Genomic DNA, 55,938 nt, shown 5'->3' with positions numbered 1-55,938 from the left:
GGATCGCATCGGCGGCTTGGTCGCTGATGCCGTGGGCCACTGACAGGGTCAGTTCCCCCGGCAACTCCAGGTGCAGTTGCACGAACCAGTGGTTGCCGGAGACCCGCGTACGCAGGTCATGGGCGCCGAGCACACCGGGCACCGCGCAGGCCAGTTCCAGCATGCGCTGGCTGACGTCGGGCGGCAGTTCTTCGTCCATCAGCACGGCGAAGCTTTCCCGGGCGATCTGGATGGCGCTCCACAGGATGTACGCGGCGATCCCCAGGCCGAACCAGGCGTCGAGTTGATACCAGCCAAACCCCGCCAGTACCAGCGCCACCAGGATGCTGCCGTTGAGCAACAGGTCCGAGCGATAGTGCAGCGAATCGGCGCGCACGGCATTGGAGCCGGTGGCGCGGATGACCCGATGCTGCAACGCCAGCAGCGCCAGGGTCAGCCCCAGGGAAAACACGATCACGCCGACACTGAGCCAGGGCGCCTCTACCGGCACCGGCTCTTTCAGGCGTTCGAAGGCCTGCAAGGCAATCAGTACCGCACTGCCGCCGATAAACAACGCCTGGGCCATGCCGGCCAAGGATTCGGCTTTGCCATGGCCGTAGCGATGGTCATCGTCGGCGGGACGCAGGGCGTAATGCACCGCCAGCAGATTGAGCAGCGAGGTGACGCCGTCCAGCGCCGAGTCGGTCAGGCCGGCGAGCATGCTCACCGAACCGCTGAGCCACCAGGCCAGTGCCTTGGCGACGATCAGGACAAGTGCCACGGCCACCGACGCCCGGGTGGCCAGGCGCAGCAAGCGAGCGTGTTCGGTGCTGGTGGTCATGGCGCGGTCGTTCCTTCAGTCGCGTCGGTCATGCGGCCGGTTTGAGACCGAGGGCTGCCAGTTGTTGTGCACTGCCCTTGTGCTGGATCAGGCGCGGATCGTCCAGCGGGAAGCTGCGGCCCAGTTCGCGCTCCAGGATCGCCTGCAATTTTTGATTATTGACGGTGCCATCGGGGTTGATGGCCGGCTTGAGTTTCTCGGGCTCGATCTGGACGCTGCGGCCCGGTTCGAAATAGATGGCGCCGGTGGCAAAGTCCACGGCGAACGCGATCAGGCCGGGGATGATGTAGAACAGCAGGCCGACGGCATCGAGCGCGGCAATCGCCGGGTCGATCTTGCCGTCGATCTGGCCGCGACGGTCCGGGTAGAAGATCGAGCCGCAGGCGCTGATCTGGGTCAGCAGGGTGGCGACCAGGACGCCACCGATCACGCGAAAGGGAATACGCATAGCAATCTCCTGAACAGGTAGAGGCGTTGCTGGTTGGAGTCCAGACCACGCTAAACAGTTCGCCGTTATACTCGGCCCTCTGTTTTGGAGCCAGCATGATTTCTTTGCCGATTGATGAAGTTTTACCCGCCCTGCGCCAAGCCTTGGCATCGCGCCACGAAGCGGTGCTCGAAGCGCCGCCCGGTGCCGGTAAAACCACCCGGGTTCCCTTGGCCTTGCTGAACGAGCCGTGGCTGGCCGGGCAGACCATCCTGATGCTCGAACCCCGGCGTCTGGCGGCACGGGCGGCGGCCGAGCGACTGGCCAGCGAACTGGGGGAAAAGGTCGGTGAAACCGTCGGCTACCGGATTCGCCTCGACAGCAAGGTCGGGCCCAAGACCCGCATTGAAGTGGTCACCGAAGGCATCCTAACCCGCCGCTTGCAGGACGATCCGGCGCTGGAAGGCGTGGGGCTGCTGATTTTCGATGAATTCCACGAACGCAGTCTCGACGCCGACCTGGCCCTGGCCTTGAGCCTCAACGGTCGAGAATTGTTTCGCGAAGACCAGCCGCTGAGGATCCTGCTGATGTCCGCCACCCTGGAAGGTGAACGCCTGTCCGGGTTGTTGGACGACGCGCCGATCCTGCGCAGCGAAGGCCGCATGTTCCCAGTGATGGTGCGCTGGGGCCGGCCGTTCCAGCCGGGCGAGTTCATCGAGCCACGGCTGGTGCAGATCGTGCTCGAAGCCTTGCACGATGAAACCGGCAGCGTCCTGGTGTTTTTGCCTGGGCAGGCGGAGATTCGCCGGGTCCACCAGCAACTGGCCGAGGCCTTGGGCGAGGGCAGTAATGTGTTGCTCTGTCCGTTGCACGGCGAACTGGACCTCGCCGCCCAGCGCGCCGCCATCGACCCGGCGCCGCCCGGCCAGCGCAAGGTGGTATTGGCCACCAATATCGCCGAGACCAGCCTGACCATCAACGGCGTGCGGGTGGTGGTCGACGCCGGACTGGCCCGGGTACCGCGTTTCGATCCGGGCAGCGGCATGACCCGTCTCGACACCCAGCGCATCTCCCGCGCCAGCGCCACCCAGCGGGCCGGTCGTGCTGGGCGCCTGGAGCCGGGGGTGTGTTACCGGTTGTGGTCCGAAGACCAGCATGAACAATTGGCCGCTTACGGCAGCGCGGAGATTCTGTCGGCGGACCTGGCCGGGTTGGCCCTGCAACTGGGGCGCTGGGGCGTTACGCCGCAGCAACTGGTCTGGCTCGATATCCCGCCCGCCGCTGCATATGCCCAGGCCCAGGACCTGCTGCAACGCCTGGGCGCGCTGGAGGGTGAGCAACTGACCCGTCACGGCCAGGCCATGGCTGAACTGCCGGCCCACCCGCGTATCGCACATCTGCTGTTGCGCGGCCAGGCGCTGGGGCTGGCGGACATGGCCTGCAACGTCGCTGCGCTGCTGGGCGAACGTGACATTCTCCGTGGCGCCGGCGCGGATCTGCACAGTCGCCTGGCCTTGCTGTCCGGCGAAGAGCGGGCCGCGCGCGGCGCTCAGGGTGGGGTGCAGCGAGCGCGACAACTGGCCCGGCAATATCGCGGCTACCTGCGGGGCAAGGCCGAAGAAGCCGTGGCCGATCCCGACCATCCGCGCTGGCTCGGCGCCTTGCTGGCGCTGGCCTACCCGGACCGCGTCGCCCAACAGCGCCGGCCCGGCGGCGCGGAATATCGCCTGGCCAACGGCCGTGCGGCGCTGTTCGCCGAGGCGGACAGCCTGATGAAACAAGCGTGGCTGGTGATCGCCGATTTGGGCAGTCGCCAGGGCCAGCGCGAAGAACGGATCTACCTGGCGACGGATTTCGACCCGACGCTGTTCGATTCGGTGCTGGCCGAGCAAGTGCGCATCGTGGATCAACTCGATTGGGACGAGCGCGAAGGCGTGCTGCGCGCCGAGCGCCAGCGCAAGGTCGGCGAACTGGTGCTCAGCCGCGAACCGCTGACCGGCCTGGATGAGTCAGCCCGTAGCCAGGCCCTGGTGAACCTGGTGCGGCGCAAGGGCCTGGAGTTGTTGCCCTGGACCCCGGAACTGCGGCAATGGCAGGCGCGGGTGGCGCTGCTGCGTCGCCTGGACCTGGACGCCAAGGGTGAAAGCGAATGGCCGGACGTCAGCGACGGCGCCTTGCTGGACAGCCTCGAGCAGTGGTTGATGCCATATCTGGGCCGCGTCTCGCGCCTCAGCCATTTCGCCAACCTGGACCTGTCGAGCTTCGTTCACAACCTGTTGCCCTGGCCGTTGCCGCAACGTTTGGATGAACTGGCGCCGCACCATTTGAGCGTGCCCTCGGGGTCGTCGATCCGCCTGGACTACAGCGAGCATCCACCAATCCTGGCGGTGCGCCTGCAGGAGCTCTTCGGCCTGGCCGACACCCCGCGCATTGCCGGCGGCCGCCAGGTCGTCAAGCTGCACCTGCTGTCCCCGGCGCGCCGCCCGGTGCAGGTCACCCAGGACCTGGCGAACTTCTGGCGCAGCACCTACGCCGAGGTGAAGAAGGACCTCAAGGGTCGTTATCCCAAGCATTATTGGCCGGATGATCCGCTGGTGGCGGAGGCGACGGCGCGGGTCAAGCCGCGTAAGTGAGCTGAGGCAGTTCAGGAAATGAAACACAAACCCTGTGGGAGCCGAGCTTGCTCGCGATAGCGGTGTGTCAGCCAAAAACATGCTGCTGAACCACCGCTATCGCGAGCAAGCTCGGCTCCCACAAAAGGCTAAGGCGCTGCCGGCAACAAAAACCGCGCAATCACCGGCAAATGATCAGAGATGCGCAAGGTATCGTCCTGCCTGACCTGGGCCTGGACCCGTTTGATGCGTGGGCTGTAGAACAGGTAGTCGACGGTACGGTCGGGGCCGTTGAGGCCGGGGTCGTTCGGGTAGTGGGTCAGCCAGTGTTCGCGGTCTATGCCGCTGGCCTCGTTGTTGGTGGGGATCATCGGGTATTTGTCCCACAGCAGGTGCAGCGGGCTGTCGGCGGCGTAGGGCGTGCGTTGCTCGGACGGCAGGCGACGGTACTGGCCCAGGGGCAGCAGGTTGAAGTCGCCGCCGATCAGCCAGGGCGTGCCGGCGGATTCGAACTTATCCAGTGCCTGGGTCACGGCGGTGATTTGCTTGGGCAGGGTGTCGTCCGGCTCGCTGGCCCGTTCCAGATGGGTGTTGAGCACCGCCAGTTGGCCGCCGTCATTCAGCGCTAGATAACTCACCAACAGGGCATTTTTCGGCTGGAACTGACGGCTGATGAAGTTGGTGTCGGCCACCGGCAGCTGCACCCGTTCGGCATGGTCGATGCGGTAGCGACTCAGGGTCGCCAGTTGCCGGCCGACGCTGCCGAAGATGTGCGGGTCGGGAATGAAGTCGGCCTTCCAGTCGAAGGCACTGGTGCCGCATGGATAGAGGTCGGCCAAGCGTTCCTGCAACAGCTTGAACTGGTCCTGGTAGTCGCTGGCCTTGGCGTCCTTGTCGAGTTCCTGGAGCAGCACGATGTCCGGCTGCTCGTCACGGATGACCCGGGCCACTTCATCGAGGCTGAAGGCCATGTCTTCCAGGGTCGGGCTTTCATCGTCGCCCTGGGCCAGGTCGTGCCAGAACACGTAGCGCTTGCCGGCGAGGAACTGGACGTTCCAGGTCATCACCTTCAAGGCCTGGCCGGGTACCAGCGCTGCTGCGTTGGCGGTGCAACTGACGGGCAGTGCTTCCCGGGCCTGGGGGCGCCAGGTCAGGCCATAGGTTGCAAAGGCGCCGATGCCGACAATCAACAGCAGGCCTAGCAAGGCGTGACGTAGTAGATGGGTCATGGCTCGGGTTTTTCAGCAATCAGCATGAACATTCGGAACAACACCACAGTGGTGAACAATTGCAGGAAACTGTGGATGCTGTCGATCAACAAGCTGATCAACGGATTCTGCGGCGGCGGATACACCGAGACGCTGGCGCCCTTGAGCAGCCACAGCGGGACCATGACGGCCAGGATGCAAAGCAGGATTCGCCAGAAATGGCCTCGACTCAGGCGCGCGCTTTCCTTCATGGCGGCCAGTGGCGCCATGCCCTTCAACACCAACAGGTATTCACCGAAGGCCAGGACGACCATCAGCCACAGCCCTGGCAGGAAGTACAAGGAAATGCCGATCAGGATCAACAACGTGTTGAGGGCGGTCAGCAAGGCAAAGCGTGGCCACTGGAGCAGGGCGGCCGCAATCAGGTCACGCGTGCGTGGCGCTTCACCACGACTGCGGGCATCGAGAAACAGAATCAGCGCCGCGGTGTACAGCGGATATACCAATAACCCAACGATCACGCTGTAGCCGGAAAAACCATCGGCCCCGAGGGCGCTGTCCACCCCTTGTTGCAGCACGGCTTCAAGTATCACCAGCGGCAGGCACAACTGGGCGATCCGGCCCAGATGGCGCTTGAAAAAATACAAGGAGTCTCGCAGTACTTCTAACGGATTCATGGGTCGGTATCGCAGTTCAAAAAAAGCGGTCCGACACTTTACCCATCAGGTGACCGCATAAACAAACGTAAACATCAGGTAAAGACCATTGAAAGCTTCCTGGCGGTCCCCATTACTGACGGGCGCCGGTATTTTGCGGACCGGCTTGGTTTTTTATCCGGCAATCTGATGAGGTCGCCATGAACAGCGAAGAACAAACCCTGATCGATGGACTGTTTTCACGGCTGCAACAGGCCGAAAAGGATTCAGCCCCGCGCGATGTCCAGGCCGAGGCGCGGATCAAGGAGCACCTGGCGAGCCAGCCTGCTGCGGGCTATTTCATGGCCCAGGCGATCCTGGTGCAGGAGGCCGCGATCAAGCGCCTCGATGAGCAGAACAAGCAGCTTACCCAGCAGGTCGAGCAATTGCAGGCCGAGCTGCAACAGACTCGCAAGCAAGCGCCGGCCTCCAGCGGTGGCGGTGGTTTCCTCTCAAGCATTTTCGGCGGCAGCCCGCGGGATTCGCGCCCGGCAAGCGCGCCGCCCACCAGTGGTGGTGGTTGGCGCGAACCTGCGCCGTCGTCCTTCAATGCCCCGGCGCAACAAGGTTTCGGCGCTCCGCCCGCTAACTATGGCGCACCGCAGCAGCAGGCCCCGGCAGCGGGCAGCTTCCTCGGCGGCGCCCTGAAAACTGCGGCGGGCGTGGCCGGTGGCGTGATGCTGGCCCAGGGCATCAGCAGCCTGTTCCACAGCAATCAGCAACCGCAGGAAATCGTCGAGATACTCAAGGAAGAACCGGCGCAACCGGTCAACGACACCGCCGACAGCGGCTGGGGCGATGACCAACGCGTGGCCGATAACGATGCCTACGGCAGCGACCCGGGCGGCTTCAGCGACGCGGACTACAGCGACGATTCCTCTGCCTTTGGTGACGACGACTCCTTCGTCTGACCTGCCATTCGTCCGGGGCGCCCTGGCGCCTCGGGCCGATTATTCGCGGAACAATCCCTCTGGCTGGCATACTGGGCGACTTTTCGGCCCAGGTGGTCTGCGTGCGTGTGCATCCAAGAGGAAACGCGGTGAAAAAAATTGCAGTGTTCGCCGATGTCCAGAACCTCTACTACACCGTGCGCCAGGCTTATGGTTGCCATTTCAACTACGCCGCGCTGTGGGCTGATGTCAGCAAACAAGGGCAGATCGTCGAGGCCTATGCCTACGCGATCGATCGCGGTGACAGCAAGCAGCAGCAATTCCAGCAGATCCTGCGCAACCTGGGCTTTATCGTGAAGCTCAAGCCTTACATCCAGCGCAGCGACGGTTCGGCCAAGGGCGATTGGGATGTGGGCATCACGCTGGACATCATGGACGCCGCCGACCACGTCGATGAAGTGGTGCTGGCCTCTGGCGATGGCGATTTCGACATGTTGCTTGAACGCATCATCAACAAGCACGGCATCCAGGCCGTGGCCTATGGCGTGCCGGGGTTGACCGCCAACTCGCTGATCCGTGCCGCCAGTCGATACGTGCCCATCGAAGGCGCGTTGTTGCTCAAGAATTGATTTTTACGGAGTTCAAACGGTTTGGAACGCATCGCAGTCATCGACTTTGAAACCACCGGGATCACCCCGAGCAGCAGTTGCCGGGCCACTGAGATTGCGGTGGTGATGCTCGAACAAGGCCGGATCGTCGACCGCTACCAGAGCCTGATGAATGCCGGTGTGCGCGTCCCTGCGTTTATCGAGCAACTGACCGGCATCAGCAACGCCATGCTGCGCAGCGCCCCGTCGGCGGAAAAGGTCATGAACGAGGTCAACGAGTTTGTCGGCACCACGCCGCTGCTGGCCCACAACGCTGCGTTCGACCAGAAGTTCTGGGATTTCGAACTGGGACGCATCAAGCGCACCCGCTTGCAGAATTTTGCCTGCTCACTGTTGCTGGCCAGGCGCCTGATGCCGGCAGCACCGAACCACAAGCTCGGCACGCTCAACGTGTTCGCCGGCTTGCCCCACACCGGCCAGGCTCACCGGGCCATGGCCGACGCCGAAATGGCCGCCAACCTCACCGCGCACCTGGCTGCGCAACTGCGGCAAAAACATGGGCTGCGGGAGTTGTCCCATGATTTGCTGTGCAGTTTGCAGAAAGTGCCAGCGGCGAAGATCAATGAGCACCTCAAGCGGCATCGCGGGTTCTGAACACACCACAGTTTTGATTTGTGTTGGGTCGACTATTTGCCGTTGCCTTCCAACTGCCCCAACGGCACGCGCTTTTCGATGGCGCTGGACAGCACGATCGAGGTCTTGCTGAAACCGAACTTGGCGATGCGGTTGATCAGCTCTTCCAGTTCGGGCATCGAACCGACCGCCGCTTGCATGATCACGCACGGATCCCCGGTGACCCGATGGCATTCGGTCAGTTGTGGGATCTTGCACAGTTCGTCGTAGGTCTTCTGGTTGCCGTGCTGGTTCATGCGCAGTTCGATGACGCACTGCACCGGCAGGCCGATCTTGGCCATGTCGACTTTGGCTTGATAACCGGTGATGACGCCGCTGGTTTCCAGTTTGCTGACCCGCTCGGCCACGGCGGGGGCTGACAGGTTCACTTTGCGGGCCAATTCGGCGTAGGACGCACGACCGTTTTCCAACAAAGCGCTGAGCAGCATGCGGTCGTATTTATCCACAGGTAGGCTTCCAAATGACGTGGCTTTCGAAAGCGCGATTTATAGCGCCGAACGCCGTGTTTTGAAAAGTGTATGGCTTGGATAAACAGGTTTTGTAACTTAAATTCCGTCTGCCGCCTTTCTAGAATAACGCCTCTCATTGTCCTGACTTCGAGCTGAACATGCCTGGCCCACGCCGTTTTCCCCTGCCATTGATCGCTGCCTTCTTTGCCTTGTACGTCATCTGGGGTTCGACCTACCTGGTGATTCGCATCGGCGTGGAGCATTGGCCACCACTGTTGCTGGCCGGGATTCGTTTTGTGCTGGCCGGTTCGCTGATGTACGGCTTCCTGCGCTGGCGCGGGGCGCCGGCACCGACGTGGGCACAGTGGAAGGCCGGGGCGATCATTGGCGTGCTGCTGCTCAGTTTTGGCAACGGCGCCGTCAGTGTGGCCGAGCACACGGGCGTGGCGTCCGGGGTCGCGGCGTTGGCGGTGGCGACGGTGCCTTTGTTTACCCTGTTGTGCGGCTACTTCTGGGGCGCGCGTAATACCCGTCTGGAATGGGCGGGGATTGTGCTGGGGTTGATCGGTATCGCCATGCTCAACCTCGGTTCCAACCTGCAGTCCAGCCCATTGGGGGCAACCTTGCTGGTGTTCGCGGCGGCGTCCTGGGCCTTCGGTTCGGTGCTGAGTAAACACCTGCCATTGCCCGCCGGGGCGATGGCCAGTGCCGTGGAGATGCTGGTGGGCGGCGTGGTGCTGTTGATCGGCAGCTTCGCCAGCGGCGAACACCTGGAGAGCATGCCGCCGCTGGAAGGCTGGTTTGCCTTGTTCTATCTGATCGGCTTCGGTTCGATCATCGCCTTCAACGCCTACATGTACCTGCTCAAGCATGTGCGCCCGGCGGCGGCCACCAGTTATGCCTACGTCAATCCGGCCGTGGCGGTGTTGTTGGGCATTGTGTTTGCCGGTGAAACCATCGGCATCGAGGAAGCCATGGCGATGTTGGTGATCATCAGTGCCGTGGTGTTGATCGGCTTGCCGCAGTGGCGCAAACCCAAGCCTGCGCCGGCCGCCACCTGATTTAGGGTAAACTGCCGCGCATTGCACACCTTGCGCTGATTTTTCCTACGGTACTTCCATGACTTTCGCCACCCTTGGCCTGATCGAACCCTTGTTGCGCGCCCTCGAGACGCTCGGCTACCAGACCCCGACGCCGGTTCAGGCCCAAGCCATGCCGGCCGTGCTCGCCGGTCGCGACCTGATGGCCGCGGCCCAGACCGGCACCGGCAAGACCGCCGGTTTTGCGGTGCCGCTGTTGCAGTTGCTGACCACCGAAGGGCCGAAGGTCGCGGCCAACTCGGTGCGGGCGCTGATCCTGGTGCCGACCCGCGAGCTGGCTGAGCAAGTTCATGAAAGCGTGCGCCAGTACGCGCAGAACCTGCCGCTGAGCACCTATGCAGTGTACGGCGGCGTCAGCATCAACCCGCAGATGATGAAGCTGCGCAAAGGCGTCGACCTGCTGGTCGCCACGCCGGGTCGCTTGCTCGATCTGTTCCGCCAGAACGCGCTGAAGTTCAACCAACTGCAGACCCTGGTGCTGGACGAAGCCGACCGCATGCTCGACCTGGGCTTCTCCGAGGAACTGGCGAATATCTACAAGGCCTTGCCGAAGAAACGCCAGACCCTGCTGTTCTCGGCGACCTTCTCCGATGCGATCCGTTTGCTGGCCGGGCAGATGCTCAACGACCCGCTGAGCATTGAAGTGAGCCCGCGCAATGTCGCCGCCAACACCGTCAAGCAATGGGTGGTGACGGTGGACAAGAAGCGCAAGCCGGAACTGTTCGTGCATCTGATGCGCAAGAACAAATGGAAGCAGGTGCTGGTCTTTGCCAAGACCCGCAACGGCGTCGATGCGCTGGTGGAAAAACTCCAGGGCCTGGGCGTCAACGCCGACGGCATCCACGGTGACAAACCCCAGGCCACCCGCCAACGTGCGCTGGATCGCTTCAAGGCCAGCGAAGTGCAGATCCTGGTTGCCACCGACGTCGCCGCCCGTGGCCTGGATATCGAGGATTTGCCGTTGGTGGTGAACTTCGACCTGCCGATCGTCGCCGAGGATTACATCCACCGCATTGGCCGTACCGGTCGGGCGGGCGCCACCGGGCAGGCGATTTCCCTGGTCTGCGCCGACGAAGTGAATCTGCTGTCGGCCATCGAGATGCTGACGCGCCAGACGCTGGCTCGCCAGATGGAACAGGACTTCGAGCCTGAGCATCGAGTGCCGGACACCGATGCCAGTGGTCAGGTGATCAAGAAGCCGAAAAAGCCGAAGAAACCGAAAACCTCCGGTGGCGGCGGCAAGCGCAACCTGGGCAAGTGGGTGGACAGTGGCGACGCTGCGCCTGTGGAACCTTCGGTCAAGCCTGTGCGCAAAGTGCCGGTGTTCAACACTGGGCCGCGTAAGCGTAAGCCTTGATATCAAAGGCCACATGGGGACTGTAGGAGCTGTCGAGCGAAGCGAGGCTGCGATCTTTTGATCTTTTGATCTTTCGCTTGAGATTCAATTGTCTGGGGAAAGATCGCAGCCTCGTTTCACTCGTCAGCTCCTACGGGTTCAAACCGTTCAAGAATTCCAGGATTCCTAAGCCCGCCGCCCGGCCGCTGGCAAAGCACGCCGTGAGCAGGTAGCCGCCGGTCGGCGCTTCCCAGTCGAGCATTTCTCCGGCGCAGAACACGCCGGGCAGGTGCTTGAGCATCAGGCGTTCATCCAAGGCCTCGAAGGTCACGCCACCGGCGCTGCTGATGGCTTCGTCCAGGGGACGTGGCTTCACCAGGGTGACCGGCAGGGCCTTGATCGCCTGGGCCAGCCGCGCCGGGTCAGTGAAACATTCGGCCGGCGTGAGCTCGCGCAACAGCGCCGCCTTGACGCCGTCGATCCCCAGCTGGCTGTGCAAGTGCTTGGCCATCGAGCGAGAGCCGCGTGACTTGCTCAGGGCTTGCTGGATCTTATCCACAGGCCGTCCCGGCAGCAGGTCCAGAAGGATCGTCGCACTGCCGTGTTGGTTGATGGCTTCGCGAACCGGCGCCGACCGGGCGTAGACCAGGCTGCCTTCGAGGCCAGTGGCGGTGATCACGCATTCGCCGAGGCGCGGTACATCGTCGTTCAAGCCAATGGCGATATTTTTCAGCGGGGCGCCAGCGAATTTGCTGATCATCAGGTCGCTCCAGGCCTCTACCTCGAACCCGCAGTTGCTCGGTTGCAATGGCGCCAGGGTCACGCCGCGTTGTTCCAGCGCCAGCATCCAGGCGCCGTCCGAGCCCAGGCGCGACCAACTGCCGCCGCCCAGCGCCAGCAGGGTCGCGTCGGGGCGTAGCGTTTTCTCACCTTCCGGGCTCGCTATGCGCAAGCTGCCATCAGGGTTCCAGCCGAGCCAGCGGTGGCGCGTGTGGATCGCCACGCCGGCATCGCGCAGGCGCTTGAGCCAGGCGCGCAGCAGCGGGGCGGCTTTCATGTCGGTGGGAAATACCCGTCCGGAACTGCCGACAAAGGTGTCGATACCCAGGCCATGAATCCATTCGCACAGTTCGTTTGCGCCAAATGCCCGCAGCAGCGGGGCGATATTCGCCGCGCGTTCGCCGTAGCGGGACAGGAAGGCCGGGAAGGCTTCGGAGTGGGTGATGTTCATACCGCCCACGCCGGCCAGCAGGAATTTGCGGCCCACCGAGGGCATGCCGTCGTACAGGTCGACCTGAAGGCCCGCCTGGCTCAACACCTCGGCCGCCATCAGGCCGGCGGGGCCGCCGCCGATGATGGCGACGTTTGGAGTGGAAGGCTTGGAAGCTTGAGTCATGGCGAGCGATGTCTGGCGGATCAGGGCGGGCATTCTATCAGCTCGGTCCACTGGCCGAGGGGCATGGCGTGTGTGTCTACAACTTGAAAGTGTCGACCACACTCCTGAGGCGTCCGACTTCAAAATCCAGTTCCCCACACGCCTTGAGGGTCGAGCACAAATTGTCGGTGGCATGGCGATTCAACTGACTGATCTCATGAACATCCCGAGTAAGCTGGTCAACAGCACTGGTTTGCTCCTCGGTTGCAGCGGCGACCGTCAGGCACATCTCATCGATCTCGATGATGCGTGACACCACGGTCAGCAGGCTGTCCCCGGCCTCGGTCGCCACCCGTACACTTTGGCTGCCGATTTCATGGCTGCGCAGCATGGTCTTGGCAGCCTGGGTAGCCCCCTCCTGCAGTGCCTCGATCACCGTCCTGATTTCTTCAGTCGCTGTCTGGGTGTGGTGGGCAAGGCTTCTGACTTCGTCCGCCACCACGGCAAACCCGCGCCCGGCCGCTCCGGCCCGGGCTGCCTCGATGGCCGCGTTCAAGGCCAGCAGGTTGGTTTTTCCGGAGATCGTTGAGATGACCTCCAGCACCTTGCCGATATTGGCGCTTTTGGCGTTGAGTTCTTCGATCTGTGCGCGGGTTTCTTCGATGTTTTCTTGCAGGCAACTCATGGCTTTGACCGTGTTCTCGACGAGCATGCAGCTCGAATCGATCTGCGCCCTGGCGCTCGAGGCGCCTCTGGACGCCGCCGAGGCACTCGAGGCGATTTCTTGCGCCGACGCCCCAAGCTCCTCAATGGCCGCCGCCACGTTGCTGGTAAAGCCGGATTGGTGTTCCGACTTCCCAACCGAAGAGTTGGAGGCCGTCAGGACCTTGCTGGTGGCCTCTTTCAGGGAGTTCGTCGTCGATGAGACTTCGGTGATGGAGGCATGGATCCGGTCGCCGAAGCGATTGAAACTCACGGCCAATTGGCCGAATTCATCATTGGACAGGATCGACAAGCGTCGGGTCAGGTCACCGTCGCCCTGGGCGATATCTTCCATCGCGTGACTGATAAGGCGCAGGGGTTTCATCAACACGCGAATAAGCAGCCCGAGCAGCAGCAGGGTGGCCATGCCGGCAACGATTGTCGTGATGATCGCCGAACTGCGGAACGCAGCAAGACTGGCCATGGCTGCCTGTTTGTCCAGGACGATGCCGATGTACCAGTCTTTCATCGGCAGGCCCTTGATCGCAGAGAACAGTGTGAATTTCACGCCATCGACCGTAGTGGCTTCCACCAATCGATCATTGAGCGTCGGGGTATTGCCCGGAAACAGATCGGACAGTGTCTTGCCGATGAGCGCCTTGTCGGGGTGAACCAGTATTTTACCTTCCTTGCTCACCAGAAAGGCGTATCCATTGCCCTCGAAGACTTGCGCGTTGAGCGTCTGGGAAATCGTCTCGATGTTCAGACTGGCGCCCAGGACGCCGAGCGTCTGCTGCCCTGTGTGGATGGCGACCGCCTGGGTGATAATCGGGTAGTCGATCCCGGCCCCTACGTAGGGTTCGGTCATCGCCACGCCATGGTCTGCGGCGTCTATGTACCATTGCCGCTGCCTGCTGTCGTAATCGGCTGGCATCTGCCGCGGGGGATGGATCTGGAACCCACCGTCACCGGTACCCGCATAGCCTGCGATAAATTGGCTCATGAGCACTTGGCTCTGCAATTTGTCGAGTATGTTTTGCGGCGAGGGATCGTCGCCGATGAGTTCGGCAAATCCCCTCAGCAGAATCATTCGTCCGTCCAGCCAGCTCTGGATATCGTGTGCCATCGCTGCCGAGAGGGCGCGGGTGTGTTCCTCGATTTTTCTAACGTTGTCGTCACGCAACCGAACATCATTCAATACGGTGAATGTGCAAAACACCGTCATGATAAGCAACGAAGCAATCAGTAGTATCTTCTGGTTAAACCTGAGACTTTTCATTGCACTTTCTCTGAATAAGGATCGGTTGCGCAGGGACAAAGGTCGCCGTCAGCGGATTACCAAAGTGCCAATGTGTAACTTACGATTAGACGGGTTTCGTCCAGGTCATTGCCGAAGTTCGAACGAACCGTAGCGTTTCTGAGTTTGACCCCGAGGTTTTTTAGCGAACCGCTTTGGATCACGTAACCGATATCCGTATCGCGCTCCCACTCTTTGCCCGTGTTACTGCCCCCGACCAACGCGTTGTCACCCTGGACATAACGACTCATGAACGTCAGCCCGGGAATGCCCAGTGCCGCGAAGTTGTAGTCATAACGCAGCTGCCAGGAGCGCTCCTGGGTGTTGGCAAAGTCATTGATCTGGACGAAGTTGACCAGGTACGGGTCGCTATTGGCAATGTATGGGAAGGGATCGTCACCGCTCATGTGTTGATAGGCGGCCGTGAACACGTTGGCGCCCAAGGTGTAGGAGACCAGTCCGTTCGCTGCCCGGTTATCGAGCGGGCGGAAGTTACCGTCATCGGTACTTTTCGAATAACGTAGATCGAACTTCAGCGACTGTTGCGCGGCAAGGGGAATTTCATAGACAACGCCGCCAAAGAACTGCCGGTAGACATTTTCCAGATTGCCGTAGAACAGGCTGGTGCTAAGGGCTTTGTTGAAACTGTAGGTGCCGCCGGCAAAGTGAAAATCATCACTGACACCGCCGATGCGGTTACCCGTGAAGTCCTGATAGTCCGAGGAACTGTTGAACTTGATTTGCTCCAGCTTGCCACCTTGCAGGACCAACTGATCAATGTCTTTGGAAGACAGTAACGCGCCTTCGAAAGTGGAGGGCAGCAGGCGTGTGTCATTGCTCGATACCACGGGCGTACGGAAGGCCAGTGAGCCAACCTTTAGAACCGTTTCCGACACTTTCGCCTTCGCCGTCAGCTCAAGTTTGGAATATTCGTCCTGTGAGCCGCGGCCGTTTTTCGAACTAAGGTCAGCCGGCAACAGACCCGTGCCACCGGAACCATCACCGCCGTCAAGCTTGAGACCAAGCATGCCAACGGCGTCGATGCCCAGGCCCACGGTGCCGGCGGTATAACCTGACTCGAACCGCAACATGGCTCCCTGGGCCCATTCTTGTGCCGCGTCTCGCTGGGCCGTGGGAGGGCCGTTGCGAAAGTCACGACTGAAGTAGAAATTACGCAGTTCAATACTTGCCTTACTGTCGGCAATAAAATCTGCAGATGCTGTGAATGGGAAAATCAACGCGCAAGTACCCGCAATAGCGAAAGTCTTATTGATCGACATGCTCTTTATGCTCCAGATAACGGCAGATTTATTTGTTGGGTTTTATCGTTATTTTGATTGCAAAGTTATATCTACAGTTTTCTGCGGGCAGCACGCGGCAACCGGGTTATTACCCCGTTGCGCGTACTGACTGCGAAAAGAAAAGTTTTAAATCAGTTAGCTGTTTTGATGCGGCCAATGACGGAGCCGGCTTCAAAGTAGTCGCCTGCCTGTTTGACGATCTGCACCTGGCCTTCACACGGTGCGAGGACCGAGGTTTCCATTTTCATGGCTTCTACCACCGCGATCACTTGACCAGCGCTCACCGACTCGCCGTCTTTGACGACCCAGGTATGCAGATTGCCCGCCACGGGCGTCAGTACCGCCTGCGGATCAGTGGCCTCGGATGGGGCCGTGCTTTCGCTGGCGCTACCCGCTGCGTTCAAGCTGACGCCTCGCAGCAGCGCAGCCGGAAGACCCAGTTCATGGCGCTTGCCGTCGATCTCGACAAACGTGCGCAGGATGCCAGGGTCGGCGGATACGGTGGTACGTGGGGCGAGCGTGATCTGTTCGGCGAAATCGGTCTCGATCCAGCGCGTGTGCACGGCGAATTTATCGGCACCGGTGAAGTCGTCATGGTCCATCACGGCCCGGTGGAACGGCAGCACCGAGGCAATGCCTTCAATGTTGAATTCAGCCAAGGCGCGCCGGGCGCGGACGATGGCCTGTTCGCGGGTGGCACCGGTGACGATCAGTTTGGCCATCATCGAGTCGAAGGTGCTGGGCACTCGCGAGCCGCTTATCACGCCGCTGTCCAGGCGAACGCCCGGGCCAGATGGCGGCAGGAAATCGGTGATCTGACCGGGGGTGGGCAGGAAGCCCTTGCCTGGGTCTTCCGCGTTGATGCGAAATTCGAAGCTGTGGCCACGCGGGGGCGGCGTCTCACTGAAGGACAACGGGAAACCGTCGGCGATCCGCAGTTGTTCGATCACCAGATCCACCCCAGTGGTCTCTTCGGTCACCGGGTGCTCGACCTGCAAGCGGGTATTGACCTCGAGGAACGACAGGGTGCCATCCTGGCTGAGCAGGAACTCCACCGTGCCGGCACCGACGTAGCCGGCTTTGGCGCAGATATCCTGAGCGGATTGATGAATACGCTGGCGCTGTTCGTCGCTGATGAAGGGCGCTGGCGCTTCCTCCACCAGCTTCTGATTGCGCCGCTGCAAGGAGCAGTCACGCGTGCCGACGACGACGACCTTGCCGTGTTTGTCGGCGAGGATCTGCGCTTCGATGTGCCGAGGACGGTCGAGGAACTGTTCGACGTAGCATTCGCCACGACCAAAGGCCGCTTGCGCTTCGCGCACGGCGGAGGCGAACAATTCAGCCACTTCATCCATGCGCCAGGCGACTTTCATGCCGCGTCCACCGCCGCCAAAGGCAGCCTTGATGGCAATCGGCAGTCCGTGCTGTTCGGCAAAGGCCAATACTTCGGCGGCGCTTTCGACCGGACCAGGCGTACCGGCTACCAGAGGCGCCCCGACCAGTTGGGCAATTTTTCGCGCCTCGACTTTGTCGCCGAGCACGTCGATGGTCTGCGGGTTGGGACCGATCCAGATTAGCCCTGCGTCGATCACCGCCCGGGCGAAGTCGGCCCGTTCAGACAGAAAACCATAGCCGGGGTGCACGGCATCGGCGCCGCTGCGTTTGGCGACGGCGAGCAGTTTGCCGATATCCAGGTAGGTCTCGGCCGGGCGCTGGCCATTGAGTGAGTAGGCTTCGTCGGCCTGGCGCACGTGCAGGGCGTCGATGTCCGCGTCGGCATAGACCGCGACAGACTGCACGCCGTAGTCGCGGCAGGCGCGGGCGATGCGGACGGCAATTTCACCACGGTTGGCAATCAGTAATTTTTTCATGGAAGTTTTTTCACATCGGCAGTTGAAGAAGCTTGCGTAACGGGTTGAATCTCTTTGAAGCCGTCCACAGGGTTGAAGCGAATCTGCGCATTGATAGGGATCTGGCCAGCCAGGTCGAGATGGTAGTGGGCAACTGCGCCGATCACCGGATAGCCACCGGTCAACGGGTGATCGGCGAGAAACAGAACCGGTTGGCCACTGGCCGGAACCTGAATGGCGCCGACGCAGGTGCCTTCGCTGGGCAACTCATGGTGGTTGCTGCGCGCAAGCGGCATTTCACCGGCCAGACGAATACCGACGCGGTTGGACTGTGGGGTGACGCGCCAGAGCTGGCTGCTCAGACGCTGGATAGCGTCTTCGGTAAACCAGTCGGTACGCGGCCCCATGACCACGTCAAGGGTGATGACGTTGGCAGTAGTAGGCAATTCAAAGGCCGGGGCTTCGTTCAGCGATACGCTGGTCCCCGTTGTCAGTGTTGTAAAACCCAATAGGTCGCCGACGGCGAGCGCCGGGGGGCCGACCTGGGCCAGGGTGTCTGTGGACAGGCTGCCTAATACCGGAGCGATATCAAAGCCGCCGCGAATCGCCAGGTAGCTGCGCAGCCCCGCGAGGGGGGAACCCAGGCTGACGCGGTCACCCGCGTCCAGCTCGATGGGCTGGTAGTGACTTGCCTGCCATTGCAGGCCACTGGCGTTGGTGATTGTGACTGGGGTTTTCGCACCAGTGACAGCGATCACGGCACGGCCATGGCAAACGAAGCTCAGGCCGCCGAGTACCGATTCCACACAGGCCATGTCCGAGCGGTTGCCGACCGCGCGGTTGGCTGCCCGCAGCGCGCCCTGGTCCAGCGCGCCGGAACAGGATACGCCTTGGCCGGTCTGGCCGGGACGGCCCATATCCTGCAGTACGCTGTGCAAACCGGGGGTGATGATTTCCAGATAGGCGCCGCTGGGCGCGGCGGCGCTTGCCGGTACCGTGGGGGCGGGCAGGCCTCCCGCCGGGAGCGGGCCTGCATCGGTGAACCGCACTTTATAGCCTGGACGCAGCAAGGCCGATTCAGCGCGGTTCAGGTCCCACATCTGCAAAGGCGTGACGCCGATGATCTGCCACCCACCGGGGCTGGCTTGTGGATAAACACCGCTGAATTCCCCCGCCAGGGCAACCGCACCTGCGGGTATGCGGGTGCGTGGAGTTTGTCGGCGAGGCACCTGGAAACCGGCACCGCCAGTGAGGTAGGCGAAGCCCGGCGCAAATCCGCAGAAGGCCACGCTGTAGTCATGGGCAGTGTGGCGTTGGACCACTTCGGCGCGGCTGATCCCCAGCAGTGTGGCGACCTCGTCAAGGTCTTCACCATTGTAATGGACGGGAATTTCCACCCGGCGATGCTCGATCTCGCGGCGCTGGCTCAGGTCCTGGCCAGCGATACGATTGACGAGCGCCTGCTGGGCAATGGCGCTGGGGCGAAATTGGATCAGCAGCGTTCGTGCGGCAGGAATGATCTCCTCCACGCCAGCAATAGGTTCGGCCATCAGGGCGTCGAACAACGCCAGGGTCTCGTCCAGATCTTTCAATTCGACGAGCAGGGCGTCCAGGTTGACGGGTAGAAAACGCACAGGAAACTCCTAGACGTGATAGGTGCTGTCAGGCACATCGGTGATGAACATATGGCCGGGCGCATGGGTAATGGCGAAGGGCACGCCCGAGGCCACGACCGCCGCCTGGGGCGTTACACCGCAGGCCCAGAACACCGGGATCTCACCGGGTTCGATGCGTACGGCGTCGCCGAAGTCGGGTCGACTCAGGTCCTGGATCCCGAGCAGCGCCGGTTCGCCGATGTGCACCGGAGCGCCATGGACTGAGGGATAGCGCCCGGAGATACCGCTCGCCTCGGCCACGCGATCGGCTGGAATCGGTCGCATCGATACCACCATTTCACCCTGCAGACGTCCCGCCGGACGGCAGGCACGGTTGGTCCGGTACATCGGTACGTTGCAACCATCAGTGATATGCCGCACTTCGATGCCGGCCTCTTGCAGGGCCGTTTCAAAGGTAAAGCTGCAGCCGATCAAGAAGGCCACCATGTCGTCGTGTTCGGCCCAGGCCTGAGTGGCGTCGCTGACTTCCTCCACCAGCTTCCCATCACGCCAGATGCGGTACAGGGGGATATCGGTGCGCAGGTCGGCCCCTTCAGCCAGCAGCGTACCTGGGCTGCCGGCGTCGCTGACGTCAAGGATCGGGCAGGCTTTTGGATTGCGCTGGGCATACAGTAGAAAATCGTATGCCCAGGCGCGCGGCAAGGCGATCAGGTTGGCCTGGGTCATGCCCGGCGCGATACCTGCCGTGGGGGTGACCAGGCCGCCACGGTAGGCGGTGCGCGCTTGGCGGGCAGCGGCGATGGCCGCCTGGCGGGCGAGATCAAGAGCGTTCATGGGCGTCCTCCGGCAAAGGGCAGCAAGGACATGTTGGCCTGTTCCAGTACGCGGCGCAGCTCGCGGGCCATTTCCACCGCTGCCGGGCTGTCGCCATGGACACAGATCGAGTCGGCCTGGATTCTGGTCAGGCTGCCATCGATCGCTTCGATGGTGCCGTCTTCAACGAGGCGAAGCATACGTTGGGCGACGAGCTTGGGATCGTGCAGCACGGCGCCTGGTTCGCGGCGAGAGACGAGGGTGCCCTGTGGCGTATAGGCACGGTCAGCGAACGCTTCGGCGATACACTGCAACCCCTCGTTACGGGCCAGTTCAATCAGGCTTGAACCTGCCAGGGCAACCAATATGAGGTTGGAGTCGATCGTGCGGATGGCTTCGATCACGGCCAGCGCCTGGCGGCGATCGTGAGCAATGGTGTTGTACAAGGCGCCATGGGGCTTCACATAGCGCACGCAGGTGCCAGCGGCCTTGGCCAGGCCTTGCAGCGCGCCGATCTGGTAGATCACATCGGCAGTCAGTTCATCGCTGGCCACGTCCATGTTTCGTCGGCCAAAGCCCACTTTGTCCGGGTAAGCGACATGGGCACCAATGGTGACATTTTTTGCCGCCGCCGCTTTCAGTGTCCGCAGGATGCCGGCAGGGTCTCCGGCGTGAAAACCGCAGGCGACATTGGCGCTGGTCACGACATCGAGCATCGCGGCATCGTCGCCCATGTGCCAAGCGCCAAAGCTTTCACCCAGGTCGCTGTTGATATCTATGGTTGGCATTGACGTGACTCCTTGTTCGTTGTCGGGCTCAGGCGACGTTGAGGAAGGCGAAGATCGGCCCGACGGATTTGATTGCCATGTACCAGGTCAGCAGGCAGGTCAGGGCGCCCAGTACCAGCAGCCAGCGTGGGTAATGGTAACCGCCCATGAGGTCGGACCGGCGCCAGCCGACGTAGATAAAGATGCTCAGGCCGATTGGCAGTATCAGGCCGTTGAAACCGCCCGCGAAGAGCAGCAGTGCGGCAGGAGCAGTCCCCATCAGGACAAAGATCAGCAGCGACAGGGTGATGAATACGGTGGTGGCGCGGTTGCGAGCCTGCTCAGTGATGTCCGGCTTGAACACGGTGATAAAAGAAATGGAGGTGTAAGCGGCGCCGATCACGCTGGTGATACTGGCGGCCCAGAGGATGAGACCGAAGACGCGCAGGCCGAACTGCCCGGCTGCCGCCTGGAAGGCTTGTGCGGCCGGATTGGCGCCCTGGCCCGAGGTGTCGATGACTACGCCGCTGGCAACAACGCCGAGGATGGCGAGAAACAGGATGTAGCGCATGAGGCCGGTGACCAGGATGCCGCCCAGGGCTGCCTTGGTCACTGCCTGGAGATTTTCTACCCCGGTAGTCCCGCGATCCAGCAGTTTGTGAGCCCCCGCATAGGTGATGTAACCGCCGACCGTGCCGCCGACAATGGTCGTAATGGTGGCGAAATTGGTCTGGTCCGGAAGTACGGTCTGGTAGAGGGCTTCACCCAGTGGCGGGTTAGAGGCAAAGGCCACGAACAGCGTCAGGGCAATCATCACCAGGCCCAGCACGACGATCAGCCGGTCGACGGCCAATCCGGCGCGGTGGGAGAGGAAGATGCCGATGGCCAGCAGGGCGCTGAGACCGCCGCCCCATTTTGCGTCAAGCCCCATCAGCGCGTTCAGGCCCAGCCCGGCACCGGCGATGTTGCCGACGTTGAACACCAGCCCGCCGAAGATCACCAGAACCGCCAGCAGATAGCCACTGCCTGGAATTGCTTTGTTGGCCACGTCTGCGGCACGCATTCGGGTCAGGGTGACGATACGCCAGACGTTAAGTTGAACCACGAAGTCGATCAGAATCGAGGCCAGGATACCGAACGCAAATGCCGCACCCATCTTGGCCGTGAACGTGGCGGTCTGGGTGATGAAGCCAGGGCCGATGGCGGACGTCGCCATCATGAAAATTGCGGCGATCAGGGAAGCGCGTCGCGTCTTTGTAAAATCTTGAGCGGTCTGTGTCACGGCTGTCTGTGTCACGGCATCAATTCCTACGGTGGGAGATGTTTTTTTATTGAGCAACGAGCGTGCCAGGATTCAAACATCCGTCTAGAAGTGTTGATCTATAGCGTCTTGATTGTTCAACAATACATTTGATGTGAGGCTACAATTTGCACCAAATTGTAACCTTGTCACTCGTGGGTGTTACTTAATGATGCAGGCAACACCCTTGCTCCTTGCCATGGGCTGGGCTCTCATGGAACATCGAAGTGACTTCCTCATTTTCTGGATTGCACATGAACGACGTTTCACCTTCCCTTCCTCGCTCGCTGGGAGAATCCATTACCCAGGAGATCCGCAGAATGCTGGTCGAAGGTGAGTTGGTGCCGGGCCAGCGGCTGTCCGAAGCGGCCCTGGCCGACAACCTGCAGATTTCACGCAACACCTTGAGGGAAGCGTTCAGGGTCCTGACTCGGGAGGGGTTGCTCAAGCATGAACCCAATCGAGGGGTGACCGTGGCGGAGCCGGATATGGCCTCGATCATTGACATCTATCGCGTGCGCCGTTTTATCGAATGCAAGGCCATCGCGCAGGGTTATCCGCTGCACCCGGGAACACTGCATATGCGCGAAGCCGTGGAAGCGGGCATGCGAGCGCGTGAGGCCAAGGATTGGATCGCAGTCGGCACCGCGAACATGATGTTCCACAAGGCGATCGTCGAACTCGCCGACAGCCCGCGCCTGGTGGTGTTCTACGGGCAGATATCGGCCGAGCTGCGGTTGGCCTTCGGCCTGCTCAATGATCCCGAGTTCCTGCATATGCCCTATGTCGACATGAACGTTTCAATCCTGCGCTGTATCGAAGAAAGGCGACCCGAGGACGCCACCCAGATGCTCGAAGCCTATCTGGTGCAATCGGAGCGCACTGTTCTGGCAGCCTACGAACGCTGCATGAACCGATAGCGCCAGGCGAGCGCTTCGCAAGCAAAGCCACACCTATCGTTTTTTCCGCTCAGGCCCTCACACCCACCTTAGAGTTCCGGGTATCGATGGGTGATTTCCCGGGGCGGCCGCGTGGCACTGGGCAGGCCAAGTCGCCGTTGGTCTTCGCGAGCCAACTCAGCACCCATGCAACGTTCGATATGCGCGCGGTCGTGGGCCAGGTTTTCAGCGCTGATTGAGTGACGGATCTTGCCTGCGATGTAGACTCAGGGGGCATGGAGGAGAGTGAAGATGGAGCCGATACTGGAACTGGAAAGCGCGCGGCTGCTGTTGCGGCAGTGGCGCGATGATGACTTGCCGGAATTTGCCGCCATGTGCGCCGACCCGCAGGTGATGCGTTATTTCCCGGCGCGCCTGAGCCGCCTGGAAAGCGCTGCCCTGATCGGTCGCGTGCGGGGACATTTCGCCGAGCATGGTTTTGGTTTGTGGGCCCTGGAACGCAAGGACACCGGCGCCTTCATTGGCTTCACCGGGCTGGGTGTGGTCGGGTTCGATGCGCCTTTCACACCGGCCATCGAGATCGGCTGGCGCCTGGCCCGGGAGCACTGGGGCCTGGGGTATGCCAGCGAAGCGGCGTGGACCGCCCTGCGTTGTGCCTTCGACCAGCTGACGCTGGACGAAGTGGTGGCGTTCGCCGCCGTCGACAACCTGCCATCGCAAAAGGTCATGCAGGCCATTGGCATGCAGCACGACCCGGCCGACGACTTCGAACACCCGACACTCGCCGTCGGTCATCCATTGCGTCACCATGTGCTCTATCGCATCAATCGTGAGCAGTGGTTGCAGACCCTGCACGGTTAGCCGACACGGACGTTTACAATGCCCGCCAAAATGGCCCGGGCCACTATCGATCCACCGCCGCAGCGTAGACTGCGCGGTTTTTGCGCTGAGTGAGGAAAGTCTGAATGAGCCACGTGTTGGAAGATCTGGTCGACCTGCTGACCCTGGAACCGATCGAAGAAAACCTGTTTCGCGGTCGCAGCCAGGACCTGGGGTTTCGCCAGTTGTTCGGCGGCCAGGTATTGGGCCAGTCGTTGTCGGCGGCCAGCCAGACCGTGGAAGAGGCGCGTCATGTGCATTCGATGCACGGTTATTTCCTGCGTCCGGGCGACGCCGCGTTGCCGGTGGTCTACCAGGTAGACCGGGTGCGTGACGGTGGCAGCTTCAGCACCCGCCGGGTGACGGCGATTCAGAAGGGCAACCCGATCTTTACCTGCAGTGCGTCGTTCCAGTACGACGAGCAAGGCTTTGAGCACCAGAGCAGCATGCCGCAAGTCGTCGGCCCGGAGAACCTGCCGTCTGAACTGGAGCTGACCCAGCAACGCGCGCACCTGCTGCCCGAGCACATGCGCGAAAAACTGCTGTGCCCCAAACCGATCGAGGTGCGCCCGGTCACCGAAAAAGACCCTTACAACCCGCAACCGGCCGATCCGGTGAAATACGTGTGGTTCCGCGCCGATGGCGCCCTGGCGGATTCGCCGGCCTTGCACAAATACCTGCTGGCCTACGCGTCGGACTTCGGCCTGCTGACCACCTCGATGTTGCCCCACGGCAAATCGGTCTGGCAGAAGGACATGCAGGTGGCCAGCCTTGACCACGCCTTGTGGTTCCATGCCGACTTGCGCGCCGATGATTGGTTGCTCTACGCCATGGACAGCCCGTGGGCCGGCAACTCCCGTGGGTTTTCGCGGGGCAGCGTGTTCAACCGCGCCGGGCAACTGGTGGCCTCGGTGACCCAGGAAGGCCTGATTCGCCACCGCAAGGACTGGGCATGAGCCTGGCCGAGGTTCGTCACTGGGTGTTCGACATGGATGGCACGCTGACCATCGCCGTGCATGATTTTGCCGCGATCCGTGTGGCCCTGGCGATTCCGGCCGAAGATGACATCCTCACTCATCTGGCAGGGTTGCCCGCTGAGGAAGCGGCGACCAAGCATGCCTGGTTGCTGGAACACGAGCGGGACCTGGCGCTGGGTTCCAAGCCCGCGCCGGGCGCGGTCGAGCTGGTGCGAGAGCTGGCCGGGCGCGGCTATCGCCTGGGCATCCTGACCCGCAACGCCCGCGAACTGGCCCACGTGACGCTGGAGGCCATTGGCCTGGCGGACTGTTTCGCCGTGGAAGATGTGCTGGGCCGCGACGAGGCACCGCCCAAGCCACATCCCGGCGGCCTGTTGAAACTGGCCGAGGCCTGGAGCGTGGCGCCCGACACGATGGTGATGGTGGGCGACTATCGTTTCGACCTGGACTGCGGTCGTGCGGCAGGGGCGCGAACGGTGCTGGTGAACTTGCCGGACAATCCATGGCCGGAACTGACGGATTGGCATGCGCGGGATTGCTTTGAGTTGCGGAGGATGTTGTCGGCTTGAGGTTGGTGGACTGATCGATCGCTTTCGCGAGCAGGCTCGCTCCCACAAGGGGATTTCTGTTGGTCGCGAAATTGGTGTCCACACCCGATCTACTGTGGGAGCGAGCCTGCTCGCGAAGAGGCCCTATAAGCCACCACAAGGCTTACTGCCCAAACAACACCTTCAGCCCCTCCGGCGAATTGAACATCCCATCCCCATCATGCCCGACCCCAGGCACTTCGATCAGCTGCTGGTTCAGCCCCTCGGGATGGCGCCGGGTCAGGTAGTCGAAAAAGAAATGCCCGCGCAGTAACCGATACGCGCCTTGGGTTTGCGCTTCACAGCCCTTGTCCAACGCCGGATGCTCCGGGTCGATGTCCTGCTGCCCGAGCAGGTACACGATGTCGCGCTTGACGTAGTTTTCCTCCAACCGAGCAGGTGTTTGTCCGCCGGCATAGGCGGGCAGGTCCTGCAGGCCGTATTTCCAGCGATTGAAGCCAGGGCAACTGGCGGCGTCGAACGCCATGGGCCGTTGTGCATCGAAGTAGGCATAGGACGACGGGTTGGCGATGACGAAACGCGGCTCGATTCGGTATTGGCCTCGGGCGAGCAGGGCATAGCGCTGCACGACCTGGGCCCCGCCGGAATGGCCGGCGATGACGATCTCCTTCACTTCGGGAAACTGCTGCCGGTCACTGACCCGCGCGACGATGTCGTCGAGGACCTGGAAGGAACTGACCGGGTTGGGCCCCGTGGACAGGCCACCGGCCATCCAGTCGTTACCCCGCCAGCGCAGCAGTTCATTGGGCAATGTGTGGCGAGTCACGTCCTGCTCGTTGAGGAACTGCGGGGCGATGATCAGCGTGGTGCCCTGTTGCCCGGCCTGTCCGGCAGCCTTTTCGGCGCTGTGCAGGTAGGTGTCGGCATTGCGCAGCCGACCATGGAGGATGATCAGCACGCGCTGGATCGACGCCGGAGGCGGGCTGACGGCGACGGTCATGGCGCCGCCCTTGAACTGCAGGCGTCCTTGGGCGACCACCTTGACCTCGTGTTCCTCGGCCTGGGCAACGGCGCAGCACAGCACCAGCCCGATCAACGCCCCCCACTTCATCTACAGGGTTTTCGCCGCGAACGTGTCGCACTGGCTGACCTGGCCTTGGGCGAAGCCGGTCTTGAACCAGCGCACCCGCTGCGCTGAAGTACCGTGGGTGAAGGAGTCCGGCACCACGCGGCCCTGGCCTTGCTGCTGCAAGCGGTCGTCGCCGATGGCATTGGCGGCGGTCAGGGCCTCCTCGATGTCCCCCGGTTCCAGCCAGTTCAGACGTTTTTGCGCATGGTTGGCCCAGACCCCGGCCAGGCAGTCGGCCTGCAATTCCTGGCGCACCAACAAGCCGCCGTCGCCTTCCATCTGCCGGCCTTGCTGGCGCGCTTCCTGGATTTTTGCCGATACGCCGAGCAGCGTCTGCACATGGTGGCCGACTTCGTGGGCAATGACGTAGGCCTGGGCGAAGTCCCCGGCGGCGGCGAAGCGTTGGGACATTTCCTTGAAGAAACTCATGTCCAGGTAGACCTGCCGGTCCGCGGGGCAATAGAACGGACCGGTCGCCGAGGAGGCCAGGCCGCAGGCCGAGTTGACCCTACCGCTGAACAACACCAGTTTGGGTTGCTGGTATTGGCGTCCGGCCTGCTGGAACACCTGGCCCCAGGTGTCTTCGGTATCGCCGAGGATCGAGCGCACGAACTCGGCCTGTTCATCGTTGGCCGGTGGCGCCTGGCGAGTCTGTGAAGGGGCGGGTACGGACTGGTCCATCTGCCCGGCCAATTGCCCGAGAATCTGCATCGGGTCCTGGCCGGTGATCCAGCCGATGCCGACGATCAGGAGAACGGCCGTCAGGCTCAAGCCCTTGCCGCCGCCGAAACGCATTCCGCCACCGCCCCCACCGTCACCACGGGCGTCCACCACGTTGTCACTGCGGCGACCTTTTTTCCATAACATGTGGGAAATCCTCTGAATGACGCTGCGAGAAATGACTGCTGTGGCGGTGAGTCTAGCTTTCAGGCGCCCAAGGTGCGCGCCGCGCTTGTGCTGTCAGGCAACGGACACGGGTTTTGGTTCATCGATGTGCCGATCCTGCCTGGCGCCGGAATTTTTCATTACACTGCGGATTCAGAACTTATCGGCATGCTCGCTGGCCCAAGAACTGCACGTGCGTCACGGCCCTAACATCAAGCAACGCAGGTTTCCTCATGACTGTCAGCACACCGCTCTCCGGCGTCAATCAGGCTTTCAAGGGCATCGTGCTTATTCTGGTCGCAACGTTCCTGTTCTCCAGTCATGACGCGCTGTCCAAATACCTGTCCGGTTTTTATCCGATCGTCATGGTGGTCTGGGCGCGTTACGTGGTGCATACGTTGTTGATGGCGGGGATTTTCCTGCCGCGCTCGGGACTGCGGGTGCTGCGTACCAAGCGCCCGTTGTGGCAGTTGGCCCGGGCGTTGTGCCTGCTGGGCACCAGTCTGTTTTTCACCACCGCGTTGATGTTCATTCCTCTGGCGGAGGCGACGGCGGTCAACTTCCTCGCGCCCGTGCTGGTGACCGCGCTGTCGGTGCCATTGTTGGGCGAACGCGTGACGCGCGGTCAATGGATCGCGGTGATCTTCGGTTTTATCGGGGTGTTGATCATCGTCCATCCCGGTGGCGATCTGTTCACCCCGGCGGTATTGTTGCCGTTCTGTTCGGCGCTGTTTTTCTGTTTCTACCAACTGCTCACGCGCAAGCTCAGCGAGATCGACAGCCCGACCACCAGCAATTTCTTCGCCGGCCTGTGCAACACCTTGGTGATGAGCGCGCTGGTGCCGTTCTTCTGGCAAGTGCCGAGCCTGATGCACGGAGCGATGATGTTGGCGCTGGGGGCCTGCGGGATGACCGCACACCTGATGCTGACCCAGGCCTTCCGCTTCGCCGCCCCGGCGCTGCTCGCGCCGTTCGGGTATTGCCAGATCGTGTTTGCCGGGCTGCTGGGCTGGTTGTTGTTCAACCATACGCCGACGCTGACCACCGTGGTGGGCATCGCCTTGATCTGCATGAGTGGGTTGGCGGCGGCGTGGCAACAGCGACGGGCGTAATCACTGGCTATACACGGACCCTGTGGCGAGGGAGCTTGCTCCCGCTGGGCTGCGAAGCGGCCCTCGCTTTTTTTGCGATTGCTGCGCAATCGAGCGGGAGCAAGCTCCCTCGCCACGGGTGAATCGCTGTCCGTTAGTGTGTGGACAGTCAGTTTTCCAGCGTAGGCACCTTGCGCGGCGCCATGAAGTACAGCCAGGTCAGGGCAATGAAGTACATCGCTGGGATCAGCGTGAACAGCACCGTGTAGTTATTGTTGGTGATCGTGAGGATGTGGCCCACCAGTTGGGTCATGAACATCCCGCCGATGGCCGCGCACATGCCGCCGAAGCCGAACACCGTGCTCATCATGTACTTGGGCGTGTAGTCCATGACCAGGCTCCAGATGTTGGCGGTCCAGGCCTGGTGCGCGCCGATGGCCAGGGAGATGGCGAACACTGCCATCCACAGGCTGCTGGAGCCCGCGGCCATGATCACGCCGATGATGCAGCAGGCGAATAGCAGCATGGACATCAGGCGCGCCTTGATCGGATCGAGGCCGCGACCAATCAGGAACGAAGACAGGATCCCGCCGCCCACGCTGCCGAAGTCGGCGGTGAGGTAGATGATGATCAGCGGGATGCCCATCTGGGTCACGTTGATGCCCAGGTTGTATTGCTGGTTCAGGAACGGTGGCAACCAGTAAAGGTAGAACCAGAACACCGGCGCGGTGATCGAGTAGGCCAGGGCGAACGCCCAGGTGCCGCGCATGCGCAGGATGCGTGAGAACGGTACGCGGACCGGGTCCGGTTCGTCCTGGGCCTGGATGTAGTCCAGTTCCGACTGTTTAACGGTGGGATGGTCTTCGGGGTTGAAGTATTTCAGGCCCCAGAACAGCAACCAGATCCCGCCCAGCGCCGCCATGCAGAGGAACGCGGCCTGCCAGCCCCACACGTGCAGGACCAGTGGCAGCAGCATTGGGGTGAACATCGCGCCGACGTTGGTCCCGGCGTTGAAGATACCGGTGGCCACGGCCCGTTCGCCCGCCGGGAACCACAGCCGGGTAGTCTTCACGCAGGCCGGGTAGTTGGCGGCTTCGGTGAGGCCGAGGATGAAGCGGCAAACCATGAAGCCCACCGCTGACGTGGCCAGGCCATGGGCGCCGGTCGCCAGGCTCCAGAGCAGCACGGCGCAGAAAAACACGCGCTTGACGCCGATTCGGTCGATCAACCGCCCCTGCAACACGAAGCCGACGGCATACCCGACCTGGAACCAGAAGTTGATGTTGGCGTAATCCATCGCCGTCCAGCTCATTTCCTTGGCCAGGATCGGCTGCATGACGCCCAGGGCGGCACGGTCGATGTAGTTCAGGGTGGTGGCGAAGAACACCAGGGCGAGCATGCCCCAACGGGTCTTGCCCACGGCCATGGCGCTGCGGATCTTGTCACCGACGCTGCCGGTGGAGGCACCCAGGCCAGGGGCCAGGCGGGAACTTTGGGAAGGAATCATAGCGTGTACCCGTTTTTGAAATTCTTATGGTCGGTCTGGGTCTGTCCATTGAGCTTAGCGATCAGGGCCGGCGTCAATGTGCAGCGATGGTGCGCAGTGAGCAAAAAATCGTCAATTCGGTGATCGGCATTTTGTTCGATAATCGCCCAAAAAACTAACCGAATGGTACATATTAAATTGCTGAAAGAAACCGGCAGCTCAATAATCGGCTCACTCTTCTAAGCAATTTCAAAAGCGGCGCAGCTTCTGTAGCCGATGCCTGTCCCGGGAGCCGAAGTCATGCAGCGTTCCATTGCCACCGTGTCCTTGAGCGGTACTTTGCCGGAAAAACTCGAAGCCATTGCCGCCGCCGGTTTTGACGGGGTGGAAATTTTCGAGAATGACCTTCTCTATTACGATGGCAGCCCTCGGGAAATCAGGCAGATGTGCGCCGACTTGGGCATCGCCATCACGTTGTTCCAACCGTTTCGTGACTTCGAAGGCTGCCGCCGCGATCGTTTGTCGCGCAACCTGGAGCGGGCCGAGCGCAAATTCGACTTGATGCAGGAGCTGGGCACCGACCTGGTGCTGGTGTGCAGCAATGCTTCGGCCGACAGCGTCGGCGACGAACAGATCTTGATCGATGACCTGCGCCTGCTGGCCGAACGCGCCGGTGCCCGCGGCTTGCGCATCGGTTACGAAGCGCTGGCCTGGGGCCGCCATGTGAATACTTATCAACAGGTCTGGAACATCGTGCGCCAGGCCGATCACCCCAACCTCGGCGTGTTGCTCGACAGTTTCCATACCTTGTCCCTCAAGGGCGACCCGAGCGCCATCGCTGAGATCCCGGGCGATAAGATCTTTTTTGTGCAAATGGCCGACGCGCCGATCCTGGCCATGGACGTCCTGGAGTGGAGCCGGCATTTCCGTTGTTTCCCGGGGCAGGGCGAGTTCGATTTGCCGGGGTTCCTGGCACCGATCATCAAGAGTGGTTATACCGGGCCGCTGTCACTGGAAATTTTCAACGACGGTTTCCGCGCCGCGCCGCCACGGGCCAATGCCGCCGACGGCCTGCGCTCGCTGCTGTACCTGGAAGAAAAGACCCGCCAGCGCCTGGCCGAAGAAGCGAGCGCCGTTGGCAATGCCGACATCCTGTTCGCTACACCGCCGGCCAGCGAATACGACGGCATCGAATTCCTGGAATTCGCCGTGGACGATAACCTCGGCGCCAAGCTCTCCCACTGGTTGGAACGGTTGGGGTTCGTCAAGGCCGGCCAGCATCGCTCGAAGAATGTCAGCCTGCTGCGCCAGGGCGATATCAACCTGATCCTCAACAGTGAACCGTACTCCTTCGCCCACAGTTTTTTTGAAGCCCACGGGCCGTCGTTGTGCGCCACCGCCATCCGCGTGAAAAACAGTGCCAGCGCCCTGGAGCGGGCCGTCGCCTACAAGGGGCAGCCCTATCGCGGACTGGTGGGGCCCAATGAACTGGAACTGGCGGCGGTGCGTGCGCCGGACGGCAGCCTGATCTACCTGGTGGATCAGCAGGCCGACGTCTATGGCACCGATTTCAACCTGCAACCGGGTGCGGTCATCGGGGCCGGGCTCAAACGCATCGACCACATGGCGATGGCGCTGCCGGCCGACAGCCTCGACAGTTGGGTGCTGTTCTACAAGAGCCTGCTGGATTTCGAGGCCGACGACGAAGTGGTCTTGCCCGACCCCTATGGCCTGGTCAAAAGCCGTGCGCTGCGCAGCCGCTGCAGTTCGATCCGCTTGCCGCTGAACATTTCCGAGAACCGCAACACTGCGATCTCACATGCGCTGTCGAGTTATCGCGGCTCCGGCGTGCATCACATCGCCTTCGATTGCGACGACATCTTCGCCCAGGTCAGTCGGGCCAAGGAGGCGGGCGTGCCGTTGCTGGACATCCCGCTCAACTACTACGACGACCTGGCGGCGCGTTTCGATTTTGACGACGAGTTCCTCAGTGAACTGGCCTATTTCAACGTGTTGTACGACCGTGACGCCCAAGGTGGCGAGCTGTTCCACGTCTACACCGAGCCGTTCGAGGGGCGGTTTTTCTTTGAGATCATCCAGCGCAAGAACGGTTACGCCGGTTATGGCGCCGCCAACGTCGCGGTGCGCCTGGCCGCCATGGCCAAGTCCCGCAGTGGTGGCTTGCGGCACGCCAAGTTGTAGGGAAATCGTAAACGTGGCGGTAATGGGCGGTGTCGTGGCTTCCTTCAGTGCACGGTGCGGCCCATAATCGCCAGCCTGTGCAGTGATGGCCGTGAGCCCCGCAATGACTATGAATCCAGAGCTTTCCGCAGCGCTCGACGAACCTGTCGCCACGCCGCGCAAGAGTCGCAAGAACAACCCGGAAAAGACCCGGGAAAACATTCTTCAGGAAGCCATCGTCGAGTTCGTCCAGCAAGGCCTGGCTGGCGCTCGGGTCGACGCCATCGCCGAGCGCATCCACACCTCCAAGCGCATGATCTACTACTACTTCGGCAGCAAGGAGCAGTTGTACGTCGAGGTGCTGGAAAAACTCTACGGCGATATCCGCACCACCGAAAGCCGCCTGCACCTGGCGGAACTGGCTCCGGTGGACGCGATCCGGCGCTTGGTGGAGTTCACCTTCGACCATCACGACCGCAATGTGGATTTCGTGCGCATCGTCTGCATCGAGAACATCCACAACGCCGAGTACGTGAAGCAGTCAGGCGCGATCAAGGCGATGACCAACACCATCCTCGATTCCCTGGGCGTGATCCTGCGGCGCGGCGCCGAAGAGGGCGTGTTCCGTGCCGGCCTCGAGCCGCTGGATGTGCATCTGTTGATCAGCTCGTTCTGCTTCTACCGGGTGTCCAACCGCCAGACGTTCGGTGAGATCTTTCAGATCGATCTGTCGGATGAAGCGGTCAAGCAGCGGCATCGGCAGATGGTGTGTGAGTCGGTGTTGCGGTATCTGCAAGCCTGACACCTAGTGGGAGCTTGTGTGGGAGCGAGCTTGCTCGCGATAGCGGTCGATCAGCCAACATCGATTGCGACTGACAGACCGTTATCGCGAGCAAGCTCGCTCCCACAAGTCATGCCCACAAGGGATTATCACCAGGCTTTAATGATTCATGCTTTGGAAATGCGCCAGCATCCGCTGCGCATCCGGCGCCACGCCGCTGAACAGTTCGAACGCCTTCACCGCCTGGAACACCGCCATGTTGCCGCCATCCAGGGTACGGCAGCCGATAGCGCGAGCGTTGCGCAGCAGTTCGGTTTCCAGTGGGAAATAGACGATTTCCGCGACCCACAAAGCGCGCCGCAACAGCTCGACCGGCACCGGCATGCCCGGAAGTTTCGCCATGCCCATGGGCGTGGTGTTCACCAAACCGTCGGCTTCGGCCATGGCGGTCGGCAGGTCATGCCCGGCGCGAGCGCGATCGGTGCCGAAGTGTTGGTTCAAGTTGTTGGCCAGTGCCTCGGCGCGGCTGACTTCGACGTCAAAAATGCTCAGGGTTTCCACGCCCTCCAGCAGCAGCGCATGAGCCACCGCCGCACCGGCGCCACCGGCACCCATCTGGACCACGCGCTTGCGCGCCACATCCCCCAGGCCACGACGAAAACCTTCGGCGAACCCCAGGCAGTCGGTGTTGTGGCCGATGCGCTTGCCATCCTTCAGCACCACGGTATTGACCGCGCCGATGCCACGGGCCTCGGGTGACAGCTCGTCCAGCAGCGGGATGATCGCCTGCTTGCACGGGAAGGTGATGTTCAGGCCGGTAAAGTCCATGCGCTCGGCGGCCACCAGTAAATCGGCCAGGGCGCCGCTGTCGAGTTTCAACGCGTCGAGGTCGATCAGCCGATAGAGGTAACGCATGCCTTGGGCATCGCCTTCCTGTTCATGCAGCGCAGGCGTGCGAGACGCCTGGATGCCCGCACCGATCAGGCCGGCCAGCACAGTGATATTCGACATAAACATCAACCCTTCAACCGCTGACTGAAATGTTCAAGGGCCAGGCGATAACCATGGCTGCCAAACCCGCACATCACGCCAATGGCGACGGATGAGACAAAGGAGTGATGGCGGAAGGTTTCGCGGGCGTGGACGTTGGACAGGTGGACCTCGATCACCGGCACCTCGCTGGCCACCAGGGCGTCGCGGATCGCCACGGAGGTGTGGGTCCAGGCCGCCGGGTTGATGACGATACCGGCGCACCGGCCTCGGGCGCCGTGAATCCAGTCCAGCAGTTCGCTTTCCTGGTTGGTCTGGCGAAACTCCACCGCCAGGCCGAGTTCATCAGCGGTGCGGCCACACAGGGCCGAGATGTCGGCCAGGGTTTCATGGCCGTAGGTTGCCGGCTCGCGGGTGCCGAGCAGGTTCAGGTTCGGGCCGTTGAGCACCAGAACGATCGGAGGCATCGCAATTTCTCCACATTTTTATTGTTGGTGTCGGCGGGTTTCAGCCGGTGGAGATAAATTGTACTAGATGGTTAATTTGGTCAAATAAAGCAGCGGTCATTGGGCAATAAGTGTTCGATGATCGAACAGTGCCCCAGGCATGTATCGCCGGTGATTGGAATTGTGGCGAGGGAGCTTGCTCCCGCTCGGTTGCGCAGCAACCGCAAAAAGCTTGGGACTGCTGCGCAGCCCAGCGGGAGCAAGCTCCCTCGCCACAGGGGGGCGTGGTTAGCGCCGTGTCAACAACACCCCGGATTCCATGTGATGGGTCCAGGGAAATTGATCGAACAGCGCGCAACGCGTGATGTGGTGGGTGTCGTTCAGTTGCGCGATGTTCGCGGCGAGGGTCTCAGGGTTGCAGGAGATGTACAGGATATTGTCGAAGCGTCGGGTCAGCTCGCAGGTGTCCGGGTCCATGCCGGCGCGCGGCGGGTCGACGAAGACACTGCCGAACTCATAGCTTTTCAGGTCGATGCCCTGCAGGCGGCGGAACGGCCGGACTTCGTTCAAGGCTTCGGTCAATTCTTCAGCGGACAGGCGCACCAGGGTGACGTTATCCACAGCGTTTTCGCTGAGGTTGCTCAGCGCGGCGTTCACCGAGGTCTTGCTGATTTCGGTGGCCAGGACTTTGCGCACGCGGGTGGCCAAGGGCAGGGTGAAGTTGCCGTTGCCGCAGTACAACTCCAGCAGATCGTCGCTGCGATCGCCCAGTGCTTCATAAGCCCAGTTGAGCATCTTCTGATTCACCGTGCCGTTGGGCTGGGTGAAGGCGCCTTCGGGCTGGCGATAGCTGAAGGTGCGACCGCCCACCTCAAGTTTTTCCACCACGTAGTCATGGCCAATCACTTCGCGTTTGCCCTTGGAGCGGCCAATGATGCTGACGCCCAGATCGGCCGCCAGCTTCGAGGCGGCCGCGTGCCAGTGCTCGTCCAGCGGGCGGTGATAACACAGGGTGATCATCGCGTCGCCGGCCAGGGTGGTCAGGAACTCCACTTGGAACAGCTTATGGCTCAGGGGGGCGCTGGCCTGCCAGGCGGCCTTGAGTTGCGGCATCAACTGGTTGATGCGCAGGCTGGCAATGGGAAATTCCTCGATGAGGATCGGCGTGCGCTTGTCGTCCTGGGAAAACATCGCGTAATGCCGTTCGCCGGCCTCGCGCCAGAGGCGGAATTCGGCCCGTAGGCGAAAGTTTTTCAGGGGCGAATCGAACACCGCAGGTTCCGGTGCATCGAACGGCGCCAACAGGTCACGCAAGCGGGTGACCTTGTCCTGTAACTGGGCGGCATAGGCCTGGGAATCAAATGTCATGCGTTGAACCAACCCAACTTGATCACGAACAGGATCGACAGAATGACCAGCGCCGGGTTCAACTCACGGCCACGGCCAGACACCAGTTTGATGGCGGTCCAGGCGATGAAACCGAAAGCGATGCCGTTGGCGATGGAGTAGGTGAACGGCATTGCCAGGGCGGTTACCACCACCGGGGCGGCGACGGTGATGTCGTCCCAGTCGATCTCTGCCAGGCCCGAGGTCATCAGCACGGCGACGAACAGCAAAGCCGGCGCGGTGGCGAAGGCCGGGACGCTGGCAGCCAATGGCGAGAAGAACAACGCCAGCAGGAACAGGATCGCCACGACGATGGCGGTCAGGCCAGTGCGGCCGCCGGCGCTGACGCCCGCTGCCGATTCGATGTAGCTGGTGGTGGTGGAGGTGCCCAGCAGCGAACCGGCCATGGCGGCGGTACTGTCGGCGATCAGCGCACGGCCCATCTTCGGCATGTGGCCGTCCTTGCCCATCAGGCCGGCGCGCTTGGCGACGCCGATCAGGGTGCCGGAGTTGTCGAACAGGTCGACGAACAGGAAGGCGAAGATCACGCTCACCAGGCCGATGTCCAGGGCGCCCTTGATGTCCAGTTGCAGGAAGGTCGGGGCCAGGGACGGTGGCGCGGAGATGACGCCACTAAACGGGGTGAAACCCATCAGGATCGAGACAAGGGTGACCGCCAGGATGCCGATCAGCACGGCGCCGCGTACTTTCAAGGCTTCGAGGGCGACGATCAGGACAAAACCGAGGGTCGCGAGGATCGGCGCCGGTTGCTTCAAGTCGCCGAGGCCGACCATGGTCGCCGGGTTTTTCACCACGATGCCGGCATTGTTCAGGGCGATCAGCGCCAGGAACAGGCCGATACCCGCAGCGATGGCTGAGCGTAGCGGCAGCGGGATGCTGTTGATGATCCATTCGCGGATGCGAAAGATCGACAGCAGGAAGAACAGCACGGCGGAGATGAACACCGCGCCCAGCGCCACTTGCCAGGTGTGGCCCATGTGCAGGACCACGGTGTAGGTGAAGAAAGCATTCAGGCCCATGCCCGGGGCGAGGGCGATCGGGTAGTTGGCGATCAGGCCCATGACCGTGGAGCCAATGGCCGCTGCCAGGCAGGTGGCGACGAACACCGCGCCCTTGTCCATGCCGGTTTCGCCGAGGATGCTCGGGTTGACGAACAGAATGTAGGCCATGGCCAGGAAGGTCGTGACGCCCGCCAGGATCTCGGTCCGCACGTTGGTGTTGTGTGCCTTGAGTTGAAACAGCCTTTCCAGCATGTCTGCTCCCCGTGGCGCGCCCGGCGCCGTGAATGTATCGACCTCAACAGCAAAGCACAGGTCGCCAGCGGCGCCCGGGAATTTTCTGCGGGTCGGAAAAAGCCGCGCATCATACCAGCAGCGTAGCGTTGTGGCTGCGATCGTCGTCGATGTTTTGCCAACGCGCCAAGTGGGCCATACTGCGCGCGGTTCTGGGAGGTCTCTATGTTTCAACTGAATAAAAAGCGGTTGGCGGTCGTGGGCTGCGCGCTGGGCCTATGCTTGCCCGGCCAGGCCGTCAATGCCGCGTCGGCACCGCCCTTGAGTGAGGTCAAGGTGCTCAAGGTCGAGTCGCCGGCCTGTGGCTTCGAAGACATCGTCCCGGGGCAGGCGCAGACGCGTTGCGACCACGGCCCGACGATCAAGGTCTATGTGTTGGAGGTCGGCTATGGCCGTCAGCCCCATGTCACCCTGGACGGCTTTGAAGTCGACGGCACGCGCTCGCCGGTGTGTGCGTACAGCAATGGCAATCTCAATGACTGCTCGGTGAGGACCAAAGTCGTCGGCTATGTGTACGTCTTCGACCTGAAGGGCAAGCAAGAGGGCACCTTCAGCTTCAGCAACCAGTCGATCAACGCCCCGGGCAACCGGATGTCGACCCAGCTGTACATCAAATAGCCCGCCTCTCGCATAGGAACTGCATAAGGGCTGTGTAGGAGCTGTCGAGCGCAGCGAGGCTGCGATCTTTCCCCAGGCGCTGGAATCTCAAGCGCCTGTAAAAAGATCGCAGCCTTCGGCAGCTCCTACACTACAGGCATTACCCAGTGGAGAGAGCGCCCATGATTCCTGGAACCAAGATCCCCCGAGCCCTGATCGCCGTCGCCGAGGGCGTCGACGACTTGCAAACGGTCACCCTGATCGATGTGTTGCGTCGAGCGCAGATCGAAACCGTGGTGGCGAGCATCGAAGGACGGCGCATGCTCACCTGCGCCCGCGGCACGCGCCTGACGGCCGATGGCATGCTGGTGGACGTGCTCGCGCAGGAGTTCGACCTGGCCGTCCTACCGGGCGGCATCATCGGCGCCCAGCACCTGGCGGCCCATCAGCCGCTGCAGCAACTGATCAAGGATCAAGCCGCCGCCGGACGCTTCTTCGCCGCCATCGCCGAAGCCCCGGCCCTGGCGCTACAGGCCTTTGGCGTCCTGCGCCAGCGACGCATGACCTGCCTGCCAGCGGTGAGCCAGCAACTGTCCGGTTGCAGCTTCGTGGATCAACCCGTGGTGGTGGATGGCAATTGCATCACCGCCCAAGGCTCGGCCGCGGCCCTGGCGTTTGCCTTGATGCTGGTGGAACAACTCAGCGGCAAGGGTGTGAGGAGCGTGGTGGCGGCGGAGTTGCTGGCCTGACCGAGGTCAAGCGTGCAGGGGGAAAGGTTCGATCGCGGGCTGCTCACGGCGCTCGGCTTGCCACAGGTCGTAGTCGGTCTGGACGCCCAGCCAGACCCTGGCCTTGCCGATCCCGGCACGCTCCAGGCGCACGGCGAGATCGGGGCTGATGGGTGCATGACCATGCAATACCCGGGAGAGATGAGGCCGGGCGAAGCCCAGGTGTCGCGCCAGTTCGGTGACCGTGATGCCCAGCTCGGGCAACACGTCCAACCGCAAGGTTTCGCCAGGGTGTGGCGGATTGTGCATGGGCATGTTCCAGCCTCCTGATCAGTGGTAGTCCAGATAATCGACCAGTTCGATATCGGACCCGATGAAACGAAAAATAACCCGCCAGTTTCCCGAGACCCCCAGCGACCAGTATCCATCCAGCTCACCCTTGAGCGGATGCAATCGCCATCCTGGGATATCCAAGTCATTGGCGACCTGTGCCCTCTCCATGAACTGGAGCATGCGGGCCAGGCGTTTTCCGTGGTCCGTCCGGATACCACGGGTCGACCCCGTCTCATAAAAGAGCCTGAGGCCTTTGTGCTGGAAGGATTTAATCATGGAAAGAAGTGTAAGGCGATACATTACACCCTGTGTGGTACATATGTACCGCACAAGCCCGCTAAATCCAGGCTGCTTGCGTTGTCGTAGCCACCGTAATTGCCTTGAACGCTTCACCCCACCCTGAAGTCGTACCCCTTATGACGGCGGTTTCCCAAAACGCCGCGAGTACGACCAACCGTGAGGTGTTCCATGAGCGCGACCCTGTCCGAAGCGACGTCAGCGTCCTTCGTCCATCATCCGATTCGTCTGACCCTCAATGGCCAGGTGCGAGAGCTGCAAGTGCTGGCCTGGACCACCTTGCTGGACCTGCTGCGTGAGCAACTGGACCTGGTGGGCAGCAAGAAAGGCTGCGACCACGGCCAGTGCGGCGCCTGCACGGTGCTGCGCGATGGCAAGCGGATCAACGCCTGCCTGACCCTGGCGGTGATGTGCGACGGCGCCGAGTTGACCACCATTGAAGGCCTGGCCGGCGATGAGGGATTGCATCCCATGCAGCAGGCATTCATCACCCATGACGCGTTCCAGTGCGGCTACTGCACGCCGGGGCAGATCTGTTCAGCGGTGGCGCTGGCCAACGAGGGCAGGGCACAGACCCGCGCAGAGATCAGTGAACTGATGAGCGGCAACCTTTGCCGGTGCGGCGCCTACAACAACATTCGCGATGCTATCGAAGACGCCTTGCCTCGTTGCCGTCAGGAACAAGGGGGTGACCGATGAACCCCTTCCAATACAGCAAGCCGGACACGGTGCAGGCGGCCGTCGATCTGTCGAGCCCGGTTTCCCGCTTCATCGCCGGCGGCACCAACCTGCTGGACCTGATGAAGGAAAACCTCACCCGCCCCGAGCACCTGATCGACATCACCGGCCTGCCCCTGGCGGACCTCAGTGAAACCCCGTCCGGCGGGGTGATGATCGGGGCCTTGGTGAGCAATGCCGACCTGGCCTGGCACCCGTGGATCGAGCGCCGTTATCCGCTGCTGGCCCAGGCCATCCTGGCGGGCGCCTCGCCGCAACTGCGCAACATGGCCAGCACCGGCGGCAACCTGCTGCAACGTACCCGCTGCTATTACTTCTATGACGCGAGCGTGCCGTGCAACAAGCGCCAGCCCGGCAGCGGCTGCCCGGCCCGGAATGGCTTGAACCGGATCCACGCGATTTTCGGCGCCAGCGATCAATGCGTCGCCACCCATCCCTCCGACATGTGCGTGGCCTTGGCCGCCCTGGACGCGGTGGTCCATGTCCTGGGTCGCGGCGGGGCGCGGACCATTGAGTTCGCCGACTTCCATCGCCTGCCCGGTGACGCGCCGGAGCGCGATAACCAACTGGCCGACGATGAGCTGATCACCGCCATCGAATTGCCTGCCGCCGGTTTTGCCGAGCATAGCCACTACCTGAAGATCCGTGACCGCGCCTCCTACGCTTTTGCGTTGGTCTCGGTGGCGGCGGCGCTGGAACTGGACGGGCCGGTGATTCGCCAGGCACGCCTGGCCCTGGGGGGCGTGGCGCACAAACCCTGGCGCGACCGGGCCGTGGAGAGCTGGCTGACCGGGCAGACTGTCAGCCGCGAAACCTTTACTGCCGCCGCCGATGCGCTGCTGCAAAACGCCGAGCCGCTGGAGCACAACGGCTTCAAGGTCAGACTGGCGCGGCGGGCGATCGTCCGCGCCTTGAGCGATGCCGCGTTGGGTGGCGCACTGCAGGGAGGACACGCCTGATGAACGCTCCGAGCAAATCCATAGGACAGCCACTCGACCGGGTCGATGGCCTGCTCAAGGTAACGGGCCAGGCGCGTTACGCCGCTGAATACCCCGAGGACGGCCTGCTCCACGGCAGCGTCGTATCCGGCACTGTCGCCCGTGGCCGTGTGCTGCGCATCGATGCGTCCCGAGCCTTGGCACTGCCCGGCGTAGTCGCGGTCATCGACCACACCAACCGGCCGAGGATCGCCAGCTACGACGAGCCTTACCAGGATGCCGACGCGGCGGACGGCTCGCCGTTCCGGCCGCTGTACAACGATCAGGTGCTCTACAGCGGTCAGCCGCTGGCCCTGGTGGTGGCGGAAAACCTTGAGCTGGCGCGGTATGCCGGCTCACTGGTTGAAATCGAATACGCGGCCGAGGATCACCAGACCGATCTGACAATCCTGCAAAACGAGGCTCATCCGGCACCCGCTGAATTGCCCAAGCCCCGTGGGAATTTTCAGGGCGAGTACGCCAGTTCCGCGCTCAGCGTGGACGTTTCCTACAGCACGCCGGTCGAACACCACAACCCGATGGAGCCACATGCCTCCACCGTGCTGTATCAGCCTGACGGCAGCCTGCATATCCACGACAAGACCCAAGGCACGCAAAATTGCCAAGCCTATGTACAGAAAGTCTTCGGCCTCGAGAAAGAACAGGTGCGCGTGTTTGCCGCGTTTGTCGGCGGCGCCTTCGGTTCCGGGCTGCGCCCGCAGTATCAATTGCCGTTGGCGGTGATGGCGGCACTGGCCCTCAAGCGCTCGGTACGGGTCAGCCTGACGCGCCAGCAGATGTTTACCTTTGGTTATCGGCCGCGAACCCTCCAGCGCCTGCAATTGGGGGCGGCGGCCAATGGTCGCTTGCTGGCCGTGGCGCACACCGCCGTCGGCCAGACTTCGCGCTTCGAGGACTTCACCGAGCACGTGGTGGAGTGGAGCGGCATGCTCTATCACTGCGACAACGTGACATTGACCTATAAGTTGGTGCCGCTGGACGTCTACACGCCCCTGGACATGCGCGCGCCCGGCGCGGCCCTCGGGCTGATTGGCCTGGAATGCGCCATGGATGAACTGGCCTGTGCACTGGCGATCGATCCGGTGCAGCTGCGGTTGATCAACTACGCCGAACGCAACGAGAACGAAGGCAAGCCCTATTCCAGCAAAGAACTGCGTGAATGTTATGCCCAAGGCGCCCGTCGTTTCGGTTGGGACAAGCGCAACCCGGAGCCGCGCAGCATGCGTGAAGGTCGACAATTGGTCGGCTGGGGTATGGCCGGTGGCGTGTGGGAGGCCATGCAGCAGAAGGCCAGTGCGAAAGCGTCCCTGGACACCAATGGCAAGCTGACCGTCAGCAGCGCCACCACGGACATCGGCACCGGGACCTACACCGTCATGACCCAGATCGCCGCCGAGGCGTCAGGCGTTTCCCTTGAGGACGTCAGGTTTGTCCTGGGCGATTCGTCGCTGCCCACCGCGCCGCTGCAAGGCGGTTCGTTCACCGTCTCGTCAGTGGGTACCGCCGTGCAGCAGGCCTGTGAAGCGCTGAAGGAAAAGCTCCTGGCTGTGGCCCGTCAGGCGTGTCCGGCCTTCAGCGGTGCGACCCTTGAGCAGGTGACGTTTGCCGAGGGCCAATTGCGGTTGGGCGAAGCGAGTGTCGCCCTTGCGGAGCTGGCGCAAAAGAGCGGCGAGACACCGTTGCAGGCCCAGGTTACCGCCGAGCCGGATGCAAAGCGCCAGGCCTACGCCACGGCCACTCACTCGGCGGTATTTGTCGAAGTACGGGTGGATGAGGACCTGGGGACGGTGAAGGTCAATCGAGTGGTCAGCGCCATCGCCGCGGGCCGGGTCGTCAACCCGAAAACCGCCCGCAGCCAGATTCTCGGTGGGGTGGTGTGGGGCGTCGGCATGGCCCTGCACGAAGAGACCCTGACCGACCACGCCCTGGGGCGCCACATGAACCATAACCTGGCCGAGTATCACGTGCCGGTCAGTGCCGACATCGGTGACATCGAGGTGATTTTCGTCGAGGAACAGGACGATATCGTCAATGCGCTCGGGTCCAAGGGCGTCGGGGAGATCGGCATTGTCGGGGTGGCCGCGGCGGTGGCCAATGCGATCTACCACGCCACCGGCAAGCGGGTGCGGGACTTCCCCATCACCCTCGACAAGTTAATCTAGTGGCCTGCGTGGCTAATTCGAGTACTCGAATTAACCGTACAGGCCACTAGGCTTTCGCTTCGTCCACCGGTTCGTGCATCCGGTCGCGGTTGGCCAGGGTCGGGAACAGTTTGATCCAGGTCCCGGTCACCAGCAGCGTGCCCACACCGCCCATGACCACCGCTGGCACCGTGCCGAACCAGTGGGCGGTGAGGCCGGACTCGAACTCGCCCAACTGGTTCGAAGCGCCGATGAACAGCCCGTTCACCGCGCTGACCCGGCCGCGCATTTCGTCCGGGGTTTCCAGTTGGACGAACGAGGCACGGATCACCATGCTGATCATGTCCGCCGCGCCCAGCACCACCAGCACCGCCAGGGAAAACCAGAACGAGGTGGAGAGGCCGAAGGCAATGGTGGCGACGCCGAATACGCCCACCGCAGTGAACATTACCCGGCCGACCTTGCGCTCCACGGCAAACCGCGCCAGCCACAGCGACATCAGCAAGGCCCCGACCGCTGGCGCCGAACGCAGCAGGCCCAGGCCCCAGGGGCCGGTGAGCAGGATGTCCTTGGCGAAAACCGGCAGCAGCGCTGTCGCACCGCCAAGCAACACCGCGAACAGGTCCAGGGAAATCGCCCCGAGGATGTCCGGGCGGCTGCGAATGAAGCGAACCCCGGCCAGCAACGAATCCAGGGTCGCCTTGCCTTTGTTCAGCGGCGTCTGCCGGGCGGGCAGGTTGAGCATCAGGCAGCAGGCAATGAGGTAAAGCACCACGGTGGGCCCATAGACCCAGACACTACCGAAGGCGTAGAGCAAGCCGCCCAGTGCGGGGGCGACGATGGTGGCCGACTGCTGGGCCGATTGCGCGGCGGCCACGGCACGGGGAAACAGGCCGGCCGGCACGATGCTCGGCAGCAATGCCTGGGTGGTGGGCATTTCGAAGGAGCGGGCGGCGCCCAACAGGAAGGCGAGGATGAAGATCATTTCCCGCGTGACATGGTCGGTGGCGCTGCCGACCGCCAGCGCCAGGGCAATCATGGCCTGCAAAGACTGGCAAATCGCCGCGACCTTGCGCCGATCATAGCGGTCCGCCACGTGCCCGGTGTGGAGCATGAACAGCACGCGCGGGGCAAACTCCACCAAGCCCACCAGGCCCAGGTCGAGGACGTTGCCGGTCAGTTGATAGAGGTTCCAGCCGATGGCCACGGTGAGCATCTGGAAGCCGCTCGCGGTGAAGATCCTGGCCAGCCAGAAGGCGATGAAGGGACGATGGTGACGGAGCAGCGGCGGTGCTTGGCTGGGCATCTATGACGGGTCCGGTGGTGAAGGCCACGAGATTATCACCGAGCTGTAACCGGAAGTTGCGGTGGTGGGAAAAATAGTTAGCCAAACATCGATTTCAAGCTGACGCGGGCTTTTGTGGCGAGGGAGCTTGCTCCCGCTCGGTTGCGCAGCGACCGCAAAATCTTGGGGGCCGCTGCGCAGCCCAGCGGGAGCAAGCTCCCTCGCCACAGGGGATTGCCTGCATTTAGCGCGCTATTGCGGCACTGAGACAACCTGTCACGCGACAAAAGACCACGCCGTCCATCGGCAATAATGCGACTACTCTTTGAGCATTGCTTGATCCAGATCAATACCCCAAGGGGCGTTGGGCTGGTGGCCATCCGGCCTAGAGTCCTGCGTTGTGACGGTTAAAAAAAGAACGATTTGAAAAGCACTGCACTCCATATCCCTGGGGGGTGGTGCAAGCCCCGCCCGCAGCCGGTTTTACCTGACAGAGGAAGACTTATGTTCGGTTTGGAGGCGCTCGATCTCGCCCGAATCCAGTTCGCGTTCACGATCTCGTTCCACATCCTGTTCCCGGCCATCACCATCGGCCTGGCGAGTTACCTGGCGGTGCTCGAGGGCTTGTGGCTCAAGACCCGCGATGACACCTACCGTGACCTGTACCACTTCTGGTCGAAAATCTTTGCCGTCAACTTCGGCATGGGGGTGGTGTCCGGGTTGGTCATGGCCTATCAGTTCGGGACCAACTGGAGCCGCTTCTCGGACTTCGCCGGTGCGGTGACCGGGCCCCTGCTGACCTACGAGGTGCTCACGGCGTTCTTCCTCGAAGCGGGTTTCCTGGGCGTGATGCTGTTTGGCTGGAACCGCGTCGGGCGCGGCCTGCATTTCTTTTCCACGGTCATGGTGGCGATCGGCACCCTGATCTCGACTTTCTGGATCCTGTCCTCCAACAGCTGGATGCAGACCCCCCAGGGCTACGAAATCATCGACGGTCGGGTCATCCCGGTGGACTGGCTGGCGGTGGTGTTCAACCCCTCGTTTCCTTATCGCTTGTTGCACATGTCCACCGCAGCGTTTGTCGCCACGGCGTTCTTCGTCGGCTCGTCGGCGGCCTGGCATCTGCTGCGCGGCCGCGACAACCCGGCCATTCGCCGGATGCTGTCGATGGCGATGTGGATGGCGTTGCTGGTCGCACCGATACAAGCCGTCATCGGCGACTTCCATGGCCTGAACACCCTCAAGCATCAACCGGCGAAAATCGCCGCCATCGAGGGGCACTGGGAAAACGTCGGCAATGAACCGACCCCGCTGATCCTGTTCGGCTGGCCCGACATGCAAGCGGAAAAAACCAAATACGCCGTGGAAATTCCTTACCTGGGCAGCCTGATCCTGACGCACTCGTTGACCGAGCAGGTGCCGGCGCTCAAGGAATTCCCGCCTGAGGACCGACCGAACTCGACCATCGTGTTCTGGTCGTTCCGGGTCATGGTCGGCCTCGGGTTGCTGATGATTTTTACCGGCCTGTGCAGCCTGTGGCTGCGCCGCAACGATCGGATCTATCAGTCCCGACCGTTCCTCCACCTGGTGCTGTGGATGGGGCCGTCCGGCCTGGTTGCGATCCTGGCCGGCTGGTTTACCACGGAGATCGGCCGCCAGCCTTGGGTGGTCTATGGCTTGATGCGCACGGCCGATGCGTCGTCCGGCCACAGCTTCGCCCAGATGAGCATCACCCTGGTGCTGTTCGTCGTGGTGTATTTCGCGCTGTTCGGTGCGGGCCTGAGCTACATGATGCGCCTGGTGCGCAAGGGGCCGGAGGCCCACGAAGCCGAGCCGAGCGATGGTGGCCCGGGCCAGAAACGCACCCCGGCCCGGCCATTGTCGGCTGCCAATGCAGGCGACGACGACGTGGACCACAACGACCGCTCGAACAAGGGGAATTGAGTCATGGGTATCGATCTTCCGCTGATCTGGGCCGTGGTCATCATCTTCGGCATCATGATGTACGTGATCATGGACGGCTTCGACCTGGGGATTGGCATTCTCTTCCCCTTCGTCAAGGGCGAGCGCGACCGCGACGTGATGATGAACACCGTGGCACCGGTCTGGGACGGTAACGAAACCTGGCTGGTGCTGGGCGGGGCCGGACTGTTCGGGGCGTTTCCGCTGGCTTACTCGGTGGTGCTTTCGGCGCTGTACCTGCCGTTGATCCTGATGCTCATCGGCCTGATTTTCCGCGGCGTGGCCTTCGAATTCCGTTTCAAGGCCAAGGCTGAGAAGCGCCACCTCTGGGACAAGGCGTTCATTGGCGGCTCGCTGACCGCCACCTTCTTCCAAGGTGTGGCGCTGGGGGCGTTCATCGACGGCTTCGAGGTGGTCAATCGCCAGTTCGCGGGCGGCTCCCTGGACTGGTTCACGCCGTTCACGGTGTTTTGTGGCCTGGCGCTCATCGCGGCGTACGCGTTGCTCGGCTGCACCTGGCTGATCATGAAGACCGAGGGCAAGTTGCAAGAGCAGATGCATGACCTGGCCCGGCCGCTGGCGTTCGTGGTGCTGGCCGTGATTGGTATCGTCAGTATCTGGACGCCACTGGCCCACGCCGACATCGCGGCCCGTTGGTTCACGTTGCCGAACCTGTTCTGGTTCCTGCCGGTGCCGATCCTGGTGCTGGTGACCATGTACGGATTGTTCCGCGCGGTGGCGCGCAATGCCAACTACACGCCTTTCATCCTGACCCTGGTGCTGATCTTCCTCGGCTACAGCGGCTTGGGCATCAGCCTGTGGCCGAACATCGTGCCGCCGTCCATCTCGATCTGGGACGCCTCGTCACCGCCGCAGAGCCAGGGCTTCATGCTGGTGGGCACGTTGTTCATCATTCCGTTGATCCTGGTGTACACCTTCTGGAGCTACTACGTGTTCCGCGGCAAGGTGACCCACGACGACGGCTACCATTGAGGGTGTCGAGCATGGCCAAACCTGACTTGAAAGACATCGAGGCCGCCGAACGCAAGCCGCTCTGGCAACGGCTCGGCTGGCTGGCGCTGATATGGGCCGGCAGTGTGCTGGCGCTGTTCATTGTCGCCAGCCTGATGCGGATGTTCATGAATGCCGCAGGATTGACTACCCACTGATTTCCCGGTGGGGGCAAGCTTTGCTCCCACCGGGAATGATTTATTTGCGGGCCTTGAGAATCACGAATTTCGGCGTGGCGGCCACTTGCTCTACACCTCGGAACAACCGCGCCAGTTTGCTGTGGTAGCCCAGGTGCCGGTTGCCGACGATGTACAGAGCGCCACCCACCACCAACGCTTCGCGAGCCTGCTGAAACATCCGCCAGGCGAGGAAGTCGCCCACCACTTGCTGCTGGTGGAAGGGCGGGTTGCACAACACCACATCCAGGGATTGCGGCGCTTGTCCGGCCAGGCCATCGCCGGCCCGGAGGGTCGCTTCGCGATTGCCCAGGGCCGCACGCCAGTTCTCGGCTGCCGATTGCACGGCCATATACGACTCGTCCACCAGGGTGTAGTGGGCCTCGGGGTTTTGCAGGGCGCTGGCGATGGCCAGCACGCCGTTGCCGCATCCCAGGTCGGCGACCCGGGCCGTTCCGAGATTTTTCGGCAGATGGGGCAGGAACGCACGGGTGCCGATATCCAGGCCTTCGCGGCAGAACACGTTGGCATGGTTGAGCAGTTCGATCTTCGGTTCGTCCAGCCAATAGCGCGTGGGGTAGGGCGATACGGTCGGCGCACTGTTGAGTGACGAGGCGCCGGGCGGTGTGGCGATCAACAGCCGCGCTTTTTTCACCGCCAGTGAGGCCTGCACCGGACCGATGTAGCGCTCCAGCAAATCGCCAGCGGCACGGGGCAGGTGCTTGATCATGGCCCCGGCGATCACTTGGGCGCCCGGCGCCAGTTGGCCTTGCAGGCGAATCAGTTGTTCCTCCAGCAGAGCCAGGGTTTTCGGGACTTTGATCAGGACGCGATCGAACGGGCCGGTCAACGGTTCGCTGGCGGGCAAGGTTGGCACGGCATCGAAGGGCCGGCCGTTGCGCACCAGGTTTTTTTCCAGCGCCTGCAATGCCAGGAACGAATCACCGCTGCTGGTGACGTCGACTTTGCCGACCAGGCTGGCGGCCAGGGCACCGAAGCCGTCGTTGAGCACCAGGACCCGGGCCTGCGCGGCCGGTTGTTGTTCGGCCAGGTACGCGAGCAGGTATTCATCGGCCGCATCGAAGGCTTGCAGCGGTTCGTTCTGCTGTTCGGGTTGGCGGATCAGGTCGAGTTGGGCGAAAGGGCTGTCAAGCAGGGGCATGGCTGGGGGCTCTGGAGATCAACGAAAGTCCCGCTGCCTGGAGGTAGGTGTCTATGCGGGACCACCTGAATGAACGGCGTCGCGTGCAAGCAGCGGCATCATTCAAGAGGGACCGTAAATGGTACGTTTTTTTGTTGCACATTACCCGTGGGTTTTTCAGTTCGGCAGTGCGGCTCCGCTGGTCAGATCACATGGATCTGGGCGGCCTTGGCCACCGCTGAAATCTTATTGCTGACGTTCAGTTTGCGCATGCAACTGCATACATGGAAATTCACGGTTCGTTCGGAAAGACAGAGAATCCTGCCGACTTCCGACGCCGTCTTGCCTTCGGCTGACCACCTCAATACTTCGATCTCTCTCGGTGACAAGTGGCATCTGGGCTGGACTTCGATGGCGTCCACCAGTTTCTTGCTGGCGAGGGCATGCAGCCTTTGACTGGCAAAGATGGCATAGCCGAGATTTCCATAGTGCTCCTCGATGTCGATAGGGCAATGAGTCCGTGCGAGGCTGAACAGGCTGTATTGCGCGCCTTGTTCGTCATGAACGGCCTGGGTCCAGCCGTACTTGAGTCCCTGTCGATTGAGTTCTCGCCATAACTTGGGGGCCTGAGCGAAAACAGTCTCATCCCACAAGATGGGGAGCGGTGATTGATTGCAATGTGCTACTAACGGGTCGTTCGATGCATAACCGTTCTGTTCATAAAGCCGGTCCCATCCATAAGGGTAGTTATTCAGATTCACCTTACTGGTGTGTTTGTCGGGGCTTCCGAGATAGGCTGCAAATGCGCAATATTCAAATCCCTGATTGTTAAAGAAATTAAGTACAAGACGATAGGCCGTCTGCAGGTCTTTTTCACAGGATAACTTCCTCAGCAATAAGTCCTTCCACCTGTCCATCGCTTTCTCCTGGCTTTGATTCGTCCATGCGGATCCAATCCATGATGCGAAATTTTAGTGTAGGACTATTCCTAACTTGTAGTGAGGTTTTTTTAACTTGCTTACATTTGGAAATATTTAATGGATTAATGTTTCAGATTGATTTCTTTTGCATGCTCCCAAACTTTGTACAAGTTTGGTCAAGGATTTGAATAAGAAAGTGGCGAGTGCATCTAAAGTGCCATTGCTCGCCCGTCGGTGGTGAAAAGGTTCACTTTGCGGGACACTGCAGCTCTTGTCTCATAGGAGTGGCTCATGACCGACAGCGCAGAGAAGTTCACCCGCCAAACCCTGCTCGATGTCCAGCCGTTGACGCCTCATTTGTTTACCTTGCGCACGACCCGGGATCAAGGCTTTCGCTTCCGGGCGGGCCAGTTTGCCCGGCTGGGCGTCGCCAAGGCGGACGGCACCACCGTCTGGCGGGCGTACTCCATGGTGTCGTCGCCGTTCGACGAGTTTCTCGAATTCTTTTCCATCGTGGTTCCCGATGGCGAGTTCACCAGCGAACTCAGCCGCTTGCAGCCGGGTGACGAACTGTTGGTGGATCGCCAGGCTTTTGGCTACCTGACGCTGGACCGCTTTGTCGACGGTCGGGATCTGTGGCTATTGTCCACGGGGACGGGCGTGGCGCCGTTTCTTTCGATTCTCCAGGATTTTGAAGTCTGGGAAAAATTCGAGCGGATCATCCTGGTGTACAGCGTGCGCGAGGCACAGGAGTTGGCGTATCAGAAACTCATCCAGGAACTGCCCCAGCGCGACTATCTGGCCGAGTACGCTCACAAGTTTCGTTTTATTGCGACCGTCACCCGTGAGCAGCATCCGGGGGCGCTCAGCGGGCGGATTACCACCTTGATCGACAACGGCGAGTTGGAGCGCACCGCCGGCGTGGCGCTGACGCCGGAGCATTCGCGGGTGATGCTGTGCGGCAACCCGCAAATGATCGACGACACGCGCAAGCTACTCAAGGCCAGGGGCCTGCAACTGAGCCTGACCCGTCGTCCGGGCCAGGTGGCGGTGGAAAACTACTGGTAGGTTTTGGCGAGGTGTCAGTGACTGACTGCTTCAGGGCCGCTCGTTCTGAGCCTTGAGCAGATCGCGAATTTCACTCAGCAACAGCTCTTCCTTGGTCGGAACAGGGGGCGCGCTGGGGGCTACGGCTTCTTCACGCTTGAGGCGGTTGATGGCCTTGACGCCCATGAAAATAGCGAACGCCACGATGATGAAGTCGATGGTGCTCTGGATGAATTTACCGTAGGCCAGCACCACCGCAGGCGCATCACCCTGGGCGGCCTTGAGCGTAATGGCCAGGTCACTGAAATCCACGCCACCGATCAACAGGCCAATTGGCGGCATGACCACGTCGCCAACGAAGGACGAAACGATTTTGCCAAAAGCGGCGCCGATGATGATCCCGACGGCCATGTCGACGACATTGCCTTTGACCGCGAAGGCCTTGAACTCGCTTAGCACGCCCATGAGTTATTCCTTTTGACAGATGAAAGATGAGTGGCAGTGTAAGTCAGCCTGACGGGTCCTGCTCGAAACACCGACTTACAAAGCTTCAGTTATCGACCCGGCCCGGGGTGAAAAGTTTTCAAAGTGCCACCAATCGCGCGTGATACGCGGTTTCAGGTCGGCGCCCTATAACGTTTTTTCTATCGGCACGGTACGGCATTTCTATTTAGGTTTTCCTTTTCCCGGCACTAGCCTCTGGATGGCGCACATGGATGCGCTCTATAACATCAGAGGAACATGCTATGAACACTTCCCTTGGCCACGGGGCTTCTTCCCATCGCCGCGCTTTTTTTGTGCTGACCGCGAGCCTTCTATCCTTGTCTGTCAACGCGGCGACCCTGACCCGGGACAACGGTGCGGCGGTCGGCGATAACCAGAATTCGCAAACGGCGGGCCCGAATGGTCCGACCCTGCTGCAAGACGTGCAGTTGATCCAGAAGCTCCAGCGCTTCGATCGTGAACGCATCCCCGAGCGCGTGGTGCATGCCCGCGGTACTGGCGCCCACGGTACATTCACCGTGTCCGACGACCTCAGCGACTTGACCAAGGCCAAGGTTTTCGCCGCAGGCCAGGTGACCCCGGTGTTCGTGCGTTTTTCGGCCGTGGTGCACGGCAACCATTCACCCGAAACCCTGCGCGACCCCCGTGGTTTCGCCACGAAGTTCTACACTGCCGACGGTAACTGGGACTTGGTGGGCAACAACTTCCCGACCTTCTTCATTCGTGATGCCATCAAGTTTCCAGACATGGTTCATGCTTTTAAACCTGACCCGCGGACTAACCTGGACGATGATTCACGCCGTTTCGATTTCTTCTCCCATGTTCCAGAGTCGACCCGCACCCTGACCGAGTTGTATTCCAACTCCGGCACACCCGCCAGTTACCGTGAAATGGATGGTAACGGTGTGCATGCCTACAAACTGATTAACGCCAAGGGCGAAGTTCACTACGTGAAGTTTCATTGGAAAAGTTTGCAGGGTCTGAAAAATCTCGATCCGAAAGAAGTTGTGAAAGTTCAGGGTCAGGATTACAGCCATATGACCAATGATCTGGTCAGCCATATCAATAAGGGCGACTTCCCGAAGTGGGATTTGTACGTCCAGGTGCTCAATCCACAGGACCTTGCCAAGTTCGACTTCGACCCATTGGACGCGACCAAGATCTGGCCGGGTGTGCCTGAGCGCAAGGTCGGGCAGATGGTCTTGAACCGCAATCCGGCGAATGTCTTCCAGGAAACCGAGCAGGTGGCCATGGCGCCGGCCAATCTGGTGCCAGGCATCGAGCCCTCCGAGGACCGTTTGCTCCAGGGGCGGGTGTTTTCCTACGCCGATACGCAGATGTACCGGATAGGCGCCAATGCCCTGCAATTGCCGATCAACGCCCCCAAGGTGGCGGTGAACAATGGTAACCAGGACGGTGCGATGAACCTGGGTAGCACCAGCACCGGCGTGAATTACCAGCCGAGCCGCCTGACGCCTCGTGAAGAACCGCAAGCGGCGCGCTACAGCCAGACCGCGCTGAGCGGCAGCACCCAACAGGCGAAGATCCAGCGTGAGCAGAACTTCAAGCAGGCCGGTGATTTGTATCGTTCGTTCAGCAAGAAAGAGCGTGATGACTTGATCGAGAGCTTCGGTGGCTCGCTGGCGACCACCGATGACGAGAGCAAGCACATCATCCTGTCGTTCCTCTACAAGGCGGATCCTGAGTACGGCACTGGCGTGGCCCGTGTTGCCAAAGGCGACCTGGCCCGGGTCAAGGCCCTGGCGGAAAAACTGAGCGACTGATCCATCTGTAGGAGCGAGCTTGCTCGCGATTCAGGCGACTCGGTCTGGCTGTGCACCGCTGCGTCTGCATCGCGAGCAAGGCCGCTCCCACAGTCTTGAGTCATGGGGAGACGTCGTAATGGGTAAATTTCTTCTATCAATGCTCGCGGCGTGGTCAATGAGCGTAATGGCCGATCAGTCGATACCCACCGAGCCGGCCGCCGTGCAGGAACAACTGCAAAGCTATTATTTCGACGCCGCTCGCCGGGGCGATGTACCGATGCTCGATACGTTTATCGAGGCCGGTTATTCGCTGGATACCCGGGATGAGAAGGGCTACACCGCGCTGATTCTGGCGGCTTACCACGGCCAGGGTCCGGCGGTGGAGCGGTTGCTGGCCGCAGGTGCCGATGCCTGCGCCCAGGACAAACGCGGCAACACGGCGCTGATGGGCGCCATTTTCAAGGGCGAAGTGCAGATTGCGCGGCGTTTACTGTCCAGCGATTGTAGCCCGGACCAACGCAACGGTGCCGGACAGACCGCGGCGATGTATGCCGGTCTGTTCAAGCGTGGCGAGTTGCTCGATGCCTTGAAGGCCAAGGGCGCCGACCTCGAGGCCCGGGATCCGTTGGGCAATACCGCGACGGATCTGGCCAAGGGTGAAATCAGAATGCCGGCCCCGCGCTGACCCCCGTGTGGGCTATCATCGCGGTTTTTACCCGGAGTTCAGATGGCCAAGGCAAAGCGCATGTACGGCTGCACCGAGTGCGGCTCGACCTTTCCCAAATGGGCCGGCCAATGCAGCGAATGCGGGGCCTGGAACACGCTGACTGAAACCATGGTGGAAAGCGGCGGTGCGGCGGCGCCCACCGGGCGCACGGGCTGGGCCGGTCAGCAGGCACAGATCAAGACCCTGGCCGAAGTCAGTGTTGAAGAGATCCCGCGATTTTCTACCGCGTCCGGTGAACTGGATCGGGTACTGGGCGGCGGCCTGGTGGACGGTTCGGTGGTGCTGATCGGCGGGGACCCGGGCATCGGCAAATCCACCATCCTGTTGCAAACATTGTGCAACCTCGCCACCCGCATGCCGGCGCTGTATGTCACTGGCGAAGAGTCCCAGCAGCAGGTCGCCATGCGCGCCCGGCGCCTGGGCCTGCCCCAGGACCAATTGCGGGTCATGACCGAGACCTGCATCGAAACCATCATCGCCACGGCGCGCCTGGAAAAACCCAAGGTGATGGTGATCGACTCGATCCAGACCATTTTCACCGAACAACTGCAATCGGCCCCGGGCGGCGTGTCCCAGGTGCGCGAAAGCGCGGCGTTGCTGGTGCGCTACGCCAAGCAGAGCGGCACGGCGATTTTCCTGGTAGGCCACGTTACCAAGGAAGGTGCGCTGGCGGGGCCGCGCGTGTTGGAACACATGGTCGATACCGTGTTGTATTTCGAAGGCGAATCCGATGGCCGCCTGCGTTTGCTGCGGGCGGTGAAGAACCGCTTTGGCGCGGTCAACGAACTGGGTGTGTTCGGCATGACCGACAGGGGTCTGAAAGAAGTCTCGAACCCGTCGGCGATCTTTCTGACCCGTGCCCAGGAAGAAGTCCCGGGTAGTGTGGTCATGGCGACGTGGGAAGGCACCCGGCCGATGTTGGTCGAGGTGCAGGCGCTGGTGGACGACAGCCACTTGGCGAACCCACGCCGGGTCACCCTGGGCCTGGATCAGAATCGGCTGGCCATGCTGCTGGCGGTGTTGCATCGACACGGCGGAATCCCGACTCACGACCAGGACGTGTTCCTCAACGTCGTGGGCGGGGTCAAGGTATTGGAGACCGCGTCCGACCTGGCGTTGATGGCGGCGGTCATGTCCAGCCTGCGCAACCGGCCGTTGCCTCACGACCTGCTGGTCTTCGGCGAAGTGGGGTTGTCGGGGGAAGTGCGACCGGTGCCCAGCGGGCAGGAGCGGCTCAAGGAGGCGGCCAAGCACGGTTTCAAGCGCGCCATCGTGCCCAAGGGCAATGCGCCTAAGGAAGCGCCGGCAGGGTTGCAGATTATCGCGGTGACACGCCTGGAGCAGGCGTTGGATGCGTTGTTCGAATAAAGTCGAGGCGGATGCAGGCCCTGTGGCGAGGGAGCTTGCTCCCGCTGGGCTGCGCAGCAGACCTGAAATCTGCACCTCGGTGTGTCAGGTTGATTGAGTCGCTGCTTTTGGGGCTGCTACGCAGTCCAGCGGGAGCAAGCTCCCTCGCCACGGGGGATCGTGTACATGGAGGGGGACTCTGCACACTGGGGCTGCGGCGGGGCTTTTCAAATACGAATCAACGCCGCCAATTCCCGCTTCAGCTCGTCCTGGTCGCCCAGGTTCAACTCCACTAGCCGGCGCAGATGCTCGATGGAGTCCAGATCGATATGTTCGCAGACGAAGCCCAGGTGACCGTTGTCGTCGTGGCGCAACAGGACTTCCATCCTTACGGACTCCTCTTCCTCGTTGCTCAGGTGAATAACGGCTATGAAGGGCTCTTCGGGATTGCCGAGCCAGGGTTCGGGCTTTTCGATCAGCAAACCTTTAAGAGACACATCCAACAACTTCACCGGCCAGATGAAGGGGCCTTGGCTCAGCTCGGTCCTGGCATGGAATTCAATTCGTTCGAAGCGGCGACGTTCGCTCATTACGCATCCCCTCTGAAGATTCATTGACTATAGACCCTACTGAGGGAGCCTCGTCACCGTTTGGCCACCGACAGACGAATGTCGAGTATGGCCTTTGCCCAGGTTAGCGCTAAACTCCAATGGCTATCTTTCTTGTCCACCCTGGCTGGAATACAAATAATGAAAAACAATAATAGCCTGCTACGCCATCTGCCCTGGCTACTGCTGGCCGTCGTGGGAGCGTGCGCCCTGGGCGTCGTGGCATTGCGTCGAGGCGAGGCGATCAACGCCCTCTGGATCGTCGTCGCAGCCGTGGCCATCTACCTGGTCGCCTACCGCTACTACAGCCTCTTCATCGCCAACAACGTGATGCAACTCGATGCGCGCCGGGCCACCCCCGCCGTGCTCAACAACGATGGCCTGGACTATGTCCCGACCAACAAACACATCCTCTTCGGCCACCATTTCGCGGCCATTGCCGGGGCGGGGCCGCTGGTCGGGCCGGTGCTGGCGGCGCAGATGGGCTACCTGCCCGGCACGCTCTGGCTGATCGCCGGCGTGGTGCTGGCCGGTGCGGTGCAGGACTTCATGGTCCTGTTCCTGTCCACCCGCCGCAACGGTCGCTCCCTGGGCGACATGGTGCGCGAGGAAATGGGCCGCATTCCCGGCACCATTGCGCTGTTCGGCTGCTTCCTGATCATGATCATCATCCTCGCGGTGCTGGCGCTGATCGTGGTCAAGGCCCTGGCCGAGAGCCCGTGGGGGATCTTCACGGTGATGGCGACCATCCCGATCGCGATG

At 61.8% G+C, this 55,938-nt stretch carries 53 protein-coding genes (1 of these 53 only partly in view); 26 read left to right on the top strand and 27 right to left on the bottom strand.

The window, feature by feature from the left end; genetic code table 11:
* Positions 1 to 820, bottom strand: partial view of a cation diffusion facilitator family transporter gene (locus AD659_RS24035; protein WP_053125614.1) — the 5' portion only. 74 nt of this gene lie to the left of the window's left edge; only the first 820 of its 894 coding nucleotides appear in the window; the start codon lies at positions 818 to 820; its stop codon lies off the left edge, out of view.
* 28 nt (positions 821 to 848) lie between these two features.
* Entirely contained in the window at positions 849 to 1,268 is a 420-nt protein-coding gene (locus tag AD659_RS24030; RefSeq protein WP_053125612.1) for a hypothetical protein, read from the bottom strand.
* A 95-nt stretch (positions 1,269 to 1,363) separates the two neighbouring features.
* On the opposite strand from AD659_RS24030, the gene hrpB reads away from it, so the two are divergent.
* Positions 1,364 to 3,880, top strand: a complete 2,517-nt coding sequence (gene hrpB, locus AD659_RS24025) for an ATP-dependent helicase HrpB (protein ID WP_053125611.1) — start codon at positions 1,364 to 1,366, stop codon at positions 3,878 to 3,880.
* Between the two features lie 128 nt (positions 3,881 to 4,008).
* Here hrpB and AD659_RS24020 read toward each other — a convergent pair whose 3' ends face one another.
* Both AD659_RS24020 and AD659_RS24015 read right to left on the bottom strand, forming a co-directional pair.
* On the bottom strand, positions 4,009 to 5,088 hold the full coding sequence (locus AD659_RS24020; RefSeq protein WP_053125609.1) for an endonuclease/exonuclease/phosphatase family protein: 1,080 nt from the start codon (positions 5,086 to 5,088) through the stop codon (positions 4,009 to 4,011).
* Entirely contained in the window at positions 5,085 to 5,744 is a 660-nt protein-coding gene (locus tag AD659_RS24015; protein WP_053125607.1) for a YciC family protein, read from the bottom strand. Before AD659_RS24015 ends, AD659_RS24020 begins: the two co-directional genes overlap by 4 nt.
* A gap of 179 nt (positions 5,745 to 5,923) precedes the next feature.
* Between AD659_RS24015 and AD659_RS24010 the strand changes: the two genes are divergently transcribed.
* The 3 genes from AD659_RS24010 to AD659_RS24000 all read left to right on the top strand — a co-directional run bounded on the left by AD659_RS24010 (position 5,924) and on the right by AD659_RS24000 (position 7,914).
* On the top strand, positions 5,924 to 6,673 hold the full coding sequence (locus AD659_RS24010; RefSeq protein ID WP_053125605.1) for a DUF2076 domain-containing protein: 750 nt from the start codon (positions 5,924 to 5,926) through the stop codon (positions 6,671 to 6,673).
* 128 nt (positions 6,674 to 6,801) lie between these two features.
* Positions 6,802 to 7,281: a LabA-like NYN domain-containing protein gene (locus AD659_RS24005; RefSeq protein ID WP_053125603.1), complete on the top strand. Its 480-nt coding sequence runs from the start codon at positions 6,802 to 6,804 to the stop codon at positions 7,279 to 7,281.
* A 21-nt stretch (positions 7,282 to 7,302) separates the two neighbouring features.
* Positions 7,303 to 7,914, top strand: a complete 612-nt coding sequence (locus tag AD659_RS24000; protein WP_053125601.1) for a 3'-5' exonuclease — start codon at positions 7,303 to 7,305, stop codon at positions 7,912 to 7,914.
* Positions 7,915 to 7,946: 32 nt separating this feature from the next.
* On the opposite strand, the gene AD659_RS23995 is transcribed toward AD659_RS24000, so the two are convergent.
* Positions 7,947 to 8,399 (bottom strand): Lrp/AsnC family transcriptional regulator, encoded by a 453-nt coding sequence (locus AD659_RS23995; RefSeq protein ID WP_053125600.1) that lies wholly within the window; start codon positions 8,397 to 8,399, stop codon positions 7,947 to 7,949.
* A 161-nt stretch (positions 8,400 to 8,560) separates the two neighbouring features.
* On the opposite strand from AD659_RS23995, the gene yedA reads away from it, so the two are divergent.
* Together yedA and rhlE1 are read left to right on the top strand one after the other, a co-directional pair.
* Positions 8,561 to 9,463, top strand: coding sequence for a drug/metabolite exporter YedA (yedA, locus tag AD659_RS23990; protein WP_053125598.1), 903 nt, complete (start codon positions 8,561 to 8,563; stop codon positions 9,461 to 9,463).
* 58 nt (positions 9,464 to 9,521) lie between these two features.
* Positions 9,522 to 10,859 carry an RNA helicase RhlE1 gene (gene rhlE1 / locus AD659_RS23985; protein ID WP_053125597.1) on the top strand — a complete coding sequence of 446 codons (1,338 nt, stop codon included), beginning with the start codon at positions 9,522 to 9,524 and terminating at the stop codon, positions 10,857 to 10,859.
* A gap of 130 nt (positions 10,860 to 10,989) precedes the next feature.
* Here the strand turns inward: rhlE1 and AD659_RS23980 are convergent, their stop codons facing one another.
* The 8 genes from AD659_RS23980 to AD659_RS23945 form a co-directional block, all read right to left on the bottom strand.
* A complete protein-coding gene (locus AD659_RS23980; protein ID WP_053125742.1) occupies positions 10,990 to 12,234 on the bottom strand; it encodes a TIGR03862 family flavoprotein in 1,245 nt (414 codons plus the stop codon).
* A 76-nt stretch (positions 12,235 to 12,310) separates the two neighbouring features.
* Positions 12,311 to 14,194, bottom strand: coding sequence for a methyl-accepting chemotaxis protein (locus AD659_RS23975; protein WP_053125596.1), 1,884 nt, complete (start codon positions 14,192 to 14,194; stop codon positions 12,311 to 12,313).
* 56 nt (positions 14,195 to 14,250) lie between these two features.
* On the bottom strand, positions 14,251 to 15,492 hold the full coding sequence (locus AD659_RS23970; protein ID WP_053125595.1) for an OprD family porin: 1,242 nt from the start codon (positions 15,490 to 15,492) through the stop codon (positions 14,251 to 14,253).
* Positions 15,493 to 15,644: 152 nt separating this feature from the next.
* Complete coding sequence (locus AD659_RS23965; RefSeq protein WP_053125594.1) at positions 15,645 to 17,384, bottom strand: acetyl/propionyl/methylcrotonyl-CoA carboxylase subunit alpha; 1,740 nt, start codon at positions 17,382 to 17,384, stop codon at positions 15,645 to 15,647.
* Positions 17,381 to 18,997, bottom strand: a complete 1,617-nt coding sequence (locus tag AD659_RS23960; protein WP_053125593.1) for a 5-oxoprolinase subunit B/C family protein — start codon at positions 18,995 to 18,997, stop codon at positions 17,381 to 17,383. The genes AD659_RS23965 and AD659_RS23960 overlap by 4 nt, the downstream gene beginning before the upstream one ends.
* A 9-nt stretch (positions 18,998 to 19,006) precedes the next feature.
* Complete coding sequence (locus AD659_RS23955; protein WP_018604970.1) at positions 19,007 to 19,813, bottom strand: putative hydro-lyase; 807 nt, start codon at positions 19,811 to 19,813, stop codon at positions 19,007 to 19,009.
* On the bottom strand, positions 19,810 to 20,580 hold the full coding sequence (locus tag AD659_RS23950) for a LamB/YcsF family protein (RefSeq protein WP_046065194.1): 771 nt from the start codon (positions 20,578 to 20,580) through the stop codon (positions 19,810 to 19,812). The genes AD659_RS23955 and AD659_RS23950 overlap by 4 nt, the downstream gene beginning before the upstream one ends.
* Before the next feature lie 28 nt (positions 20,581 to 20,608).
* Positions 20,609 to 21,841 carry an NRAMP family divalent metal transporter gene (locus tag AD659_RS23945; protein WP_053125740.1) on the bottom strand — a complete coding sequence of 411 codons (1,233 nt, stop codon included), beginning with the start codon at positions 21,839 to 21,841 and terminating at the stop codon, positions 20,609 to 20,611.
* Between the two features lie 338 nt (positions 21,842 to 22,179).
* Between AD659_RS23945 and AD659_RS23940 the strand changes: the two genes are divergently transcribed.
* The 4 genes from AD659_RS23940 (at position 22,180) to AD659_RS23925 (ending at position 25,183) form a co-directional block, all read left to right on the top strand.
* Positions 22,180 to 22,779: a GntR family transcriptional regulator gene (locus AD659_RS23940; RefSeq protein WP_053125592.1), complete on the top strand. Its 600-nt coding sequence runs from the start codon at positions 22,180 to 22,182 to the stop codon at positions 22,777 to 22,779.
* 270 nt (positions 22,780 to 23,049) lie between these two features.
* On the top strand, positions 23,050 to 23,619 hold the full coding sequence (locus AD659_RS23935) for a GNAT family N-acetyltransferase (RefSeq protein WP_053125591.1): 570 nt from the start codon (positions 23,050 to 23,052) through the stop codon (positions 23,617 to 23,619).
* Positions 23,620 to 23,723: 104 nt separating this feature from the next.
* The gene (gene tesB / locus AD659_RS23930) at positions 23,724 to 24,593 is read left to right on the top strand and encodes an acyl-CoA thioesterase II (RefSeq protein ID WP_053125590.1); all 870 of its coding nucleotides are present in this window, start codon (positions 23,724 to 23,726) and stop codon (positions 24,591 to 24,593) included.
* Entirely contained in the window at positions 24,590 to 25,183 is a 594-nt protein-coding gene (locus tag AD659_RS23925) for an HAD family hydrolase (protein WP_053125589.1), read from the top strand. Before tesB ends, AD659_RS23925 begins: the two co-directional genes overlap by 4 nt.
* A gap of 142 nt (positions 25,184 to 25,325) precedes the next feature.
* On the opposite strand, the gene AD659_RS23920 is transcribed toward AD659_RS23925, so the two are convergent.
* Both AD659_RS23920 and ypfJ read right to left on the bottom strand, forming a co-directional pair.
* Positions 25,326 to 26,273, bottom strand: a complete 948-nt coding sequence (locus tag AD659_RS23920; RefSeq protein WP_053125588.1) for an alpha/beta fold hydrolase — start codon at positions 26,271 to 26,273, stop codon at positions 25,326 to 25,328.
* The gene (ypfJ, locus tag AD659_RS23915; protein WP_053125587.1) at positions 26,274 to 27,158 is read right to left on the bottom strand and encodes a KPN_02809 family neutral zinc metallopeptidase; all 885 of its coding nucleotides are present in this window, start codon (positions 27,156 to 27,158) and stop codon (positions 26,274 to 26,276) included. It lies immediately after the preceding gene.
* 251 nt (positions 27,159 to 27,409) lie between these two features.
* Between ypfJ and AD659_RS23910 the strand changes: the two genes are divergently transcribed.
* Positions 27,410 to 28,288, top strand: coding sequence for a DMT family transporter (locus tag AD659_RS23910; RefSeq protein ID WP_053125585.1), 879 nt, complete (start codon positions 27,410 to 27,412; stop codon positions 28,286 to 28,288).
* A 148-nt stretch (positions 28,289 to 28,436) separates the two neighbouring features.
* Here AD659_RS23910 and AD659_RS23905 read toward each other — a convergent pair whose 3' ends face one another.
* Entirely contained in the window at positions 28,437 to 29,774 is a 1,338-nt protein-coding gene (locus AD659_RS23905; protein WP_053125583.1) for an MFS transporter, read from the bottom strand.
* A gap of 279 nt (positions 29,775 to 30,053) precedes the next feature.
* Between AD659_RS23905 and quiC the strand changes: the two genes are divergently transcribed.
* Both quiC and AD659_RS23895 read left to right on the top strand, forming a co-directional pair.
* On the top strand, positions 30,054 to 31,955 hold the full coding sequence (gene quiC / locus AD659_RS23900; RefSeq protein WP_053125581.1) for a 3-dehydroshikimate dehydratase QuiC: 1,902 nt from the start codon (positions 30,054 to 30,056) through the stop codon (positions 31,953 to 31,955).
* Between the two features lie 103 nt (positions 31,956 to 32,058).
* Positions 32,059 to 32,736: a TetR/AcrR family transcriptional regulator gene (locus tag AD659_RS23895; RefSeq protein ID WP_039594106.1), complete on the top strand. Its 678-nt coding sequence runs from the start codon at positions 32,059 to 32,061 to the stop codon at positions 32,734 to 32,736.
* A 138-nt stretch (positions 32,737 to 32,874) separates the two neighbouring features.
* On the opposite strand, the gene AD659_RS23890 is transcribed toward AD659_RS23895, so the two are convergent.
* The 4 genes from AD659_RS23890 to AD659_RS23875 form a co-directional block, all read right to left on the bottom strand.
* Positions 32,875 to 33,726, bottom strand: coding sequence for a shikimate dehydrogenase (locus AD659_RS23890; protein ID WP_172681759.1), 852 nt, complete (start codon positions 33,724 to 33,726; stop codon positions 32,875 to 32,877).
* 5 nt (positions 33,727 to 33,731) lie between these two features.
* The gene (gene aroQ / locus AD659_RS23885) at positions 33,732 to 34,172 is read right to left on the bottom strand and encodes a type II 3-dehydroquinate dehydratase (protein WP_053125577.1); all 441 of its coding nucleotides are present in this window, start codon (positions 34,170 to 34,172) and stop codon (positions 33,732 to 33,734) included.
* A gap of 267 nt (positions 34,173 to 34,439) precedes the next feature.
* Positions 34,440 to 35,519 carry a tRNA (uridine(54)-C5)-methyltransferase TrmA gene (gene trmA / locus AD659_RS23880; protein WP_053125576.1) on the bottom strand — a complete coding sequence of 360 codons (1,080 nt, stop codon included), beginning with the start codon at positions 35,517 to 35,519 and terminating at the stop codon, positions 34,440 to 34,442.
* Positions 35,516 to 36,811 (bottom strand): NCS2 family permease, encoded by a 1,296-nt coding sequence (locus tag AD659_RS23875; protein ID WP_053125575.1) that lies wholly within the window; start codon positions 36,809 to 36,811, stop codon positions 35,516 to 35,518. The genes trmA and AD659_RS23875 overlap by 4 nt, the downstream gene beginning before the upstream one ends.
* A gap of 204 nt (positions 36,812 to 37,015) precedes the next feature.
* Here AD659_RS23875 and AD659_RS23870 point away from each other — a divergent pair, with 204 nt between their 5' ends.
* The gene (locus tag AD659_RS23870) at positions 37,016 to 37,468 is read left to right on the top strand and encodes a DUF4879 domain-containing protein (RefSeq protein WP_053125574.1); all 453 of its coding nucleotides are present in this window, start codon (positions 37,016 to 37,018) and stop codon (positions 37,466 to 37,468) included.
* A gap of 161 nt (positions 37,469 to 37,629) precedes the next feature.
* On the top strand, positions 37,630 to 38,196 hold the full coding sequence (locus tag AD659_RS23865; protein WP_053125573.1) for a DJ-1 family glyoxalase III: 567 nt from the start codon (positions 37,630 to 37,632) through the stop codon (positions 38,194 to 38,196).
* A gap of 6 nt (positions 38,197 to 38,202) precedes the next feature.
* Here the strand turns inward: AD659_RS23865 and AD659_RS23860 are convergent, their stop codons facing one another.
* Both AD659_RS23860 and AD659_RS23855 read right to left on the bottom strand, forming a co-directional pair.
* Positions 38,203 to 38,490: a HigA family addiction module antitoxin gene (locus AD659_RS23860; protein ID WP_053125572.1), complete on the bottom strand. Its 288-nt coding sequence runs from the start codon at positions 38,488 to 38,490 to the stop codon at positions 38,203 to 38,205.
* 15 nt (positions 38,491 to 38,505) lie between these two features.
* On the bottom strand, positions 38,506 to 38,784 hold the full coding sequence (locus AD659_RS23855; protein ID WP_053125738.1) for a type II toxin-antitoxin system RelE/ParE family toxin: 279 nt from the start codon (positions 38,782 to 38,784) through the stop codon (positions 38,506 to 38,508).
* A gap of 192 nt (positions 38,785 to 38,976) precedes the next feature.
* Here AD659_RS23855 and AD659_RS23850 point away from each other — a divergent pair, with 192 nt between their 5' ends.
* Genes AD659_RS23850 through AD659_RS23840 form a run of 3 tightly spaced genes read left to right on the top strand, consistent with a single transcriptional unit; the run spans position 38,977 to position 42,703 of the window.
* Entirely contained in the window at positions 38,977 to 39,504 is a 528-nt protein-coding gene (locus AD659_RS23850) for a (2Fe-2S)-binding protein (protein ID WP_053125571.1), read from the top strand.
* Positions 39,501 to 40,502 carry an FAD binding domain-containing protein gene (locus AD659_RS23845; RefSeq protein WP_053125570.1) on the top strand — a complete coding sequence of 334 codons (1,002 nt, stop codon included), beginning with the start codon at positions 39,501 to 39,503 and terminating at the stop codon, positions 40,500 to 40,502. Before AD659_RS23850 ends, AD659_RS23845 begins: the two co-directional genes overlap by 4 nt.
* Positions 40,502 to 42,703 (top strand): xanthine dehydrogenase family protein molybdopterin-binding subunit, encoded by a 2,202-nt coding sequence (locus AD659_RS23840; protein WP_053125569.1) that lies wholly within the window; start codon positions 40,502 to 40,504, stop codon positions 42,701 to 42,703. The genes AD659_RS23845 and AD659_RS23840 overlap by 1 nt, the downstream gene beginning before the upstream one ends.
* A 46-nt stretch (positions 42,704 to 42,749) precedes the next feature.
* On the opposite strand, the gene AD659_RS23835 is transcribed toward AD659_RS23840, so the two are convergent.
* Positions 42,750 to 43,988 (bottom strand): MFS transporter, encoded by a 1,239-nt coding sequence (locus AD659_RS23835; RefSeq protein ID WP_053125568.1) that lies wholly within the window; start codon positions 43,986 to 43,988, stop codon positions 42,750 to 42,752.
* 483 nt (positions 43,989 to 44,471) lie between these two features.
* Between AD659_RS23835 and AD659_RS23830 the strand changes: the two genes are divergently transcribed.
* From AD659_RS23830 to AD659_RS29525, 3 genes are read left to right on the top strand one after another with little or no spacing between them, the layout of a single operon-like run.
* Entirely contained in the window at positions 44,472 to 45,911 is a 1,440-nt protein-coding gene (locus AD659_RS23830; protein ID WP_053125567.1) for a cytochrome ubiquinol oxidase subunit I, read from the top strand.
* Between the two features lie 3 nt (positions 45,912 to 45,914).
* Positions 45,915 to 46,922, top strand: a complete 1,008-nt coding sequence (gene cydB / locus AD659_RS23825; protein WP_053125566.1) for a cytochrome d ubiquinol oxidase subunit II — start codon at positions 45,915 to 45,917, stop codon at positions 46,920 to 46,922.
* An 11-nt stretch (positions 46,923 to 46,933) separates the two neighbouring features.
* The gene (locus AD659_RS29525) at positions 46,934 to 47,098 is read left to right on the top strand and encodes a DUF2474 domain-containing protein (RefSeq protein WP_003205785.1); all 165 of its coding nucleotides are present in this window, start codon (positions 46,934 to 46,936) and stop codon (positions 47,096 to 47,098) included.
* A 40-nt stretch (positions 47,099 to 47,138) separates the two neighbouring features.
* Here AD659_RS29525 and AD659_RS23820 read toward each other — a convergent pair whose 3' ends face one another.
* Together AD659_RS23820 and AD659_RS23815 are read right to left on the bottom strand one after the other, a co-directional pair.
* Positions 47,139 to 48,278 (bottom strand): methyltransferase, encoded by a 1,140-nt coding sequence (locus AD659_RS23820; RefSeq protein WP_053125565.1) that lies wholly within the window; start codon positions 48,276 to 48,278, stop codon positions 47,139 to 47,141.
* Positions 48,279 to 48,460: 182 nt separating this feature from the next.
* Complete coding sequence (locus AD659_RS23815; protein ID WP_053125564.1) at positions 48,461 to 49,174, bottom strand: autoinducer binding domain-containing protein; 714 nt, start codon at positions 49,172 to 49,174, stop codon at positions 48,461 to 48,463.
* Between the two features lie 294 nt (positions 49,175 to 49,468).
* Between AD659_RS23815 and AD659_RS23810 the strand changes: the two genes are divergently transcribed.
* Positions 49,469 to 50,245: a ferredoxin--NADP reductase gene (locus AD659_RS23810; RefSeq protein ID WP_053125563.1), complete on the top strand. Its 777-nt coding sequence runs from the start codon at positions 49,469 to 49,471 to the stop codon at positions 50,243 to 50,245.
* A gap of 30 nt (positions 50,246 to 50,275) precedes the next feature.
* Here the strand turns inward: AD659_RS23810 and mscL are convergent, their stop codons facing one another.
* The gene (gene mscL, locus AD659_RS23805) at positions 50,276 to 50,689 is read right to left on the bottom strand and encodes a large-conductance mechanosensitive channel protein MscL (protein ID WP_003205779.1); all 414 of its coding nucleotides are present in this window, start codon (positions 50,687 to 50,689) and stop codon (positions 50,276 to 50,278) included.
* A 281-nt stretch (positions 50,690 to 50,970) separates the two neighbouring features.
* On the opposite strand from mscL, the gene katB reads away from it, so the two are divergent.
* The 3 genes from katB (at position 50,971) to radA (ending at position 54,589) form a co-directional block, all read left to right on the top strand.
* On the top strand, positions 50,971 to 52,512 hold the full coding sequence (gene katB / locus AD659_RS23800) for a catalase KatB (RefSeq protein ID WP_053125562.1): 1,542 nt from the start codon (positions 50,971 to 50,973) through the stop codon (positions 52,510 to 52,512).
* 118 nt (positions 52,513 to 52,630) lie between these two features.
* The gene (locus tag AD659_RS23795; protein ID WP_053125561.1) at positions 52,631 to 53,179 is read left to right on the top strand and encodes an ankyrin repeat domain-containing protein; all 549 of its coding nucleotides are present in this window, start codon (positions 52,631 to 52,633) and stop codon (positions 53,177 to 53,179) included.
* Positions 53,180 to 53,221: 42 nt separating this feature from the next.
* Positions 53,222 to 54,589, top strand: coding sequence for a DNA repair protein RadA (gene radA / locus AD659_RS23790; protein ID WP_030140305.1), 1,368 nt, complete (start codon positions 53,222 to 53,224; stop codon positions 54,587 to 54,589).
* Between the two features lie 206 nt (positions 54,590 to 54,795).
* On the opposite strand, the gene AD659_RS23785 is transcribed toward radA, so the two are convergent.
* A complete protein-coding gene (locus AD659_RS23785) occupies positions 54,796 to 55,158 on the bottom strand; it encodes a PilZ domain-containing protein (protein WP_053125560.1) in 363 nt (120 codons plus the stop codon).
* Positions 55,159 to 55,317: 159 nt separating this feature from the next.
* Between AD659_RS23785 and AD659_RS23780 the strand changes: the two genes are divergently transcribed.
* On the top strand, positions 55,318 to 55,938 hold a 621-nt coding region (locus AD659_RS23780; RefSeq protein ID WP_282955970.1), incomplete at its 3' end, for a carbon starvation CstA family protein.

Origin of the sequence: Pseudomonas thivervalensis, assembly GCF_001269655.1 — a bacterium.
GTDB lineage: Bacteria > Pseudomonadota > Gammaproteobacteria > Pseudomonadales > Pseudomonadaceae > Aquipseudomonas > Aquipseudomonas thivervalensis.
The sequence above is the reverse complement of the archived record's forward strand: the minus strand, read 5'-3'. Positions and strand labels throughout refer to the sequence as shown.

Bases quoted from the DNA above. Each gene is read 5' to 3' on its own strand.
- AD659_RS23975 (WP_053125596.1), bottom strand. From the start codon at position 14,194: ATGAAAAGTCTCAGGTTTAACCAGAAGATACTACTGATTGCTTCGTTG.
- ypfJ (WP_053125587.1), bottom strand. From the start codon at position 27,158: ATGTTATGGAAAAAAGGTCGCCGCAGTGACAACGTGGTGGACGCCCGT.
- AD659_RS23980 (WP_053125742.1), bottom strand. From the start codon at position 12,234: ATGACTCAAGCTTCCAAGCCTTCCACTCCAAACGTCGCCATCATCGGC.
- yedA (WP_053125598.1), top strand. From the start codon at position 8,561: ATGCCTGGCCCACGCCGTTTTCCCCTGCCATTGATCGCTGCCTTCTTT.
- AD659_RS23850 (WP_053125571.1), top strand. From the start codon at position 38,977: ATGAGCGCGACCCTGTCCGAAGCGACGTCAGCGTCCTTCGTCCATCAT.
- radA (WP_030140305.1), top strand. From the start codon at position 53,222: ATGGCCAAGGCAAAGCGCATGTACGGCTGCACCGAGTGCGGCTCGACC.
- AD659_RS23935 (WP_053125591.1), top strand. From the start codon at position 23,050: ATGGAGCCGATACTGGAACTGGAAAGCGCGCGGCTGCTGTTGCGGCAG.
- AD659_RS23965 (WP_053125594.1), bottom strand. From the start codon at position 17,384: ATGAAAAAATTACTGATTGCCAACCGTGGTGAAATTGCCGTCCGCATC.
- AD659_RS23860 (WP_053125572.1), bottom strand. From the start codon at position 38,490: ATGCCCATGCACAATCCGCCACACCCTGGCGAAACCTTGCGGTTGGAC.
- AD659_RS23845 (WP_053125570.1), top strand. From the start codon at position 39,501: ATGAACCCCTTCCAATACAGCAAGCCGGACACGGTGCAGGCGGCCGTC.
- AD659_RS23815 (WP_053125564.1), bottom strand. From the start codon at position 49,174: ATGGACAGGTGGAAGGACTTATTGCTGAGGAAGTTATCCTGTGAAAAA.
- AD659_RS23820 (WP_053125565.1), bottom strand. From the start codon at position 48,278: ATGCCCCTGCTTGACAGCCCTTTCGCCCAACTCGACCTGATCCGCCAA.
- AD659_RS24015 (WP_053125607.1), bottom strand. From the start codon at position 5,744: ATGAATCCGTTAGAAGTACTGCGAGACTCCTTGTATTTTTTCAAGCGC.
- AD659_RS23925 (WP_053125589.1), top strand. From the start codon at position 24,590: ATGAGCCTGGCCGAGGTTCGTCACTGGGTGTTCGACATGGATGGCACG.
- AD659_RS23840 (WP_053125569.1), top strand. From the start codon at position 40,502: ATGAACGCTCCGAGCAAATCCATAGGACAGCCACTCGACCGGGTCGAT.
- trmA (WP_053125576.1), bottom strand. From the start codon at position 35,519: ATGACATTTGATTCCCAGGCCTATGCCGCCCAGTTACAGGACAAGGTC.
- tesB (WP_053125590.1), top strand. From the start codon at position 23,724: ATGAGCCACGTGTTGGAAGATCTGGTCGACCTGCTGACCCTGGAACCG.
- AD659_RS23785 (WP_053125560.1), bottom strand. From the start codon at position 55,158: ATGAGCGAACGTCGCCGCTTCGAACGAATTGAATTCCATGCCAGGACC.
- AD659_RS23875 (WP_053125575.1), bottom strand. From the start codon at position 36,811: ATGCTGGAAAGGCTGTTTCAACTCAAGGCACACAACACCAACGTGCGG.
- AD659_RS29525 (WP_003205785.1), top strand. From the start codon at position 46,934: ATGGCCAAACCTGACTTGAAAGACATCGAGGCCGCCGAACGCAAGCCG.
- AD659_RS23940 (WP_053125592.1), top strand. From the start codon at position 22,180: ATGCTGGTCGAAGGTGAGTTGGTGCCGGGCCAGCGGCTGTCCGAAGCG.
- AD659_RS23890 (WP_172681759.1), bottom strand. From the start codon at position 33,726: ATGTCGAATATCACTGTGCTGGCCGGCCTGATCGGTGCGGGCATCCAG.
- AD659_RS23950 (WP_046065194.1), bottom strand. From the start codon at position 20,580: ATGCCAACCATAGATATCAACAGCGACCTGGGTGAAAGCTTTGGCGCT.
- AD659_RS23955 (WP_018604970.1), bottom strand. From the start codon at position 19,813: ATGAACGCTCTTGATCTCGCCCGCCAGGCGGCCATCGCCGCTGCCCGC.
- AD659_RS23835 (WP_053125568.1), bottom strand. From the start codon at position 43,988: ATGCCCAGCCAAGCACCGCCGCTGCTCCGTCACCATCGTCCCTTCATC.
- AD659_RS23905 (WP_053125583.1), bottom strand. From the start codon at position 29,774: ATGATTCCTTCCCAAAGTTCCCGCCTGGCCCCTGGCCTGGGTGCCTCC.
- katB (WP_053125562.1), top strand. From the start codon at position 50,971: ATGAACACTTCCCTTGGCCACGGGGCTTCTTCCCATCGCCGCGCTTTT.
- cydB (WP_053125566.1), top strand. From the start codon at position 45,915: ATGGGTATCGATCTTCCGCTGATCTGGGCCGTGGTCATCATCTTCGGC.
- AD659_RS24030 (WP_053125612.1), bottom strand. From the start codon at position 1,268: ATGCGTATTCCCTTTCGCGTGATCGGTGGCGTCCTGGTCGCCACCCTG.
- AD659_RS23910 (WP_053125585.1), top strand. From the start codon at position 27,410: ATGACTGTCAGCACACCGCTCTCCGGCGTCAATCAGGCTTTCAAGGGC.
- rhlE1 (WP_053125597.1), top strand. From the start codon at position 9,522: ATGACTTTCGCCACCCTTGGCCTGATCGAACCCTTGTTGCGCGCCCTC.
- AD659_RS23810 (WP_053125563.1), top strand. From the start codon at position 49,469: ATGACCGACAGCGCAGAGAAGTTCACCCGCCAAACCCTGCTCGATGTC.
- AD659_RS23970 (WP_053125595.1), bottom strand. From the start codon at position 15,492: ATGTCGATCAATAAGACTTTCGCTATTGCGGGTACTTGCGCGTTGATT.
- mscL (WP_003205779.1), bottom strand. From the start codon at position 50,689: ATGGGCGTGCTAAGCGAGTTCAAGGCCTTCGCGGTCAAAGGCAATGTC.
- hrpB (WP_053125611.1), top strand. From the start codon at position 1,364: ATGATTTCTTTGCCGATTGATGAAGTTTTACCCGCCCTGCGCCAAGCC.
- AD659_RS23855 (WP_053125738.1), bottom strand. From the start codon at position 38,784: ATGATTAAATCCTTCCAGCACAAAGGCCTCAGGCTCTTTTATGAGACG.
- quiC (WP_053125581.1), top strand. From the start codon at position 30,054: ATGCAGCGTTCCATTGCCACCGTGTCCTTGAGCGGTACTTTGCCGGAA.
- aroQ (WP_053125577.1), bottom strand. From the start codon at position 34,172: ATGCCTCCGATCGTTCTGGTGCTCAACGGCCCGAACCTGAACCTGCTC.
- AD659_RS24020 (WP_053125609.1), bottom strand. From the start codon at position 5,088: ATGACCCATCTACTACGTCACGCCTTGCTAGGCCTGCTGTTGATTGTC.
- AD659_RS23920 (WP_053125588.1), bottom strand. From the start codon at position 26,273: ATGAAGTGGGGGGCGTTGATCGGGCTGGTGCTGTGCTGCGCCGTTGCC.
- AD659_RS23870 (WP_053125574.1), top strand. From the start codon at position 37,016: ATGTTTCAACTGAATAAAAAGCGGTTGGCGGTCGTGGGCTGCGCGCTG.
- AD659_RS23830 (WP_053125567.1), top strand. From the start codon at position 44,472: ATGTTCGGTTTGGAGGCGCTCGATCTCGCCCGAATCCAGTTCGCGTTC.
- AD659_RS23795 (WP_053125561.1), top strand. From the start codon at position 52,631: ATGGGTAAATTTCTTCTATCAATGCTCGCGGCGTGGTCAATGAGCGTA.
- AD659_RS23865 (WP_053125573.1), top strand. From the start codon at position 37,630: ATGATTCCTGGAACCAAGATCCCCCGAGCCCTGATCGCCGTCGCCGAG.
- AD659_RS24010 (WP_053125605.1), top strand. From the start codon at position 5,924: ATGAACAGCGAAGAACAAACCCTGATCGATGGACTGTTTTCACGGCTG.
- AD659_RS23895 (WP_039594106.1), top strand. From the start codon at position 32,059: ATGACTATGAATCCAGAGCTTTCCGCAGCGCTCGACGAACCTGTCGCC.